This is a genomic window from Haliea sp. E17 (genome assembly GCF_048323675.1).
In the GTDB taxonomy this organism is placed as follows: domain Bacteria; phylum Pseudomonadota; class Gammaproteobacteria; order Pseudomonadales; family Halieaceae; genus Mangrovimicrobium.
The window spans coordinates 1-57,671 of the sequence record NZ_JBLWFK010000005.1; the positions used below are offsets into that span (position 1 = coordinate 1).

47 protein-coding genes, 1 tRNA gene and 1 pseudogene (1 of these 49 running past the window's edge) are annotated in these 57,671 nt (G+C 64.9%); 25 read left to right on the forward strand and 24 right to left on the reverse strand.

What is annotated here, in order from left to right; genetic code table 11:
* Positions 1-223 precede the first annotated feature (223 nt).
* Positions 224-2,362, reverse strand: coding sequence for a TonB-dependent receptor (locus tag ACNKU3_RS13440; protein ID WP_418260005.1), 2,139 nt, complete (start codon positions 2,360-2,362; stop codon positions 224-226).
* A 458-nt stretch (positions 2,363-2,820) separates the two neighbouring features.
* Between ACNKU3_RS13440 and ACNKU3_RS13445 the strand changes: the two genes are divergently transcribed.
* On the forward strand, positions 2,821-4,038 hold the full coding sequence (locus ACNKU3_RS13445; protein ID WP_418260007.1) for a 4Fe-4S binding protein: 1,218 nt from the start codon (positions 2,821-2,823) through the stop codon (positions 4,036-4,038).
* A gap of 105 nt (positions 4,039-4,143) precedes the next feature.
* Here ACNKU3_RS13445 and ACNKU3_RS13450 read toward each other — a convergent pair whose 3' ends face one another.
* From ACNKU3_RS13450 to ACNKU3_RS13470, 5 genes are all read right to left on the reverse strand, one after another.
* Complete coding sequence (locus ACNKU3_RS13450) at positions 4,144-5,499, reverse strand: NAD(P)(+) transhydrogenase (Re/Si-specific) subunit beta (RefSeq protein WP_418260008.1); 1,356 nt, start codon at positions 5,497-5,499, stop codon at positions 4,144-4,146.
* A gap of 6 nt (positions 5,500-5,505) precedes the next feature.
* Positions 5,506-5,790 (reverse strand): NAD(P) transhydrogenase subunit alpha, encoded by a 285-nt coding sequence (locus ACNKU3_RS13455; protein ID WP_418260009.1) that lies wholly within the window; start codon positions 5,788-5,790, stop codon positions 5,506-5,508.
* A gap of 2 nt (positions 5,791-5,792) precedes the next feature.
* Entirely contained in the window at positions 5,793-6,935 is a 1,143-nt protein-coding gene (locus tag ACNKU3_RS13460; protein ID WP_418260010.1) for a Re/Si-specific NAD(P)(+) transhydrogenase subunit alpha, read from the reverse strand.
* A gap of 242 nt (positions 6,936-7,177) precedes the next feature.
* Entirely contained in the window at positions 7,178-9,457 is a 2,280-nt protein-coding gene (locus ACNKU3_RS13465; RefSeq protein WP_418260011.1) for a helicase C-terminal domain-containing protein, read from the reverse strand.
* Positions 9,450-11,237 (reverse strand): VRR-NUC domain-containing protein, encoded by a 1,788-nt coding sequence (locus ACNKU3_RS13470; RefSeq protein WP_418260013.1) that lies wholly within the window; start codon positions 11,235-11,237, stop codon positions 9,450-9,452. Before ACNKU3_RS13470 ends, ACNKU3_RS13465 begins: the two co-directional genes overlap by 8 nt.
* Positions 11,238-11,346: 109 nt before the next feature.
* Between ACNKU3_RS13470 and nhaC the strand changes: the two genes are divergently transcribed.
* Complete coding sequence (nhaC, locus tag ACNKU3_RS13475) at positions 11,347-12,858, forward strand: Na+/H+ antiporter NhaC (protein ID WP_418260014.1); 1,512 nt, start codon at positions 11,347-11,349, stop codon at positions 12,856-12,858.
* A gap of 21 nt (positions 12,859-12,879) precedes the next feature.
* Here nhaC and epmA read toward each other — a convergent pair whose 3' ends face one another.
* Together epmA and efp are read right to left on the reverse strand one after the other, a co-directional pair.
* Positions 12,880-13,833: an EF-P lysine aminoacylase EpmA gene (epmA, locus tag ACNKU3_RS13480; RefSeq protein WP_418260015.1), complete on the reverse strand. Its 954-nt coding sequence runs from the start codon at positions 13,831-13,833 to the stop codon at positions 12,880-12,882.
* 25 nt (positions 13,834-13,858) lie between these two features.
* Positions 13,859-14,428, reverse strand: a complete 570-nt coding sequence (efp, locus tag ACNKU3_RS13485; RefSeq protein WP_418260016.1) for an elongation factor P — start codon at positions 14,426-14,428, stop codon at positions 13,859-13,861.
* 138 nt (positions 14,429-14,566) lie between these two features.
* Here efp and ACNKU3_RS13490 point away from each other — a divergent pair, with 138 nt between their 5' ends.
* Entirely contained in the window at positions 14,567-16,399 is a 1,833-nt protein-coding gene (locus ACNKU3_RS13490) for a hypothetical protein (protein WP_418260017.1), read from the forward strand.
* Between the two features lie 6 nt (positions 16,400-16,405).
* Here ACNKU3_RS13490 and serB read toward each other — a convergent pair whose 3' ends face one another.
* Positions 16,406-17,632 carry a phosphoserine phosphatase SerB gene (gene serB / locus ACNKU3_RS13495; RefSeq protein WP_418260018.1) on the reverse strand — a complete coding sequence of 409 codons (1,227 nt, stop codon included), beginning with the start codon at positions 17,630-17,632 and terminating at the stop codon, positions 16,406-16,408.
* Positions 17,633-18,274: 642 nt separating this feature from the next.
* Between serB and ACNKU3_RS13500 the strand changes: the two genes are divergently transcribed.
* Positions 18,275-19,489, forward strand: a complete 1,215-nt coding sequence (locus ACNKU3_RS13500) for a hypothetical protein (RefSeq protein ID WP_418260019.1) — start codon at positions 18,275-18,277, stop codon at positions 19,487-19,489.
* A gap of 91 nt (positions 19,490-19,580) precedes the next feature.
* Here ACNKU3_RS13500 and parC read toward each other — a convergent pair whose 3' ends face one another.
* A complete protein-coding gene (gene parC / locus ACNKU3_RS13505; RefSeq protein WP_418260020.1) occupies positions 19,581-21,833 on the reverse strand; it encodes a DNA topoisomerase IV subunit A in 2,253 nt (750 codons plus the stop codon).
* A 76-nt stretch (positions 21,834-21,909) separates the two neighbouring features.
* Positions 21,910-22,707 (reverse strand): cyclic nucleotide-binding domain-containing protein, encoded by a 798-nt coding sequence (locus tag ACNKU3_RS13510; RefSeq protein WP_418260021.1) that lies wholly within the window; start codon positions 22,705-22,707, stop codon positions 21,910-21,912.
* Positions 22,708-22,860: 153 nt separating this feature from the next.
* Between ACNKU3_RS13510 and ACNKU3_RS13515 the strand changes: the two genes are divergently transcribed.
* A complete protein-coding gene (locus ACNKU3_RS13515) occupies positions 22,861-23,319 on the forward strand; it encodes a GNAT family N-acetyltransferase (protein WP_418260022.1) in 459 nt (152 codons plus the stop codon).
* 27 nt (positions 23,320-23,346) lie between these two features.
* Here the strand turns inward: ACNKU3_RS13515 and dtd are convergent, their stop codons facing one another.
* The 3 genes from dtd to ACNKU3_RS13530 all read right to left on the reverse strand — a co-directional run bounded on the left by dtd (position 23,347) and on the right by ACNKU3_RS13530 (position 26,305).
* Positions 23,347-23,784, reverse strand: coding sequence for a D-aminoacyl-tRNA deacylase (gene dtd, locus ACNKU3_RS13520; RefSeq protein ID WP_418260023.1), 438 nt, complete (start codon positions 23,782-23,784; stop codon positions 23,347-23,349).
* A 1-nt stretch (position 23,785) separates the two neighbouring features.
* The gene (gene typA, locus ACNKU3_RS13525; protein WP_418260024.1) at positions 23,786-25,594 is read right to left on the reverse strand and encodes a translational GTPase TypA; all 1,809 of its coding nucleotides are present in this window, start codon (positions 25,592-25,594) and stop codon (positions 23,786-23,788) included.
* 147 nt (positions 25,595-25,741) lie between these two features.
* A complete protein-coding gene (locus tag ACNKU3_RS13530) occupies positions 25,742-26,305 on the reverse strand; it encodes a sigma-70 family RNA polymerase sigma factor (RefSeq protein ID WP_418260025.1) in 564 nt (187 codons plus the stop codon).
* A 67-nt stretch (positions 26,306-26,372) separates the two neighbouring features.
* Between ACNKU3_RS13530 and ACNKU3_RS13535 the strand changes: the two genes are divergently transcribed.
* Positions 26,373-28,826, forward strand: a complete 2,454-nt coding sequence (locus ACNKU3_RS13535) for a protein kinase domain-containing protein (protein WP_418260026.1) — start codon at positions 26,373-26,375, stop codon at positions 28,824-28,826.
* A 73-nt stretch (positions 28,827-28,899) separates the two neighbouring features.
* Here ACNKU3_RS13535 and thiI read toward each other — a convergent pair whose 3' ends face one another.
* On the reverse strand, positions 28,900-30,360 hold the full coding sequence (thiI, locus tag ACNKU3_RS13540; RefSeq protein WP_418260027.1) for a tRNA uracil 4-sulfurtransferase ThiI: 1,461 nt from the start codon (positions 30,358-30,360) through the stop codon (positions 28,900-28,902).
* Between the two features lie 333 nt (positions 30,361-30,693).
* Here thiI and glnA point away from each other — a divergent pair, with 333 nt between their 5' ends.
* From glnA to ACNKU3_RS13565, 5 genes are all read left to right on the forward strand, one after another.
* Positions 30,694-32,100, forward strand: coding sequence for a glutamate--ammonia ligase (glnA, locus tag ACNKU3_RS13545; RefSeq protein ID WP_418260028.1), 1,407 nt, complete (start codon positions 30,694-30,696; stop codon positions 32,098-32,100).
* Positions 32,101-32,387: 287 nt separating this feature from the next.
* Positions 32,388-32,921 carry a DUF4124 domain-containing protein gene (locus ACNKU3_RS13550; protein ID WP_418260029.1) on the forward strand — a complete coding sequence of 178 codons (534 nt, stop codon included), beginning with the start codon at positions 32,388-32,390 and terminating at the stop codon, positions 32,919-32,921.
* Positions 32,922-33,222: 301 nt separating this feature from the next.
* The gene (gene glnL, locus ACNKU3_RS13555) at positions 33,223-34,284 is read left to right on the forward strand and encodes a nitrogen regulation protein NR(II) (protein WP_418260031.1); all 1,062 of its coding nucleotides are present in this window, start codon (positions 33,223-33,225) and stop codon (positions 34,282-34,284) included.
* Complete coding sequence (gene ntrC / locus ACNKU3_RS13560; RefSeq protein ID WP_418260032.1) at positions 34,277-35,686, forward strand: nitrogen regulation protein NR(I); 1,410 nt, start codon at positions 34,277-34,279, stop codon at positions 35,684-35,686. The genes glnL and ntrC overlap by 8 nt, the downstream gene beginning before the upstream one ends.
* 667 nt (positions 35,687-36,353) lie before the next feature.
* Entirely contained in the window at positions 36,354-36,818 is a 465-nt protein-coding gene (locus tag ACNKU3_RS13565; protein ID WP_418260033.1) for a tRNA (cytidine(34)-2'-O)-methyltransferase, read from the forward strand.
* Positions 36,819-36,870: 52 nt separating this feature from the next.
* On the opposite strand, the gene secB is transcribed toward ACNKU3_RS13565, so the two are convergent.
* The 3 genes from secB to ACNKU3_RS13580 are packed head-to-tail and all read right to left on the reverse strand — an operon-like array spanning position 36,871 to position 38,071.
* Positions 36,871-37,344: a protein-export chaperone SecB gene (secB, locus tag ACNKU3_RS13570; RefSeq protein ID WP_418260034.1), complete on the reverse strand. Its 474-nt coding sequence runs from the start codon at positions 37,342-37,344 to the stop codon at positions 36,871-36,873.
* Between the two features lie 34 nt (positions 37,345-37,378).
* Positions 37,379-37,624, reverse strand: a complete 246-nt coding sequence (gene grxC / locus ACNKU3_RS13575; RefSeq protein WP_418260540.1) for a glutaredoxin 3 — start codon at positions 37,622-37,624, stop codon at positions 37,379-37,381.
* Between the two features lie 24 nt (positions 37,625-37,648).
* On the reverse strand, positions 37,649-38,071 hold the full coding sequence (locus ACNKU3_RS13580) for a rhodanese-like domain-containing protein (protein WP_418260036.1): 423 nt from the start codon (positions 38,069-38,071) through the stop codon (positions 37,649-37,651).
* Positions 38,072-38,288: 217 nt separating this feature from the next.
* On the opposite strand from ACNKU3_RS13580, the gene gpmI reads away from it, so the two are divergent.
* The 4 genes and pseudogenes from gpmI to ACNKU3_RS13600 form a co-directional block, all read left to right on the forward strand.
* Positions 38,289-39,863 (forward strand): 2,3-bisphosphoglycerate-independent phosphoglycerate mutase, encoded by a 1,575-nt coding sequence (gene gpmI / locus ACNKU3_RS13585; protein ID WP_418260037.1) that lies wholly within the window; start codon positions 38,289-38,291, stop codon positions 39,861-39,863.
* A gap of 110 nt (positions 39,864-39,973) precedes the next feature.
* Entirely contained in the window at positions 39,974-41,017 is a 1,044-nt protein-coding gene (locus ACNKU3_RS13590; protein ID WP_418260038.1) for a murein hydrolase activator EnvC family protein, read from the forward strand.
* 80 nt (positions 41,018-41,097) lie between these two features.
* Positions 41,098-42,420 (forward strand): S41 family peptidase, encoded by a 1,323-nt coding sequence (locus tag ACNKU3_RS13595; protein ID WP_418260039.1) that lies wholly within the window; start codon positions 41,098-41,100, stop codon positions 42,418-42,420.
* Between the two features lie 174 nt (positions 42,421-42,594).
* Positions 42,595-43,218: pseudogene (locus tag ACNKU3_RS13600) on the forward strand (divergent polysaccharide deacetylase family protein); the annotation flags it as partial.
* Between the two features lie 141 nt (positions 43,219-43,359).
* Here ACNKU3_RS13600 and hisF read toward each other — a convergent pair.
* From hisF to rnk, 5 genes are all read right to left on the reverse strand, one after another.
* Complete coding sequence (gene hisF / locus ACNKU3_RS13605) at positions 43,360-44,133, reverse strand: imidazole glycerol phosphate synthase subunit HisF (RefSeq protein WP_418260040.1); 774 nt, start codon at positions 44,131-44,133, stop codon at positions 43,360-43,362.
* 11 nt (positions 44,134-44,144) lie between these two features.
* A complete protein-coding gene (gene hisA / locus ACNKU3_RS13610) occupies positions 44,145-44,879 on the reverse strand; it encodes a 1-(5-phosphoribosyl)-5-[(5-phosphoribosylamino)methylideneamino]imidazole-4-carboxamide isomerase (RefSeq protein WP_418260041.1) in 735 nt (244 codons plus the stop codon).
* Positions 44,873-45,526 carry an imidazole glycerol phosphate synthase subunit HisH gene (gene hisH, locus ACNKU3_RS13615; protein ID WP_418260042.1) on the reverse strand — a complete coding sequence of 218 codons (654 nt, stop codon included), beginning with the start codon at positions 45,524-45,526 and terminating at the stop codon, positions 44,873-44,875. The genes hisA and hisH overlap by 7 nt, the downstream gene beginning before the upstream one ends.
* 9 nt (positions 45,527-45,535) lie before the next feature.
* Positions 45,536-46,129, reverse strand: coding sequence for an imidazoleglycerol-phosphate dehydratase HisB (hisB, locus tag ACNKU3_RS13620; protein ID WP_418260043.1), 594 nt, complete (start codon positions 46,127-46,129; stop codon positions 45,536-45,538).
* A 96-nt stretch (positions 46,130-46,225) separates the two neighbouring features.
* A complete protein-coding gene (gene rnk / locus ACNKU3_RS13625; protein WP_418260044.1) occupies positions 46,226-46,639 on the reverse strand; it encodes a nucleoside diphosphate kinase regulator in 414 nt (137 codons plus the stop codon).
* A 276-nt stretch (positions 46,640-46,915) separates the two neighbouring features.
* On the opposite strand from rnk, the gene mutY reads away from it, so the two are divergent.
* From mutY to ACNKU3_RS13665, 8 genes are all read left to right on the forward strand, one after another.
* Entirely contained in the window at positions 46,916-47,992 is a 1,077-nt protein-coding gene (gene mutY / locus ACNKU3_RS13630; RefSeq protein WP_418260045.1) for an A/G-specific adenine glycosylase, read from the forward strand.
* Between the two features lie 3 nt (positions 47,993-47,995).
* On the forward strand, positions 47,996-48,268 hold the full coding sequence (locus ACNKU3_RS13635) for an oxidative damage protection protein (protein WP_418260046.1): 273 nt from the start codon (positions 47,996-47,998) through the stop codon (positions 48,266-48,268).
* Between the two features lie 104 nt (positions 48,269-48,372).
* A complete protein-coding gene (locus ACNKU3_RS13640; RefSeq protein ID WP_418260047.1) occupies positions 48,373-49,320 on the forward strand; it encodes a serine/threonine protein kinase in 948 nt (315 codons plus the stop codon).
* A gap of 18 nt (positions 49,321-49,338) precedes the next feature.
* On the forward strand, positions 49,339-50,133 hold the full coding sequence (locus ACNKU3_RS13645; protein WP_418260048.1) for a PP2C family protein-serine/threonine phosphatase: 795 nt from the start codon (positions 49,339-49,341) through the stop codon (positions 50,131-50,133).
* 342 nt (positions 50,134-50,475) lie between these two features.
* Positions 50,476-51,492 (forward strand): glutamine synthetase beta-grasp domain-containing protein, encoded by a 1,017-nt coding sequence (locus ACNKU3_RS13650; protein WP_418260049.1) that lies wholly within the window; start codon positions 50,476-50,478, stop codon positions 51,490-51,492.
* Positions 51,493-51,686: 194 nt separating this feature from the next.
* Positions 51,687-51,762, forward strand: a tRNA-Phe gene (locus tag ACNKU3_RS13655).
* 282 nt (positions 51,763-52,044) lie between these two features.
* Positions 52,045-53,601, forward strand: a complete 1,557-nt coding sequence (locus ACNKU3_RS13660; RefSeq protein ID WP_418260050.1) for a di-heme oxidoredictase family protein — start codon at positions 52,045-52,047, stop codon at positions 53,599-53,601.
* A 160-nt stretch (positions 53,602-53,761) separates the two neighbouring features.
* The gene (locus tag ACNKU3_RS13665) at positions 53,762-54,580 is read left to right on the forward strand and encodes a 4'-phosphopantetheinyl transferase family protein (protein ID WP_418260051.1); all 819 of its coding nucleotides are present in this window, start codon (positions 53,762-53,764) and stop codon (positions 54,578-54,580) included.
* Here the strand turns inward: ACNKU3_RS13665 and ACNKU3_RS13670 are convergent.
* The gene (locus ACNKU3_RS13670; protein WP_418260052.1) at positions 54,577-55,179 is read right to left on the reverse strand and encodes a carboxymuconolactone decarboxylase family protein; all 603 of its coding nucleotides are present in this window, start codon (positions 55,177-55,179) and stop codon (positions 54,577-54,579) included. The genes ACNKU3_RS13665 and ACNKU3_RS13670 overlap by 4 nt on opposite strands.
* Positions 55,180-55,436: 257 nt before the next feature.
* Here ACNKU3_RS13670 and ACNKU3_RS13675 point away from each other — a divergent pair, with 257 nt between their 5' ends.
* On the forward strand, positions 55,437-56,555 hold the full coding sequence (locus ACNKU3_RS13675) for an LLM class flavin-dependent oxidoreductase (protein WP_418260053.1): 1,119 nt from the start codon (positions 55,437-55,439) through the stop codon (positions 56,553-56,555).
* 3 nt (positions 56,556-56,558) lie between these two features.
* Positions 56,559-57,671 carry the 5' portion of a sulfotransferase family protein gene (locus tag ACNKU3_RS13680; protein ID WP_418260054.1) on the forward strand. It continues 54 nt past the right edge of the window, so only the first 1,113 of its 1,167 coding nucleotides appear in the window; its start codon is at positions 56,559-56,561; its stop codon lies off the right edge, out of view.

Consider the following 57,671-nt stretch of genomic DNA (forward strand, 5'->3'; position numbering starts at 1 on the left):
GAGCGGCGATACAGGTCCCGGTACTGGTCCGCGTTGATATGGGCGTCGCTGAAGTTCGCGGGGACCGGGTGGACGGGAAACTCGTGCATGGCATCAATCCGTTGTTATGTGTATCGGGTTGATCATCATACGCGTTGTGGGGGTCAGTAAAACCCGACCAAGGTCGAATAGCCTTTCCCCCACGCCGCCGCCACGGCAATGGCGGCAGCTACTGTCACAGTCTTCAGAAGCTGTACTGCAGGCCCAGCTTGAAGGTCCTGCCCTCGCCCGGCAGGGCGGCGAACTGGTCGTTGCGCTCCCCGGCGAGCCAGCCGGAGAGGTAGACGCCGCCCAGGGGGAGTTCGTATTCCTCGTCCAGCAGGTTGTCGATGGCGGCGCTCACGGTCACGTCCCGCCAGCGGTACTCGGTGCTCGCGTTCACCAGCCCATAACCGCCGGTTGCGTTTTCCAGGCGCAGTTCATCCACCCTGTCCTTGCGATCCACCCATTCGTATTCCACGCGATTGCGCCAGCCGCTGGCCTGGTGTTCCAGCGCCAGCACAGCGTTGAGCGGCATGATGTGGTAGAGGTTGCCGCCGTCATCGCTGCGCTCGCCGCGGGTGTAAGCCAGGCGCGCGTCCAGTTGCAGGCCCTGCCGCTCGTCGCTCCATAGCTGGCGGCGCCCGTGCAACTCCGCCCCGTAGAGTTCGGCGTCGAGGTTGGTGAACTGCAGCAGCGGGCGGGTGACCTGCATCGCGTTGCGCGGATTGAAGCTGCCGACCTGGCGCGCGTCGATGAAGTCGTCCACGTAGGTGTAGTAAGGCGTCAGAGACAGCAGGTTGTTGTCGTCCTCGGCCCACTGCCAGGTCGCGCTCAGGGTGTGGGCGATCTCGGGGTCGAGGTCGATGTCGCCGACGTAGCCATTGCCGTCGCCGTACCAGCCGATCATGGTCATCGCCATGGTGCCGCGGCCCCAGCTGTAGCGCTCATACAGGTTGGGCGAGCGGGTCTTGCGGGCGTAACCGAAGTCCAGGGTCTGGCTGCCGGTAAGGGCGTAGCGCCCCACCAGGGTCAGGTCGATGTTATCGTCTTCCCGACGGTGGTCGCGGGCGTTGAACGCGCTGGCCGCCGCGGCGTCGGGATTGGCCATCGGCATCGCCATGCCCATGGTCATGCCGCCGCCCAAGGTCATACTGTTGTAGGGCTGCACATCGCCGGTGTCCGAGACCACCCGCTCATAGCGCACGCCGGCCTGGCTCGACCAGCGCGGGCTCCAGGCATTCTCGACCTCCGCGTACACAGCATATCGAGTGCGCTCGCCGTCGTTGATGTTGCTGTAGTTGTCCGGCCCCATCATCATCGACCCGGGCACCGCGGGCCACCAGTCGTCGAGAGTGAAGCGGTGGTATTCATTGCCCAGGCGCAGGATATCGCCGTCGCGCAGCGGAATGATCGCCGCAATCTTGTAGCCGATGTCCTGGCCCTCGGTGTTCATCGGCATGGTGCCGGGCTTTTCATCGCTGAAGAAGCCCATCTCGTGCTCGACATCCTGCCAGGTAAGGCGCGTGTCGAGCTGGCCCCAGGCGAACTCGCGCAGGTAATTCAGGTTCAGGCCGAAGCTGGTGTTGTCCACCATGTCCATGTACTGGTTGGGGAAGCCCTGATAGGGCACCTTCTGGTAATTGAGCTTCAGCGTCGCCGACTGCTGTTCGCCGCGCAGGCCGAGGGTCAGGTTGTGGCTCTGGCTGCGGTAAAGGGTATCAAGCACCTTGTCGCCATTGCCGTCCTCGTAGCTGTCCGCCTCGTCATAGCTGCCGCTGTAGCCCAGGCTGGCGAAGTGGTTGGCGACACCGGCGTTCAGCGCCACGCCCTGCTGGTTGGCGTTACTCTGGTAGAAATAACCCGCCGAGCCTTCCAGCAACAGTTCGCCTGCTGCTTCTGCGTAGCGCGGCTGCTGTGACAGCACAGCAATGGTCCCGGCAATGCTGTCCCCGCCGGCACTCACCGGCGTCAGCCCGGCGATCACCTCCACCGACTCGATGCGGCTGGCGTCGATGTAGGACAGGGGCGGGTTCATGTGGTTGGCGCAGGAAGAGGTCACCTCGGCGCCATCGATGGACACCTTGATCCGGTCGTCATTCAGGCCGCGCAGCACCGGCAGGGCCGAAATACCTCCCGCACTGGAAAAATTCACCCCCTCGCGGGAGAGCATGTCGTCCGCACTCCCGGTACCCGAGAGCCCGGTCTCGGACTGGCCGGTTACCAGCAGCTGTTCGACCGGGCCGGGTGCATTCTGCTCCTGCGCCATGCCGCCGGCGGAGGCCAAAAGTATCAGGGGAAGGCTCGCAAGCTTCTGTTTTGACAGAACTTTTCGCACATTCATCAGGGAAATCACCTTAAACATTAACCACTAATCAGCGAGTAAGGGCGCAGATTGAATCTTGTGCCATGGGTAGAGTGTGAGACGGAACCTGCCTGATGGAACCGTGTGGCGACATGGATGTCGCCACCCGAGCCTGCACATGGATGTGCGTTTTTTGGCGTGTTCCATCAGGCAGGTTCCGTTTCACGCTCGGCGGTATTACCCGCGAGCTGTGGATTCAAGCAGAGACCATTACGCCGGAATCACTGGGAGGCGTGATTATAGGGATCGGGCGTCACCCGCGAATGAGGCAAATTGTCGCAGTGCGACAGGCACTGGCGAATCGCCGGATTCCTGATCCAGATCAAGGAATCCGGCCGGCTGGCGTTCTAGTCTGGGGGTCAAGCTGAGCAATTCCGTCCGCACACAAGCTGCTCCGGGAACTTCAGCCACCCGAACGATGAACAGGAGTTCGCACGATGACTGCTGATAACAACAATCTCCGGGCCGCCAACCCGGGTAACTATGTCAAACAACACCTGATCGACCCACTCTCCTGCGCCCGCTGCGGTTCCTGCGAGTACGCCTGCCCCGAGGAGGCCATCAGCATGGCGCCGAACGGACAGAATTACGTCGTCGACCCCGAGCGCTGCAGCGGCGGCCACGAGTGCCTGTACGCCTGCAGCACCGAGGCCATCAACGCCTGGCGCATGGTACCGGAGGGGCAGATGTATTCCCTGGAGGAGCAGTACGCCTGGGAGGAACTGCCCGCGGAGGTAGAGCTGGACGGCCACGCGATACCCCACCCCGATGCGGCGGAGGAAATGCTGCCGAGCAATCCGCCGCCCGCCTCCGCCAGTGTGGCAATTACCTTCCTGCATACGCAGAAGAATCCCCTCACCGCGCGGATCAAGCACAATAGTCGTGTGACTGTGGGCGAGTCCGAGGTACACCATATCGTGCTGGACGTTGGCGACGGCGATTTTCCCTGGCTGGAAGGCCAGAACATCGGCGTCCTGCCCCCGGGCAATGATCCCCAGGGCCATCCGCACCACATGCGCGCCTACTCCATCGCCAGTGACCGGGACGGTGAAACCCGCGCCTCGCGGGAGCTGGCCCTGACGGTCAAACGGGTGGTCGACGAGTGGGAGGGCCAACCCTACCACGGTGTCGCCTCCAACTTCCTCTGCGATCTGGAGCCTGGTGACGAGGTGCGCTGCATCGGCCCTATGGGCGAGAAATTCCTCATGCCCCAGGATCCCGAGGCGCGCCTCCTGATGATCTGCACCGGTACCGGCATCGCCCCGATGCGCGGTTTTATCCAGCGCCAGCAGCGTATCAACCCGGCACCCCATCACCCCCTGCAGCTGGTCTATGGCGGGCGTACCCGGGATGAAATGGCCTATCTCGACGAACTGGAAGCGCTGCCGGCCTCGCTGGTGGAAACCCGACTTGCGCTGTCCCGCGAAGCCGCGGAGCCGAAGCGCTATGTGCAGGACCTGCTGCGGGAGCGGGCGGCGGAACTGGCGGACTTCCTCGCCGCCGAGAAGAGCTACATCTTCATCTGCGGACTGGTCGCCATGGAACAGGCGGTGCTGGACGCGCTGGCCCACGCTGCCAGCCTGCGCGGACTGGATACCGACGACTTCTACCACCGCCTGCTACTGGAAGGCCGGCTGCAGGTCGAGACCTATTGAACCACGGCCAGCGCCTTCTCGTGGGCATACACCGCTACGGCCATCCCTGGACATAAAAAAGCCGGCGCCGCGTAACGCGGGGCCGGCTGATTGTTTCACCGCGGGTCAGCTGCCGAATTCGCGCACCAGCCCGGAGATCGACTCCTTGGCGTCGCCGAACAGCATCCGCGTGTTGTCCTTGTAGAACAGCGGGTTCTCGATGCCGGCGAAGCCGGAGGCCATGGAGCGCTTGAGCACGAACACGGTGCGCGCCTTGTCCACGTTGATCACCGGCATGCCGTAGATCGGGCTGCCCTCGTTCTCGCGGGCCGCCGGGTTGACCACGTCGTTGGCGCCGATGACGATGCACACGTCGATGGTTTCCATGCGCGGGTTGATGTCGTCCATCTCCAGCAGCTGGTCGTAGGGCACGTCGGCCTCGGCGAGCAGCACGTTCATGTGACCGGGCATGCGGCCGGCGACCGGGTGGATGCCAAAGAAGACTTCCGCACCGTTTTTCTCCAGTTCTTCCATCAGCTCCTTGACCACGTGCTGGGCCTGGGCGACGGCCATGCCGTAACCGGGCACGATGGCCACGCTGCTGGCCGCTTCCAGTACGTAGAAGGCGTCCTCGGCGGAGATCGGCTTGATCTCGCCTTCCACCGCGGTGGTTTCCACCTTGCCGGAACCGAAGCCGGAGAACAGCACGTTGGACAGCGAGCGGTTCATCGCCTTGCACATGATCTGGGTCAGGATGATACCCGAGGCCCCCACCAGCGAACCGGCGACGATCAGGATGTTGTTGTTCACCGCGAAACCGGCGGCACAGGCGGCGAGGCCCGAGTAGGAGTTCAGCAGGGAGATCACCACCGGCATGTCGGCGCCGCCGATAGGGATGACCGCCATGATGCCGAACCACAGGGACAGGGCGACGACGATGTAGAGCCACAGGTGGTTGTCCGGCTGCAGGCAGAACATCACCGCGCTGGCAAGGATGCCGAGCACGATCAGGCTGTTGACGACCTGCTGGCCGGGGAACTGCACCGCGCCGCTGCCGATGGTCTCGGACAGCTTGCCCCAGGCGATCAGCGAGCCGGTGAAGGTGATGCCGCCGATCAGGATCGACAGGACGATGGTCACCAGGGTGAAGGTGCCCGCGGTCGGCGCAATCGCCGCCCAGCCCACCAGCAGGGAGGCCAGGCCGCCGAAGCCGTTGAACAGCGCCACCATCTCCGGCATGGAGGTCATCTGCACCATGCGCGCGGCGGCGGCGCCGATGGCACCACCGACGATGATGCCGATCACGATCCACTGGTATTCGACGATGCCCTGGTCGAGCAGGGCGGCGACGACCGCCACCAGCATACCGACGGCGGAGATCATGTTGCCGCGACGGGCGGTCGCCGGCGAGCCGAGTTTCTTCAGGCCGAGGATGAACAGCGCGGCCGATACCACATAGGCGAATTGAATCAGGTTATCCATTGCGGCTTAGCTCCCCTTCTTCTTGAACATGGCGAGCATGCGGTCGGTCACCAGGTAGCCACCGACCACGTTGATGGTGGCCAGGGCCACGGCGCCGGCACCCAGCCACTGGGCCAGGTCGGTGTGGGCCGTGCCGCCGGCCAGGCTGACCGCGCCGACCAGGGTGATACCGGAAATCGCGTTGGCACCGGACATCAACGGCGTGTGCAGCGTCGCCGGTACCTTGTTGATCAGTTCGAAGCCCAGGAAGATGGACAACATGAGAATGAACGTCAGGAATGCAGCTACCATGGTTACGCCCCTCCTTCCACGATGTTCTTGATGGTTTCGTTGGTGATCGCACCGTCGTGGGTGATGATGCAACCGGGCTGGATGTCGTGGTCGAAGTTGATCACGAACTTGTTCTGTTCCTTGTCCCAGCAGTCTTCCACCAGGTTGAACAGGTTGGCGGAGTACATCTGGCTGGCGTCGCGGGCCACTTCGCCTGCGAGGTTGCCCTTGCCGATCACGGTCACGCCGCCGATGGTCACGGTTTCGTTGGGCACGGAGCCCTCGACGTTGCCGCCGGTCTCCGCCGCCATATCGACGATCACCGATCCGGGCTGCATGCCCTCGACCATATCTTTGGTGACCAGCACCGGCGGCTTGCGGCCGAAGACCTGGGCGGTGGTGATCACCACGTCGGACTTGGCGATCAGCTCTTTCTGCGCCTGGCGCTGCTTTTCCACCTGTTCGGGAGTCAGTTCCTGGGCGTAACCGCCGGCGGTTTCGCCGGTCTCACCGAGGTCGATCTCGAGGAACTTGGCGCCCAGCGAGCGCACTTGCTCGGCAGTGACCGGGCGGGTATCGAAAGCGGTGACCTTGGCACCGAGGCGCTTGGCGGTGGCAATGGCCTGCAGGCCGGCCACGCCGGCGCCGATGACGAAAACGTTGGCGGGCTTCAGGGTGCCCGCCGGGGTCATCATCATCGGGAAAATCCGCGGCAGCGCAGCGGCCGCCTCGATCACGGCGACATAGCCGGCGAGGTTGGCCTGGGAGCTCAGGGCGTCCATCTTCTGGCTGCGGGTGGTGCGGGGAATCATCTCCATGCTGATGCTGGTGATACCCGCATCCTTGAAGGCGTTGACCAGACCGTGCTCGTTGAAGGGGTCGAGGTAGCTGACGTGGATACAGCCGCGCTTCATCTGGCCGATTTCTTCCAGTGTGGGCTTGCGCAGGCGCAGCAGCATATCGGCGTTGGAAATCAGTCCGTTACGGTCGCTGGAAACGCTTGCACCGGCCTCGGTATATTCCTCATCGGAATAACCAGCACCTGAACCCATCCCGGATTCAACAATCAGTTCAGCTCCCAAGCGAACCAGTTTCTTGGCTACTTCGGGCGTAACAGGCACCCGGCATTCGCCTGGATGGGTCTCCCTGGGTATGGCAATTCGCATTGCAGTCAACTCTCCCCGTTGGATTAATCTGGTGCGCACCGTGCACGACAACCCGTTCCCGGGAGCTGCCAGCGGTGGCGCTTGTAATCGCTTTTATTTACCCGGATTCGGGCAGCGCGCTACTCTAGCACAGCCCAACTCAAGCACAAACGATGCCGGATATTCAGATTATGGATGCCCGACAGGGGCGCAACTGTACCCCAAGGGGCGGATCATGTCTATAAAAAACATTCGTGATGGTTTTATATATCCGTCGCAGGGCCGTAGCGCCACCACGGTGGCAGCAGCTCGCGATAGCGCGCATCGCGGTAGCGCGGGTCGATGAGTAGCGCCCGCCCGCGGTCGCTGTGGGTCCGCACCACCCGGCCCAGGGCCTGCGCCACTTTCTGCATGCCAGGGTAGCGGTAGGCAAATTCGAAACCCGGTTCGCCCCGGTCATCGTGCCACTGGCGCAACTGCTCCCGCTCCCGCCCGACCTGCGGCAGGCCCACGCCGACCACGACGACGCTGGCAAGCTGGTCGCCCGGCAGGTCCACACCCTCACCGAATACCCCGCCGAGAATGCAGAACGCGGCGACGTCGCGGCGCTGCACCAGCAGTTCCAGCAGTTCCTCCCGCCGCGCGCCGGACTGCTGCCACAGGCGCCGGCCGGCGACGCCGGGGTCCAGTTGGTGGATCAATTCCAGGCAGTCGCGCAGGTACTGGTGGGAGGGGAAGTAGACGATGCAGTTGCCCGGGCACTCCTCCAGCCAGCGCAGGATCCGCCGGGCCAGCAGCGGCAGGGAGGCGGCGCGCTGCTGGTAGCGGGTATCGATACTGCCGTCGATTTCCACATCCAGCTGGCTCGCGTCAAAGGGTGAGTCGAAGCGCCGCGCCACGCCGCCCCCGGCCAGGCCGAGCGAGCGCTGCATCCAGCCCGCTGGGGACAGGGTGGCGGAAAAGGCCACCAGCGCATGCACCCGCTGCTGGGCCAGGGCCAGCAGGCGCGCGGGGTCGATGCAGCGCAGTTCCAGCACCAGCCCCTGCTTGCCCGCGCCAAGGGTCAACTCGAAGCGGAAATCGTCGCCCCAGTGCTCGGCGACCCGCGACCAGTGCAGCAGGGCAAAGAAAAAGTCCATCACCTCCGGGTGCCGGGGGGCAAAGCGCGGGTCGTCGGCCAGCGCGCCACCCACCGCCGCCGTGCACTCGGCGAGCCGGCCGCTGAACTGCTCAGGCAGGCCGGGGCGGCTGTCCCAGCCGCGCGCTGCCCAGCTCTCCTTCTGCAGTTCCAGCAGGCTGCGGTTCAGTGCATCCAGCGTACGCCTGACGGCGGAGGGGGCCTCGCCGCGGGCGCGCATCAGGGCGGCCTTTTCCAGCCGGGCGCTGTACATGCCCCGCGCGCGGTCCGGCAGGTTGTGGGCTTCGTCCACCAGCAGGCTCCAGCGGCGGCTGTCGCCACCGATGCGCCGGCCCATGCCACTGTTCAGGCTATATATATAGTGGGCGTCTGCGATCACGATATCGCACCAGGGCAGCATGTCTTCCGCCAGCTGGTAGGGGCAGACCTGGTGGCTGCGGCCGATGGCCTGCATCTGTTCGCTGTCGAGCACCCCGCCGTCGAGGGCATCGCGCATGGCGGCCGGCAGCCGGTCGTAGTAACCCCGGGCATAGACGCAATCATCCCCGTGGCAGGCGCTGCCCGGCGACAGGCAGACGCTGTCCTTCGCGCTGAGGCTGAGACTGCTGGCGATCAACCCCTCCCCCTGCATCAGCCGCAGGCACTCTTCCGCTGCCCGGCGCCCCACGGTGCGAAAGGTCACAAAGACCAGCGCATCGTGCTTTGCCAACCCCAGGGCCTTGAGCGCGGGGAACAGCACCGCAGCGGTCTTGCCGATACCGGTCGGCGCTTCTATTAACAGCTGGCCGCCGCGGTCGATGCATTTATAGGCCAGCTCGGCGATGTCGCGCTGGCCGGGGCGGAACTCGCCGTGGGGAAAGGCCAGCGAGCCGATGCTGGCGCCGCGCGCGAGACGCAGCCGGTGCAGTGCCTGCAACCAGCCGGCAAAGTCCGCCAGCGTGGCGTCGAGAAACTCCGCCAGTTGCCCGGCGCTGTAGTGCTGGTCGAGGGCCTGCTCCTCGTCGCTGTCGATGTTCAGCCAGGTGAGCCGGACCAGCAGGGCATCCAGGCCCTCCTCTGCCGCCACCAGCGCGGCGTAGAGGCGCGCCTGCGCCAAGTGCTGCTGGCTCACTTCCGCCGGGATCGCGGAAAACGGCACCCGGCAGGTCTTGATCTCCTCGAGCAGGCACTGCTCGGGGTCGTAGCCGTCCGCCCTGCCCTGCAACAGCAGGGTGATGTCGCCGCAGTCAACCCGCCGGCTGACCGCATATTCACGCCGGTAGCTGGCCGGGCGCCGCCGGTAGATACGCTCGTGGCCCTGCATGCCCTGCTCCCCGGTCGGCGACGGCGTGAAGCGGTGATCGATGCTGCCGCGGCGATGGCAGAAGGCGGCAAGGTCGCGCACCCCGATGCGGTATTCAGTCATCGCGCCAACTCACCTGCGCCACCGCGGCGGGAATGCCCTCGGCGGCAAAAAAGCGCAGCCAGCGTTTCTGCGACTCCTGCAGCTTGTCGCCCGGGCCTTTCACCTCGACCAGGCAGTAGTCGCCGGGCGCCGCCCCGAGCGCCAGCAGGTCGGGAAAGCCGCGGCGGTTTTCGCCGGGGTCGAACAGCATGCGGCGCCAGATCGCCAGCAGGTGCGCCGCCGGGATAACCGCGGTGGCGGCGGCGATGAGCGCCTCGTCGACCTGGCGCCAGTCGGTCCAGCGGCACTGGTAGGCCTGGTACGCGCGGCAGGCCCGGGTCAGTTCCCGCTGCAGGTCGCTTGTCGCCAGCGCTTCGAAACGCGCCTCGATGGCGTCCTTGCGACTCTGGTAAAAGGATCGCTGGTACATGTCGGTCGGCGCACCCTGGAAGGCGTTATTGAAGGCGCCGGGCAGGGGGGCGAAGATTTCCTGCCAGAAAGCCAGGCCGAACAGGGTGTTCATCAGCGCGTTTTCCACGTAGTGCACCGCCGCCCAGTCAGCGGACAGGTGCGCCGCGGTGGCCAGTTCCACCCTGCTGTTGCTGGCAGGCAAGGCCAGTTCTAGCTGGCTGAACCTGTCCCTGGCTTGCGGTTCTCGTGGCAGGCCCAGTAGGCGGCGCAAGCGGGTGCCGATGCGGCCCATGGCATCGCGCTCTTCCTCGCACCAGGGGTCGCCGATGGCGGTCTCGGCCAGTCGTAGAGCCCCTTGCAGGTCGCCACTGCGTTCCATGACCCGCGCACTTCGCTCGCGGGCAGGGTGGGTTTCGCTTTGCCGGTAGAGGGCGAGCGCCAGCTCAAGTTCATCCTGGCGTTCCAGTTCCCGGGCGAGGCGGTTACAGAGGCGGTCGCGGCGGGCCTGGTTAGCTATGTGCTGCGCCGGGGTTTCCAGAGTGAGTTGCGCGAGGTGACGGAGCGCCTGTCCACGGTCGGTCGGCTCACTCTCCCCCCGTCGGGAACGCCAAAAAGCGCCATCCATGGCAGGCTCGGGTTCGGCCGTCCCTGGCCTCACACGTCCCGCCGGGGGGAGAGTGAACCGCCCGCCCTGCTGCGAAGCGTCGTCTGCCACTTCCCTCCATATATCTTCCAGCCGGGCGAACTGCAGATATTCCTCCACTGCGTCACGACTGGGGAACAGCCGCCGCGAGCGGTCGAGCTGGTAGGGATAGTACCGCGCGACGCCGAGGTCGCTGAGGACGAAATCGGTAAGGCTCTGGCGGCGGTTGCCGAAGAACAGCAGCTGCAGCAGGGCGACTGTGTCAGTTGCCGCGGGCGCGACGATGCGGGCGCCGTCCAGTGCGGCGAGTGTGGCGCAGAGGGATTCGGGGGTCTCGCCGCGCGCGTCGAGGGCCGCCAGCAGCTCGGCCTTGCGTGCCGGGGCCAGCGCGAATCCGCGAATGAGTTCCTCCCGGGTCGCCAGGCGGGCGAATTCATCGGACTCCAGCTGGCTTGCTTCCACGGCGAGTTCGGCGGCGAGCAGTTCGTCGAGCGGCGGTCCGCAGGCACCGATTTCCGGGTAGTGCAGCGCGGCCTCGCGGAACCAGGGCCCGACCCGGGAAACCAGCCGCACATAGAGGCACTGGGCGGGAAGCGACGCGTCTCTCCAGCGCTGCAGGAATGCTGTCTCCTGCGCATCCAGCAGGTCGCCGTACTGCGCGTCGACGGTGTCCAGCAGGCGCGCGAAGTTGTCCCGGTAATACAGGGGCTGGAGTTCAGGCGGCGCTGGCTCGGGGATCACTGGCATGGCCGTCCCATTATCCTGTATCTGCGCGGGATTCGCCCCTGCGCCATGCTGTACCGGGCACGGAAATTGCGGCATCCTGATCCACGACTGGCTAGAGCAGGTATTCGCAGTGACATTTATTCCCCCGGGCAAGGAGCGCCTCAACCCCCTACTGGCGCTCACTCCCATTGTCTTCCTGGTGGTTTTGCTCGCGGCTTCTGTCTACCTGTTCGGCTCGGATTCCTCCTACGGCGCCAACCAGATCGCCCTGGTCCTCGCCAGTTGCGTGGCCGCGCTGGTGGGGCGCCGGGTCGGCCTGCGCTGGCACCAGGCGCAGGAGGGCCTGATCCACGGTATCAGCCTGGGACTGGGGCCGACCATGATCCTGCTGGCGGTGGGCATGCTGATCGGCACCTGGATTCTCTGCGGCACGGTGCCGGCGATGATCTACTACGGGGTGGAGCTGTTGAACCCGCGCTTTTTTTACGCGGCCAGTGCACTGATCTGCGCCATCGTCTCGATCAGCATCGGCAGTTCGTGGACGGTAGCGGGCACCATGGGCATCGGGTTGATGGGCATCGCCGGCAGTTTCGGCCTCTCCCCGGGAATCGCCGCCGGGGCCATCGTCTCCGGGGCCTATTTCGGCGACAAGCTTTCGCCGATGTCCGACACCACCAACCTCGCCGCCGCAGCCACCGGGGTCGACCTGTTCGAGCACATCCGCCACATGCTGTGGACCACGGTGCCGGGTTTCGTCATCGCCCTGCTGATTTTCACCCTGCTCGGCCTCGGCAGCGCGCCCGCGGTGGAGCCAAAGGAGATCAGCGCCCTGCAGGCGGCAATCACCAGCGAGTTCAACGTCGGCGCCCATTTGCTGCTGCCGCTCGCGCTGATGCTGTTCCTGGTCTACAAGCGCACCCCCGCCTTCCCGTCGATCGTGGTGAGCGCGCTGGCCGGCGCCCTCTTCGCCCTACTGTTCCAGCCGCAGCAGGTGGTGGCGCTGGGCGGCGCCGGCGAGGAGCTCGGCCGCTTCTTCAGCCTGCTCAAGGGCATCTGGCTGGCCCTGGCCAACGGCTATGTCTCCAACAGCGGCAACGAATTCCTCGACGCCCTGCTCAGCAAGGGCGGCATGAGCAGCATGCTCAATACGGTCTGGCTGATCATCTGCGCGCTCGGCTTTGGCGGGGTGCTGGAACGCACCGGGATTCTCGCCTACCTGCTGGAACTGGCCCTGCGCCGGGTGAAAAGCATCGGCTCGCTGATCGCCACCACGGTCGCCACCTGTTTCGGCACCAACATCCTCGCCGCCGACCAGTTCATCGCCGTGGCCCTGCCGGGCCGCATGTACCGCGACGCCTACAGCGAGCGCGGGCTCTCGCGGCTCAACCTGTCGCGCACCCTGGAGGACTCGGCCACCCTGACCTCGGCCCTGATCCCCTGGAATACCTGTGGCGCCTACATGTCGGCCACCCTGGGTGTGGCCACCTTCGCCTATGCGCCCTACGCCTTCTTCAATCTCGCCTGCCCGCTGATCGCCATCACCTACGGCTACCTGCACTTCGCCCTGAAGCCGGCGGAGTACGATGAACAGCACGCGCACGGCTCAGCCGGCAGCGCGGAAACCGCGCCACCCGCCAAGTAGCCATTCAGCAGGGATAAGGGGTCAGCAGCGCGACCAGTCGAAGGCCAGGACCTGGCTGATACTGTCGCGCCCCAGCGCCAGCATCAGCAGCCGGTCGAGCCCGAGGGCGACGCCGGAGCAGTCGGGCATTCCCGCCGCCAGCGCCGCCAGCAGGCGCTCGTCCAGCGGCCGCTCGGGTTGACCCTGTGCGCGCCGCCGGGCGTTGTCGCGCTCGAAGCGCTGGCGCTGTTCGTCGGCAGCGGTGAGTTCGTGGTAGCCGTTGGCGATCTCCACCCCGTCCACATACAGCTCGAAGCGCTCGGCCACCAGCTCGCCCGCGTCCTCGACCACCCGGGCCAGCGCGGCCTGGGAAGCCGGGTAATGGTAGACGAAACACAGGCCTCGCCCGGCGAGGCGCGGCTCGACAAGATGACTCATCAGCAGATCCAGCCAGAGGTCGCGGTCGCCCGCGAGAGTGCCCGGGTCGAGGTGGTTGCGGGCCAGCACTTCCAGCTCGGCAACCGTTGCCCGCAGGGGGTCCAGCCCCAGCTCGCGCTGGAACAGCGCCCGGTAGCTGGTGAATTGCACCGGCTGCTCGCCGATGCAGGCCTGCACCAGCGCGGCCACCTCGTCCATCAGCTGGAGCAGGTCGAAGCCGGGCCGGTACCATTCCAGCAGGCTGAATTCGGGATTGTGGCGGCGCCCGGCCTCGCCGTCGCGGAACACCCGGGAGACCTGGTAGATCGGGCCGGAACCCGCCGCCAGCAGGCGCTTCATGGCGTATTCGGGGGAGCTTTGCAGGTAGCGGGGACGGGACAGCGACACCCCGGCGGTCAAGGCCAGGTTTTCAATCGCCGGGTCGGTAACCCCGGCCTCGCAGAGTTGGGGGGTCTCGACCTCGAGTACATCGCGGCTGTCGAAGAAGCCGCGCACCGCCTGCAACAGGCGGGCGCGGGCGCGCAGCGCTTCGAGGTCAGCAGAGGGCTGCCAGGACATCGCTGCAACTACCGGCGAGCCGGTTTTACTTGCTGACGCGGTTCTGGTATTCGCCGGTGCGGGTGTCCACGCGGATCACTTCGCCCTGGCTGAGGAACAGCGGAACCTTGACCACAGCGCCGGTCACCAGCTTGGCCGGTTTGTTGCCGCCCTGGGCGGTATCGCCCTTGAGGCCGGGGTCGGTCTCGACGATTTCCAGTTCGACAAAGTTGGGCGGCGTAACCGACAGCGGGCTGCCGTTGTACAGGGTGACCACGCACTCATCCTGCTCTTTCAGCCACAGGTGGGCTTCGCCGACGGCCTTGGCGTCAGCCTGGAACTGTTCGAAGGTATCCGGCTCCATGAAGTGCCAGAAGTCGCCGTCGCTGTAGAGGTACTGCATGTCGCGGTCGACCACGTCGGCGCCCTCGAGGGATTCACCGGAACGGAAGGTCCGCTCCCAAACCCGGCCGGTGTTGAGGTTGCGCAGCTTTACGCGGTTGAATGCCTGGCCCTTGCCCGGCTTGACGAATTCGTTCTCGAGGATGTTGCAGGGCTCGCCGTCCAGCATGACTTTGAGGCCACCGCGAAATTCATTGGTAGAATATGTCGCCATGATTGTTGGGTCCGGTTTTAAAAGGGCGCTAATGATACCCCAGCGGACAGCGCTTTGGGAGCCACTGCGAGCAGGCCAAATCGGCGGAAGTGCGCTACTCTTCTGGCTTGATGACTCACTATTCGAGGATGATGGGAAATGAGTAGGGAAGCCCTGTTCGATATCGTGCTTCCTGCCCAGGACCTGGCGCAGTATTCGCATTTCCAGCCCGATGCCGAGCATGCCCGCGCCTGGGCGGCACAGCTGCCCGTCACCAATATTCGCGCGGTATCCGCCCAGTTGCTCGAGGCGCTGGGAGACCTGAATCACTGTAGCCTGCCCCCGGAAATCCGCTTCGAGATACTGGAAACGCTGTCCGATTACCTGCGCGTCACGCTCACCAATCTCACCCGCCGCTTCCTCCACCAGCCCCTGGTGATGCCCGCCGAGCCCCAGCGGCTGGCGGAGCGCGCCGAGGCGCTGCTCGCCGAACTGCAGGCCGCCTATACCATCGTCGCGATCGAAACCCAGCGCAGCCACGAGCGCATCCACGCGGTCAACCCGGCGAAACTGCTCTGTGAATCCCTGCAACAGGCCCTGGAATTTGCCGGGCGGCGTATCCTGCTGGCCTTCCAGTTGCACCGCCCGGCGCCCCTCAACAGCTGGCTCGATCTGCACCGGCTGTATGCCCTGGCGGAATGGCAGGGGCTGGAACACCACGCGCTCAAGGGAGCCGCGCAAGCGGGCAAGACCGTCGCCTCTACCTACCTGCAGGCACTCATGCTCGGCTGCAGCAAGCCCAACCAGCTGCTGCAAACCGACCTGGAAGCGGTATTTTTCGCCCTTGGCGAGTGGCATGGGAAACTGCACATCGGTCCTGTCGGCAAGCTCGAGGGCCTGTTCTGCGTGGACCTGGCCAGCGACCAGCCGGCCGTCTACAGCAGTCTCTATGGCGACTCCGGTGTGGCCACCCGGCGGATCATCAACTGCGAGGAACTGGTGGGCCACCTGCAGGCACTGCGCGACCCGGACAACGGCTACGACGGGCGCGGCATCCGCCTCGGTTGCGGCCTGACCCTGCCGGACGCCATGCTGGCGCACCTGATGGAGGCCCTCGGCAGCATGAGCATGCGCACCTACAAGCGCATTGCCACCAACACGCCGGTGCTGGTCAGTCTCGGTATCAGCGGCGCCCACTACCACGCGGCGGGAGAACACAACTTCGCCCAGCTGCTGCACGGCCGCGACCACCGCTCGGACAGCCTCGACGCGGCAAACCCCAACCCCTTTCTCCAGCCCCTGCACGGGGGGGACATCTGGTCCGGGTCGAATTCCGGCGCCCACGACAGCCACCGCGGCCAGCAGGCGGGCAGCGCCGCCGATTTCTCCCACAACATTGAGCTGGATATTTTTACCCGGCAGGTCATCGAGGAACTGGAGGTCGCGCCGATGGAGCGCGCCGTGCCCCTGTACCGGGTGCAGCAGCGCAACGCGAGTCCCGGCGGCTACTGCCTGGAATGGGACCAGAACCTGCCGGTGGACGCGCGCAACGGCGAAATCCTGTGTATCCAGGAAAACCCCCGGGCCCACTGGTCGATCGCCATGATCCGCTGGGTCAGCCGGCTGGAAAACGCCCACACCCTGGTCGGCGTGGAATTACTCAGCCCCCGGGCCACCGCCTGCGGTATCCAGCCGCGGCAGAATATCGGCAACAACCGCAGCCCGCAGCGCGGCCTGCTACTCCCCGAGATCAACCTGATCGGCCAGCCCGCCACCCTGATCACCCCCCGCGCCGGCTTTCGCGAGGGCATGAAGGTCAGCCTGTTGCGCTACGGCGAGGCGCGGCACATCCAGCTGGAACGGCAGCGCGCCAGCACCGGCAGTTTTACCCAGTTTGAATTTCGCGATATCCACCGGCTGGATGAATTGCTCAACGAGAAAAAACTCGGCCCGCTGGATTCGCTTTACGACTCCGTGTGGAGCAATATCTAGGGCCTGCTAGAGGCCCGGGCGGTTCTGCTGGTAGCGGTCGCTGAGCCCCAGCAGGTAGAGGATGGCGTCCAGCCCGAGGGTTGAAATCGACTGCTCGGCCGACTGTTTCACCAGCGGCTTGGCGCGGAAAGCCACGCCGAGACCGGCGATACTCAGCATCGGCAGGTCGTTGGCGCCGTCGCCCACGGCGATCACCTGTTGCAGGTCTATGCCCTCCGCCTCGGCCAGCTGGCGCAGCAACTGTGCCTTGCGCTGGCCATCGACGATTTCACCACTCACCTCGCCCGTCACCCTGCCATGCTCGATGTCCAGTTCATTGGCGAACACGTAGTCGATGCCCAGGCGGTGCTGCAGGTAGCGGGCGAAGTAGGTAAAGCCCCCGGAGAGAATCGCCGTGCGGTAGCCCAGCGCGCGCAGGGTGGAGATCAGGTGCTCGGCGCCCTCGGTGATTTTCAGGCGCGCCGCCACTTCTTCCAGCGCCGACTCTTCCAGTCCCTTGAGCAGGCCCACCCGGGCGCGGAAGCTCGCGGAGAAATCCAGCTCGCCGCGCATTGCCCGTTCGGTGATCGCGCTGACTTCCTCGCCAACACCGGCGCAGGCCGCCAGTTCGTCGATCACCTCGGCCTCGATCAGGGTCGAATCCATATCGAAAGCCACCAGCCGGCGGTGGCGGCGGTACATATTGTCCTGCTGGAAGGCGAGGTCGATCTCCAGCTCCGCGGCCACCTCCAGCAGGTCGCGGCGGAATACCGCGGCATCCACCAGCGGCCCGCGCACGGAAAACTCCACGCAGGCCTTGGACAGCGCCGGCAATTCGCCCAGCGGTATACGCCCGGAGAGCCGGGTAATACTGTCGATATTGAGCTGGTGGGCGGACACCACCCGGGTCACCCGGGATATCTGGTCGGCGGTCAGTTTGCGCGCCAGCAGGGTAATGATATAGCGCGGCCGCCCCTGCGCCCCGACCCATTCGCTGTAACTGGCCGCATCCACCGCCGAGATCCGCGCGCGCATGCCGCGCTGCCCGGCGTTCGCCTCCACCGCGGCACAGATCGCCTCGCGGTCGCTGCCGTCGGGCAGCTCCACCAGCATGCCGAGGGACAGGGTGTCGTGTATCACCGCCTGGCCGATATCCAGCACGTTCACGCCCTGCGCGGCGAGGATCGCGGTAACGCCGGTGGTGACGCCGGGCTGGTCTTCGCCGGAGAAGGTTATCAGCAGTATTTCGCTCAAGGGGGGTGGCCGTGTCGCTGGACTGGTTAAAAGGGGGGCTATTCTACCTGCTGGCCGCTTGGGGATGGAAGCGACCTGGATTCAGGCTCCGTTTGCCTGTTTGCTGGGGTGGCTTCGGTGCGGGGGGGTGGCTACGGTGCGGGGGTGGCTACGGTGCGAGGGTAGTTTCGGCGACGAGCGCGAAGCGGAACCTGCCTGCTGGAACACGTCAAAAAGCGCACATCCATGTGCAGACTCGGGTGGCGACATCCATGTCGCCACACGGTTCCAGCAGGCAGGTTCCGCTTCACACTCTCCCTCCGGCGCAAGATTCACATTGGTCACGCTGTAAAGCTGGAACTGGAACTGGAACTGGAACTGGAGCGTGTGCCCAATCGTACTTTTTCTTCGGGAAAGAACAGCCGTCGTCCGGATTTACCACTGAACGTGAGAGCCTCTGCGGGCGCTTTACCACCCGTGCCTGGACCCAGTTACCACTGGGCCTCCGAATCACTTCCAAATAAACAGAGACATCAGCCGTAGAGCAACTCTGGAGAAGCTCACAGCGACACAAACCCCGCGCCACCCCGGCGAGTGGTTTATACTGGCGCCCACTTTCATGGGGGAAAGAACAACGTGCTCGACCGACTCAGGAACGCACCCTTGAGCCACCAGATTGCCACCGCCGCAGCGCTGCTGTGCCTGCTGGCGAGCCTCGCCATGGTGGTTCTCGGCGCCATTTCCAGCCGCCACATGCAGCACCGCCAGCAGGCGGAATTCGGCAACGCCCTCGCCCGGCAGGTGGCGGCGCAGGTCGGGCTGGCGCTGGAGACCGGCGACCTGCTGCGGCTGCGTGCCTCGCTGCAGCGCTTTGTCGACACGACTGCGGCGCAACAGGCGGTGGTGCTGGATATCGAGGGCAAACCGCTGGGAGAGGCGGGCGAGCCGGAGGGGCGCTACCTGCAACAGTACCGTGCGCCCGTGCATATCGAGTCCAATATCGCGGGTGAGGCGGTGGTGACCATCGCCACCGACACCGCCAGCACCGACCAGCGCCGCTTTGTGCTGAGCCTGCTGGGCCTGGCGGTGGTGCTCAGCCTCGCGGTTTATGGCGGCGGCCTGCAGCTGGGTAAATCCCTCGGCGCCCGTATTCGCAAGCTGTCGCGCTACCTGGCCCTCGAGGACGGCGGCAACCGCTTGCCGGCCAACGAAGTGGCGGCGCTGGAATCCCGCATCAAGGCGCTGCCCATGGACCTGCTGCGCACCCGGGAAAACCACGCCGCCAGCGACGAGCACTACAAGGGCACCGCGGTGCTCTACCTGCAACTGGATAGCCTGAGTGATTACGTCGATACCCTCGACGAGCAGTCGCTGCAGCGCTACATCACCCGCTTGCACCGGCTGGTGCACACCGCCGCGGGATTCTATGGCGGCGAGTTGCAGGTGGTGCGGCAGTTCGCGCTGGCCGTGTACTTCAGCGGCCCGGGCAAGGCGGGCAGCGCCGCGTTTCGCGCGGCCTGCTGCGCCTGGCTGGTGCAATCCGCCGCACGCGAACTGGAAGCGAAGCAGTCGCTGTCCATGCGCGTGTTCATGGCGGTCGGCGAGAGCGAGTTGGGTATCGGCGACAGTGCAGACATCTACCCCGGCCTGTACATGCAATCCACCCTGGATGAGCTGCAGCAGGCCTGCGAGAGCCGGCCGCCGAAAATTCTGCTGTCGCCCGCGGCCTGCGGGGACACCGACGTGGACGGGCGCCTGCAGCACCAGGCCACCGAGGTAATGGACTACGCGATGCTGGAGGCGGTGAGCGATCCCTACGGTGACCTGCTGGAACGGCAGCTGCGCCTGACCCTGAAACGGCTGGCGGAGCCGGCCTGAGCCCGGATCCGGGCAGCGGCTCCCACATGCGGGCCGGATTGCGCGACAAGCGCAGCGGCACATCCCCGGCCGCTGCCCTCCCCGGCGGCGATTACTCGATCACCATCGCCTCGACGCGCTGGAATCCGCGCGGCAGTTTGTTGCCGCGCCGGCCGCGCTCGCCGCGATAATGCTCGAGGTCAGCCGGTTTGAGCCGGTGGTGGCGCTTGCCGGCATAGACCACCAGTGAATCGCCCTCGCCCAGCACCTGCACCGCGATCATGTATTCCTCACGGGACTGAACCCGCGCCGAGGGAATGCCGATGATCTTGTTGCCCTTGCCGCGGGCCATCTGCGGCAGATCGGCCAGCGGGAACACCAGCAGGCGCCCCTCGTTGGATACCGCCGCGACCCAGCTGCCCTCGGGATTCGCCGGCACTGGCGCCGGTTGCATGACCCGGCCGCCCTTGGGCAGGTTGAGCACGGCCTTGCCTGCCTTGTTCTTGGCCTGCAGGTCCGCCAGTTTGGCGACGAAGCCGTAGCCGGCGTCCGAGGCCAGCAGGTAGAGTTGCTCGTCGCTGCCGGTCAGCACCCCCTCGAAGGTGGCGCCGGAGGGCGGGTTGATCCGCCCGGTCAGCGGTTCGCCCTGGCCGCGGGCAGAGGGCAGGTTGTGCGAGGCCAGCGTGTAGGCCCGGCCGGTGGAGTCGAATACCACCGTGGGCTGGTTGCTGCGCCCTTTGGCCACCAGCTTGAAGCTGTCGCCGGACTTGTAGCTGAGGCTGGTGGGGTCGATGTCGTGGCCCTTGGCGGCGCGAATCCAGCCCTTTTCCGAGACCACGATGGTGATCGGGTCCGAGGTGGTCAGTTCCAGCTCGCTGAAGGCCCGCGCCTCGTCGCGCTGCGCCAGCGGCGAGCGGCGCTCGTCGCCGTATTCCTCGGCGGCGGCCAGCAGCTCCTTTTTCATCAGGGTTTTCAGGCGCGCGTCGGAGCCGAGTATCTGCTGCAGGCTGTCACGCTCGGCGCTCAGCTCGTCCTGCTCGGCGCGGATGTTCATTTCCTCGAGCTTGGCCAGGTTGCGCAGTTTCAGGTCGAGGATCGCCTCGGCCTGCACGTCGGTGATGCCGAAGCGCTGCATCAACGCGGGCTTGGGCTTGTCCTCGGTGCGGATGATGTGGATGACCTCGTCGATATTGAGGTAGGCGACCAGGTAACCCTCGAGGATGTGCAGGCGTTTTTCCACCCGCTCCAGCCGGTACTGCAGGCGCCGGCGGGTGGTCTCCTTGCGGAATTCCAGCCACTCGCTGAGGATGCGGTCGAGCCCCTTCACCGCGGGCCGGCCGTCGATGCCGATCATGTTGAGGTTCACCCGGTAGCTCTTCTCGAGGTCCGTGGTGGCGAACAGGTGGCCCATTACCGCCTCCACATCGACCCGGTTGGAGCGCGGCACGATGACCAGGCGGGTGGGATTCTCGTGGTCGGATTCGTCGCGCAGGTCGGCGACCATGGGCAGTTTCTTCGCCTGCATCTGCTGGGCGATCTGCTCCAGCACCCGCGACCCGGAGACCTGGTAGGGCAGCGCGCTGACCACGATATCGCCGTCCTCCTGCTCCCAGACCGCGCGCATCTTGAGGGCGCCGCGGCCGCTTTCATACATCGCGATGATGTCCTCGCGGGGGGTGATGATCTCGGCCTCGGTGGGAAAGTCCGGCGCCAGCACGTGCTCGCAGAGCTCGCGCACGGTGGACTTCGGCGCCTCCAGCATGCGGATGGCCGCGGTCACCACTTCCCGCAGGTTGTGGGGCGGGATATCGGTCGCCATCCCCACCGCGATCCCGGTGGTGCCATTGAGCAGCACGTTGGGCACCCGGGCCGGCAGCACGGAGGGTTCGTCCATGGTGCCGTCGAAGTTCGGCACCCAGTCCACGGTGCCCTGGCCCAGTTCGGACAGCAGGACTTCCGCGTAGGGCGTCAGGCGCGATTCGGTGTAGCGCATGGCGGCGAAGGATTTCGGGTCGTCCGGGGAACCCCAGTTGCCCTGCCCGTCCACCAGCGGGTAGCGGTAGCTGAAGTCCTGGGCCATCAGCACCATGGCCTCGTAGGCGGCGCTGTCGCCGTGGGGATGGAACTTGCCGATGACATCGCCGACGGTGCGCGCGGACTTCTTGTACTTGGCGGTGGCTTTCAGCCCCAGTTCGCTCATGGCGTAGACGATGCGCCGCTGCACCGGCTTGAGGCCGTCGCCGATATTCGGCAGCGCGCGGTCCAGGATCACGTACATGGAGTAGTCCAGGTAGGCCTTCTCCGTGTAGGTCTTGAGGGACACCTGCTCGATGCCGTCCTCGTCGATACTTACAATATCAGTCATGGTTTTTCCGATCTGCTAATACGCCCGCGCACTGCGGGCCGCTACATCTGGTTGAACCGGCGACGGCGCGGGGGTTTCAACCCCGCTGGCTCACCAGCTGCTGGTTGAGGTTGGCGATGGCGTTGGCCATGTCCACCAGCAGGCTGTGAATGGTCGCCGGGTTGCGTTTGATCAACTCGGTGAACTGTTCCTTCGGCACCTTCACCACGGAACAATCGGTTTTGGCCCGCACGGTGGCGCTGCGGTCGGCGTGGGTGAGCGCCGCCATGGCGCCGAAAATCTCACCCTGCCCGATGCGCCCCACCACCACGTCGTCGACCAGCACCTCGGCGGTCCCCGCCGACATGTGGAATACGAAGTCCGCGCGCCCCCCCTGGCGGATGATGTCCTCCCCGGGGTGGTAGACCTCGAAACCCGGCGTGGCGCCGGCGCTTTCCGGGACGAAGGCGGCGGCCACCCGCAGGTTGAGGCCGGCATAGGTCACCAGCAGGCGCGTCCACAGGCGCACCGCGTTGCCGTCTTCGAACACCCGGCGCATGAACTCCAGGGCCGGATAGGCCGACAGTTTGGCGCCATGCTCGCTGCCGTAATAGACCGTGGCGTCCTCCTCGGAGGCACCGGCGATATCGGGCAGCAGGATGTCCCCGGCCTGCAGCAGGTAGACCGTGCGCCCCTGGTAGCGGGCCACCAGGTCACCGGTTTCCACCACGTAGAACTGGTTGCCATCGAAACCGCGGAAGTTGCCGCTCGGTGTCGGCGCGACTTCGACCGGTACCGCGGGCATGTTGACCGACTCCAGCAGGGCTTTGACCAGTTTTTTATATTGCTCGCCGAGGATGGTGAAATCCTGTGCGAGTTCGGCATTCGCCAGCATGGGCCTACCTCATTCCGGGCGCCAGCGCCTGTCGCTGTCGCCGCTTTCCCACTGCGCCGGCAACGACCCTGTTCGCGCAGCGAGGTGGCGCCTATAGTAGCAACTTCTCCCGGAGGGGAGAACGCCATAAGCGGCAAGCGAGACCACCAAACCATGAAACAACGCTGGCAAACGGCCACTTTTACCGACCTCGACAACCGCGAACTCTACGCGGCCCTGCGCCTGCGCCAGGCCGTATTCGCGGTGGAGCAGACCAGTATCTACCTCGACCTCGACGACCTCGACCAGGCGGCGATCCACATGCTGGTCTGGGACGGCGGCACCCTGCTCGCCTACCAGCGCTGCCTGCCCCCCGGACTGCAGGAAATCGAGAGCACCCTCGGGCGCATCGTGGTAGGACCGCAGGCCCGCGGTACCGGGCTGGGCAAACTGCTGGTGCGGCGCGGTATCGCCCACAACCTCGCCCTGTGGCCGCAGTCGAACATCCGCATCCACGCCCAGGCCCACCTGGAGGCGTTCTACGGCGGACTCGGCTTTGTCACCGAGGGTGAGGTCTACGACCTGGACGGGATTCCGCACCTGGAGATGGTGCTGCAATGTAATGCCGGTTGATGCCCGGCAGGGAATGGAACGTCGCAGTTACACTTCCAGCAGGAAGGTCACCGGGCCGTCGTTGGTCAGGGAGACCTGCATGTCGGCCCCGAAACGGCCGAAGGCACTGTTGGCATGTCGCGCCTGCAGTTCCTGGCAAATCCGGTCGTAAAGGGCTTCCGCCTCCGCCGGCGGCATCGCCGAGGAGAAGCTCGGCCGCAAGCCTTTGCGTGTATCAGCAGAGAGCGTGAACTGGGAGACCAGCAGGACGCCGCCGGCGCAGTCCGCCACCGAGCGGTTCATGCGGCCCTCGTCGTCGGCAAACACCCGGTAGGCGAGCAGCTTGTCGAGCAGGCGCCCGGCGAGGGCGAGGTCGTCGCCCTTGTCCAGCCCCAGCAGCACCAGCAGGCCCGGACCGATGGCGCCGACGGTTTCACCGCCCACCTCGACCCGCGCCGCGCTGACCCGCTGCAGCAGCGCCTTCATCTCAGCGGCTGGCGCGCTTGCGTTCGTGCTCCAGCAGCAGTTTCTTGCGCAGGCGGATGCTCTCCGGGGTCACCTCGACCAGTTCGTCGTCCTCGATGAACTCCAGCGCCTGCTCCAGGGTGTGGCGTACCGGCGGGGTCAGGGTCAGCGCCTCGTCGGTACCGGCGGCGCGGATGTTGGTCAGCTGCTTGGCCTTGGTCGGGTTGACCACCAGGTCGTTGGCGCGGGAGTGCAGGCCGACGATCTGGCCCTCGTAGACGTCCTCGCCGTGGCCGAGGAACAGGCGTCCGCGGTCCTGCAGGGTAAACAGGGCGTAGGCCAGGGTCTTGCCCTTGACCATGGAAACCAGCACGCCGTTGGTGCGCTTGCCCACGTCGCCCATTTTCACCGGGCCGTAGTGGTCGAAGATGCTGGTCATGATGCCGGAACCACTGGTCAGCGTCAGGAAGTGGGAGCGGAAGCCGATCATGCCGCGGGAGGGCACCACGAAGGTCAGGCGCACCCGGCCCTTGCCGTCCGGTTCCATATTGGTGAGGTCCGCCTTGCGCAGGCCGAGCTCTTCCATGATCGGCCCCTGGTGCTGGTCTTCTACGTCGATCACCACCTGCTCGTAGGGCTCCTGGATCTCGCCGTCGACTTCCTTCTGTACCACTTCCGGACGGGATACGCCCAGCTCGAAGCCCTCGCGGCGCATGTTCTCGATCAGCACCGACAGGTGCAGTTCGCCGCGGCCGGAGACCTTGAACTTGTCCGGGCTGTCGCCCTGTTCGACGCGCAGGGCCACGTTGTGGATCAGCTCCTGGTCCAGGCGCTCCTTGATGTTGCGGCTGGTGACGAACTTGCCTTCCTTGCCGGCGAAGGGCGAGTCGTTGACCTGGAAGGTCATGCTCACGGTGGGCTCGTCCACGGTCAGGGCGGGCAGGGCCTCGGGGTTTTCCGGGCTGCACAGGGTGTCGGAGATGTTCAGCTCGCCGACGCCGGTGATGCAGACGATGTCGCCGGCGCTGGCCAGCTCGACTTCGCTGCGCTCCAGACCGAGGTAGCCCATCACCTGCAGGACCTTGGCCTTGCGCGAGTTGCCCTCGCGGTCCAGGACCACCACCTGCTGGTTGGGCTTGAGGGTGCCGCGGGTGATGCGGCCGACGCCGATGACACCCACGTAGCTGGAGTAGTCCAGCGCGGAAATCTGCATCTGGAAGGGCCCCTCGGGGTCCACTTCCGGCGACTTGACCTTGTCCACGACCATCTGGAACAGGGGCGTCATGTCCTCGGCCAGGTCGGTGTCGTCCTCACCGGCGATGCCGTTCAGGGCGGAGGCGTAGATCACCGGGAAATCGAGCTGTTCCTCAGTCGCACCGAGGCTGTCGAAGAGGTCGAAGACCTGGTCCATCACCCAGTGCGGACGGGCGCCGGGGCGGTCGATCTTGTTGATCACCACGATCGGGTTGAGGCCCTGTTCGAAGGCCTTCTGGGTAACGAAACGGGTCTGCGGCATCGGGCCGTCCACCGCGTCCACCAGCAGCAGCACGGAGTCCACCATCGACAGTACGCGCTCCACCTCGCCGCCGAAGTCGGCGTGTCCGGGTGTATCCACGATATTGATGCGGTAGTCGCCCCACTTGATGGCGGTGTTCTTGGCCAGGATGGTAATCCCGCGCTCTCTTTCCTGGTCGTTGGAGTCCATGACGCGCTCGGCGCCCTCGGAGCGGCGATCCAGCGTACCCGACTGCTGCAGCAGGCAGTCCACAAGGGTGGTTTTGCCATGGTCGACGTGGGCGATGATGGCGATGTTGCGAAGATTCTCAATCACGGGGAAATCCGGGCCCGGCGGGGCAGCTGGTCAAAATGGCCGCGGATTATACACTAGCGATGGCGACATTCGCAGCCGCGGTCACGGCAGTATGTCACAAGCGGGAAACCCGCCCGGAGCGTTCGCTACCCGCCGGGCCGCGGCCCGTCAGGCCCGGGCACCGGAGTCGAGCTCGCGCCCCAGCCAGGCCCGGGCGAAGCGCGCATCCCGCTCCACCGTGCGGCTGGACAGGCCGTAGGCCTCGGCGATCTCCTGCGCGGTGAGGCCGGCGAAATACTGCAGCTCGATGATCTCCGCCTTGCGCGGGTCGTGGCGGGACAGGCGGGAGAGCGCGTCATCAAGTTCCAGCAAGCGCGAATCGTCCAGCGCGGCATCCACCAGCCCTTCGCGCAGGGTGACGTGCAGCGCGCCGCCGCCGCGCTTGTCGCGACGCGCGCCGCGGGCGTGGTCCACCAGCACCCGGCGCATCATGCGGCTGGCCAGGGCATAGAAATGGCGGCGATCACTGAATTCCACCTCGGCAACGTGCAAGCGCAGGAAGGCCTCGTTGACCAGGGCGGTGGGCTGCAGGGTATGGTCGGGGCGCTCGGCGCGCATGGAAATCGCGGCCAGCCGGCGCAACTCCGCGTAGATCACCTCACCGAGCTGATCCATGCTGTTGCTGTCCCCGTTTTTCCAATTATTCAGCAAGCGGGTGAACTGCTCACTCATCGCCGCGCGTCACCCCCGGCCAGGCTGCTTTTCAGGTTGTGGGGAGAAGTTATAACACACTGCTATCATGACGCCGACTATCTGCGGCCTGTACAAGGAAATTCGTCCCATCAGCAGTCACCCACCCAACTGGGACAGCGTCGAGGCACTGTTCAACCGGGCGCTGGAACTACCCGCAGCGCAGCGTCCGCAATTCCTGGAGGAAGCCTGCGCGGGCGATGCCGGCCTGCGCGAGGCAGTCGAAACACTGCTGGCCCACGACGGGACGGACGACATCGGGGCGGACATCGTCAGCGAGGCCGCCCGGCTTTTCGTCCACGCTCCGGCACTGGGCCAGGGCACCGTGATCGGCGCCTACCGTATCCTCGACACCCTCGGCCAGGGCGGCATGGGCGATGTCTACCTCGCGGAACGCTCGGACCAGGCGTTCAGCAAGCAGGTGGCGATCAAGCTGATCCGCACCCGGCTGTACGGTGGCGACGATGCCGCCGCCCGGTTTGCCGCCGAGCGGCAGATTCTCGCCACCCTGGAGCATCCCAATATCGCCCGCCTGCTGGATGGCGGCAGTACCGCAGACGGCACCCCCTACCTGGTCATGGAGTATATCCAGGGCCTGCCGATCGACGTGTTCTGCGAACGCCACAAGCTCGATTTGCGCCAGCGCCTGCAGCTGTTCCGCCGGGTCTGCGGCGCAGTGGACTACGCCCACCAGCACCTGGTGGTGCACCGGGACATCAAGCCCTCGAACATCCTGGTGAACGCCGCCGGCGAGCCGCGCCTGCTGGACTTCGGCATTGCCAAGATACTCGACCAGTCCCGCGTGGATGCGAGCCAGCCACAGACCGCGGTGGCCGAGCGGCTGCTGACGCCGCACTATTCCAGCCCGGAGCAATTGCGCGGCGAGGCGGTCAGCACCGCCAGCGACGTCTATGCCCTCGGCGTCGTGCTCTACGAATTGCTCACCGGACACCGCCCCTTCGAGCGGGAGGACATCCCCGACCACGCGGTCATTCGCGCGATCCTCGAGGACAGCCCGACCGCGCCCAGCCAGACACGCACGCGAACGCGCGGCGGGCCGGGAGCGGACAGGACCGGGCCGGAGCCCATGCCCGGGTACTGGCCCCGGCAACTGAAAGGCGACCTCGACAATATCTGCCTGATGGCCCTGCGCCGGGAACCGGACCGGCGCTACCCCAGCGCCGCCCTGCTCGGCCAGGATATCGACAACTACCTGGCACGGCGCCCGGTGCGCGCCCGGCCCGCCTCCTTCGGCTATGTCGCCTCCCGGTTTATCGCCCGCAACCGGGTCGCCAGTGCCGCCATGTGCCTGCTCGCGCTGTCCATCACGGTTTCCGGGGCGATACTGGTAAAGCAGGCGGAAAGCCTGCGCCAGCAGCGCGACCTGGCCCGGCAACAACTGCAGCGGGCCGGGGCCATTTCCGGCTTCCTCGAGGATATGTTCCAGGGCGTGGACCCGGAGCGGGCCCAGGGCCGGGAAATCAGCGTGCGGGAAATCCTCGACAGCGCCTCGGGCCAGCTCGACACCCCGGTGACCGACGCGCCGCGCCCCCCGGAGGTCACCGCCGCCCTGCAGCGGGTGATCGGCGCCTCCTATACCGCGCTGGCGCAACTGCCACAGGCCGAGGAGCACCTCGACGCCGCCATCCGCCTGCACCGCAGCGGAGAAGTGAACGATACGCGGGAACAGATACTCGCCATGCTGGCCCTGGCAGACCTCTACAGCCTGCAATTCCGCAACGCGGAGAAACTGGAGCTGTCGCGGGAAGCGCTGGCGCTGGCCCGCCGGCTCGAACCGCCGGACCCGGCGCTCATCCTCGACGCCCTCAACCGTTACGCCGGGGCCCTGCATATGACCGGCAAGCTGGAGGCGTCACTGGCGCAATTTGCCGAACTGTACCGGGAGACCGGGGCGCTTTACGGCCCGCAGCACCGCAACACCCTGACGGCACAGCTCAATATCGGGGTGCTCAACCACTGGCTGGAGCGCTATGACCAGGCCCAGGCCTACTACCAGGCCTGCTACGACACCGGCCAGGCGGCACTCGGGGAGCGCCATCCCGTGACCATGAGCTGCCTTTCCGCCCTCGGTTCCGTGCTGGAGACGCGCGGGCACTACGCCGAGGCCGAGCCCCTGATCCGCCGGCATATCCCCCAGGCGACCGCGGTTTACGGCGCAGACCATCCGGTGACCCTGCGCTCCCGGCACAACTACGCCGACACCCTGCGCGGCCTGGGCCGCCTGCAGGAAGCGGAAGCAGAGTTCCTCACCGTGCTGGCGAGGCGCCGCGAGGTACTGGGCCGGGAGCATATCGAGACCCTGCAGACCCAGGCCAAACTGGCGCGGCTCTACCGCCAGCAGGGGCGCTTCGACGAGGCGCTGGCCCTGCTGGAGGACAGCTACCGGCTGCAATCGGAGCAGCTGGGTCCGCTACACCCGACCGCGCAGGTCACCCGCAAGATCCTCGACGAGACCTACCGGGAGCTGGGGGAGCTAAAGTAGGACCAGGGTCAGGGACGGAGTGAGACCGGGGTCAGAGTCTTGACTCTGACCCCTTTTGTTTCGCCCCCTTTTATTACTTCCGAAGTGCCGTGGGTGCGTAAACCTTCACCTGCAAACGCCCCTCGGCGAGCAGGTGGCTGGCGTGCAGGCGGCTCATCACACCCTTGCCGCAGTAGAGCATGTAGGTTTTATTGGCGGGCAGGTCGGCCGCCACGCTGTGCAGTTTGTAAAAGGGGATCCTGAGGACTTCGCCGCGCACCTGCAGGGGGGCGTTCTCCTCTTCCTCGGGGTGGCGGATATCAATGATCACGCTCTCGGCCAGCGGCACCGTGAGCACCTCAACCTCGCTGCGCTCCAGGTCTTCCTCCGCCAGCCGGTCGATACGCACCTTGCGGCTGTTGGCGACAGCGCGGTCGAGTATCGCCATGTCGAAGCGCGCCTCCTCGGCCTGCACCCGCTCCAGCCGCGCCCGGGTGGTGGGATTGACCGAGATGATGCCGCAGTATTCCGGCATATTGGCGGCGAACTCGCCGGTGCCGATATTGTTGGCCATGGCGACGATGTCCTCCTTGTCCGAGGCGATCAGCGGACGCAGCACCAGGCGCTCGGACACCTCGTCGATTACCGACAGGTTGCGCAGGGTCTGGCTGCTGACCTGGGCGACCGCCTCGCCGGTGACCAGGGCGTCCACTTCCAGTTCTTCGGCAATGCGGTTACCCACGCGCAGCATCATGCGCTTGAGGATAACCCCCATCTGGCTGTCCTCCACCCGGGTCAGCAGCTCCGCCACCACCTCCTCGAAGGGCACGCTGATGAACAGTACCCGCTGCTTGCAGCCGTACTTGTGCCAGAGGTAGAGAGCCACCTCCTTCACCCCCAGTTCGTGGTCGCGGCCGCCGAGGTTGAAGAACAGGAAATGGGTGCGCATGCCCCGGCGCATGGTGAGGTAGCTGGCCACCGGCGAGTCGAAGCCGCCGGAGATCAGCGAGATCACCGGCTCGACGCTGCCCACCGGGTAGCCGCCGAGGCCCTTGTAGCGCTCGCCCACCACGAACAGGGTTTTCTTGCTGATCTCCAGCGCCACTTCGACGTCCGGGTTTTTCAGTTTCACGCCTGCCGCGCCGCTGCGGGCCAGCAGCGCGCCGCCCACCCCGCGCTCCACGTCCATGGAGGTGAAGTCGTGGTGGCCGTTGCGCTTGCAGCGCACCGCGAAGGTTTTGCCCTCCAGGCGGCTGGCGTAGACCGGCAGTACCGCGTCGGCGATGGCGTCCAGTTCGGGCAGGGGGTATTCCACCACTTCGAGGATAGCGTTGATGCCCGAGACACGCTGCATGGCCTCCACCAGCCGGGCACACAGCTCGCTGTCACCGGCCGTCAGTACTTCCAGCCGGTCCCAGCCGCGCTTGACCTGCACGGCGGGGTCGATTTCCGTGAGCACCGCTTTCAAGTTCTCGTGCAGGTGGGCTACAAAGCGCTTGCGCACCGGCTTGCTCTTGATGGTGATCTCGGGAAAGAACTTGACGATATATTTCATTGCGGGGGGGCTAGTGTCGAGTCCATGGGGCTGCGTATTATACGGAACTCGCGGCGCGAATCACGTCGCGCGACCGCCACCTCCAGGTTGCCAGCGAGCACGGCACAGCAACGTGTAATGGACGCCTGTAATGGTGCGATATGCCAGGCAGGACTGGAAACAACGATTATATATCGACGCCTTGCATATGCTTGCGTGAACCACCCCGTCGGCGGATCTCTTGCTATTCTTGAGTCTGCCGAACAGTTTCGGTCGGCCCCCGGCGCCGATCCGGAAGTCCTGTGCACGCAGGCCGGCATGCAGTCCCGTATTTAATCCCATGGAGGAACCAAGATGTCAGAGCAAACTCTGAACCTGATCACCGAAAATGAAGCGCGCTGGGTCGATCTGCGCTTCACCGACACCCGCGGCAAAGAGCAGCACGTTACCCTCCCCTCCAAGGAGATCGACGAGGAGTTCTTCGAAGAGGGCAAGATGTTCGACGGCTCCTCCATCGCCGGCTGGAAAGGCATCAATGAGTCCGACATGATCCTCATGCCCGACGACAGCACCTCCATCCTCGACCCGTTTACCGACGATACCACCGTGATCCTGCGCTGCACCGTGGTCGAACCCTCCACCATGCAGGGTTACGACCGCGACCCGCGCTCCGTCGCCACCCGCGCCGAGGAATACCTCAAATCCACCGGCATCGGCGACACCGCCTACTTCGGTCCGGAACCCGAGTTCTTCGTGTTCGACGACATCAAGTGGAAAGTCGACATGTCCGGCGCCAGCTACCAGATTCACTCCGAGGAAGCGGCCTGGGTATCCAACCACCAGTTCGAGGAAGGCAACATCGGTCACCGCCCCGGCGTCAAGGGCGGTTACTTCCCGGTGCCCCCGGTCGATTCGCTGCACGATATCCGCGCCGCCATGTGTACCGCGATGGAACAGATGGGCCTGGACGTGGAAGTACACCACCACGAAGTGGGCACCGCCGGCCAGTGTGAGATCGGCGTACGCTTCAACACCCTGGTGAAGAAAGGCGACGACGTCCAGATCACCAAGTACTGCGTCCACAACGTGGCCCACGCCTATGGCAAAACCGCCACCTTCATGCCCAAGCCGATCGTCGGCGACAACGGCTCCGGCATGCATGTGCACCAGTCGATATCCAAGGACGGCGTCAACGTGTTCGCGGGCGATAGCTACGCGGGCCTGTCCGAGGAAGCGCTCTACTACATCGGCGGCATCATCAAGCACGCCCGTGCTTTGAACGCCTTCACCAACGCGTCCACCAACTCCTACAAGCGCCTGGTACCCGGCTTCGAGGCCCCGGTGATGCTGGCCTACTCCGCCCGCAACCGCTCCGCCTCCATCCGCATCCCCTACGAGCCGAGCCCCCGGGGCAAGCGCATCGAGGTGCGCTTCCCCGACCCGTCCGCCAATCCCTACCTGGCCTTCGCGGCCATGCTGATGGCGGGTATCGACGGCATCCAGAACAAGATCCACCCCGGCGACGCGGCGGACAAGGACCTCTACGACCTGCCCAAGGAAGAGGCCCTGGCCATCCCGACCGTATGCTCCAGCCTGGAAATGGCGCTGGAAGCACTGGATGCGGACCGCGCCTTCCTCACCGCCGGCGGCGTGTTCTCCGACGACACCATCGACGCCTACATCGAGCTGAAGAAAGGCGAGATCGAGCGCCTGAACATGACCACCCACCCGGTCGAGTTCGACATGTACTACTCTGTCTGAGGCTTCGCCTTGAACCAAAAAAGCCCGCTCACCGAGCGGGCTTTTTTGTTGCGGCCGGAAATGTTGCTGCCGATGACCCGCCTGGGCGGCACCCTGGCAAGACACGCTGACCGGACGGCCAGATTAGCTAAAAAGGAAACGAGCTTTAACAAAATGATGGAGTTATCTCGGCTTTACTATTCCCGACGCGACAGGCTAAGGATTTCTCCTTAGTGGGAATTTCTGTGGGTACTGCACGTGACAGAGGCTATGCTTTAGTACACCACTGCATTTTTTGGAGATGCTGCATGCGTTTTCCGGTTTTTGCCCTCCTGCTCCCCCTGGCCCTGGCCGCACTGGAAACGCAGGCGCAATCCCAGGTCTACAAGACCACCGACAAGGACGGCAACGTCGTCTTCACCGACCAACCCCCGGCGGACGACTCCATCAGTGAAAAGGTGGACATCCCACCGGTCAATACGGCCCCTGCTACCGCGATCACCAGCAGGCCGCCACCCGCCGCCAGGACTGTGCAGGGGGAGGCAATCCTGCCCACGGTAAAGATCACCGCACCTGAAAACGAAACGACTATCCCCATGGGCGGTGGCGAGTTTGGCGTTTTTGCCTCGGTGTCCCCACCCCTGGATTCCGGCCAGAGCCTGCAACTGCGCATCGACGGCAAGCCCTGGGGAGACCCGCAGACCGGCGGCGCCTGGCAGCTCAGCAACGTCTTCCGCGGCGCGCACGACCTGACTGTCGAGCTAATCGACAGCGACGGGGAAGTGCTCTCCACCTCGCCGGGCGTGCGCGTTTATGTGATGCGCCCCTCGGTGCTGAACTAGGCTGGGGCACACCACGCGCGCTCAACGGCAGCCGCGCCCCTTACTGGACACCCGCCCCAAACTATTGCACCATAATAGTGCGACAGAGTGAGGGCGAGGGCCGCCCCCACCCCCCTGCCAGAAACAAAACTAGCAATATTGCCTGAAAACATCGCGATAGTTAGCACTAACATACCCCATCCGCACCAGTTTCAGGCAAATTTTCAATTATCGGGGAACCTGCCTCTTTTTGGCTCTATTTTTGCTTTCCCGATGACGAATGAGCGCAGTTAACCTACAAACCGAGCACGTGGCAGGCACCATGCCGAAGCACAGGGACATTCTCGACAACCTCAGCACGGCCGTGGTCACCCTCGACGCCGACATGCAGGTCCTGTCGATGAACAACTCTGGTGAAGTACTCCTGGAGACCTCCGAAGCCCGTTGTGTCGGGCACGGCCTCGATCGCCTGGTGGCCCACCCCGAAACCCTGGCCACGGTGCTGGAACAGGTCATCCGGACCCGCAGCCCCCTGGCGCGACGCAGCATGCCCCTGATCCTGCACAGCGGACGTGAAATCCACGCCGACCTGATGCTGACACCCGTCTCCGAGGATGCAGGCAGCTTCCTGCTGCTGGAAATCCAGCCTGTGGACCGCCTACTGCGCATCAGCCGCGAGGAAAACATCCACCACGCCCAGGAAACCACCCGCGAGATGCTCCGCGGCCTCGCCCACGAGATCAAGAACCCCCTCGGGGGTGTGCGCGGCGCCGCCCAACTGCTGGCCCGGGAACTGCCCGACGAGGATCTCGCCGAGTACACCACTATTATCATTCGCGAGGCCGATCGCCTGCGCGACCTGGTCGACAGGCTGCTCGGCCCCAACCAGCAGCTGGACCAGCGCAAGCTGAACATCCACGAGGTGCTCGAGCATGTGCGCAACCTGCTGCTGGCGGAGACCGACAACCGCATTACCCTGGTCCGCGATTACGACCCGAGCCTGCCCGAACTGGTTGGCGATCGCAGCCAGCTCATCCAGGCAGTACTGAACATCGTGCGCAACGCGCTGCAGGCAGCCGAGAACGTCGACGACTGTGTGATTACCCTGCGCAGCCGCCCCCAGCGCCAGCTCACCATCGGCCGTACCCGCCACCGCGTGGTCTGCCGGCTGGACATCGAGGACAACGGCCCGGGGATTCCCGAGGACCTGCTGCCAAGCATTTTCATGCCCATGGTCACCGGAAGGGCCGAGGGCACGGGACTGGGCCTGACTATCGCCCAGTCCATCATCACCCGCCACGGCGGAATGCTGGGTTGCACCAGCGAACCGGGAATGACCCGCTTCACCATCTATTTGCCAATGGAAACTTCGCATCATGCATAGACAGGCCAAAGTCTGGGTCGTCGACGACGACAGCTCCATTCGCTGGGTGCTGGAACGCGCCCTGAACCAGGCCGGAATAGACAACGAAAGCTTTGCCGACGGCGACCAGTTGATGGCGCGCCTGGGCAGCGAACAGCCCGACGTGATCATCAGCGATATCCGCATGCCCGGCATCGATGGCCTGGCGCTGCTTGCCCATCTCCACGAGAACTTTCCCTACCTGCCAGTCATCATTACCACCGCGCACTCCGACCTCGACAGCGCCGTCGCCTCCTACCAGCGCGGCGCCTTCGAGTACCTGCCCAAGCCCTTCGACCTCGACGAGGTGGTGGCGATCACCGAGCGCGCACTGGCCCACGCACTGGAACGCAGCAGCGAACCGCGGCAAATGGAAGAGCTGCCCCACACCGAGATCATCGGTGAAGCGCCGGCGATGCAGGAGGTGTTCCGCGCCATCGGACGCCTGTCCCACAGCAATATCACCGTACTGATCAACGGTGAATCCGGTACCGGCAAGGAACTGGTGGCCCGCGCCCTGCACCGCCACAGCCCGCGCTCCAACAGCCCGTTTATCGCCCTCAACATGGCGGCGATTCCCCGCGACCTGATGGAATCCGAACTGTTCGGCCACGAAAAGGGCGCCTTCACCGGCGCCAACGCCCGCCGCGAGGGGCGCTTCGAGCAGGCCAACGGCGGCACCCTGTTCCTCGACGAAATCGGCGACATGCCCCCGGAAACCCAGACCCGCCTGCTGCGCGTACTGGCGGACGGCGAGTTCTACCGCGTCGGCGGCCACACGCCCCTCAAAGTGGACGTGCGCATCATCGCCGCCACCCACCAGGACCTGGAGGAACTGGTGCGCCGCGGCGACTTCCGCGAGGACCTGTTCCACCGCCTCAACGTCATCCGCATCCACATCCCCAAGCTCTCGGAGCGCCGCGAGGACATCCCGCGCCTGATGCAGCATTTCTTCAAGCGCGCTGCCGAGGAACTGGGCGGCGAACCGAAGATGTTGCTGCCGGAGACCGAAGAGTACCTCGCCAGCCTGGAGTGGCCGGGCAACGTGCGCCAGCTGGAAAATACCTGCCGCTGGATCACGGTTATGGCCTCGGGCCGCGACGTGCACCTCTCGGACCTGCCGCCGGAACTCTCCAGCGAGGAATCCCGCCCCAGCAGCGAGGGCGGCGGCGAAACCGACTGGCGCGAACAGTTGCAGCGCTGGGCGCGCAATGAACTGGTCCAGGGCAAGCACCACATCCTGCAGCAGGCGATCCCGGACTTCGAGCGGGTCATGATCGAGGTGGCCCTGCAGCACTCCCACGGGCGCAAGCGCGACGCGGCGGAACTGCTGGGCTGGGGGCGCAATACCCTGACACGGAAGATGAAAGACCTGGAGATGTGAGTCCTCGGGTTTGTATGAGCCCCGAGGTTTTCTGATTCCTCGCATGAGACTGCGCTTCTACTGAATTTTTGCCGCGGTACGTCAAGTCCGCGGCTTTTTCTTATAGTGCTTCGGGTCCACGAGGCTCGGATTGGGTGCTTCGGGTCTACGAGGCTCGGATTGGGTGCTTCGGGTCTACGAGGCTCGGATTGGGTGCTTCGGGTCCACGGCCTGCCCGCAGGGTATGGCCTCCCGAAAAACGCAAAAGCGCCATCCCTGGCAGCTCGGCCTCGGCCATCCATGGCCTCGGACGTTTTCGGGAGGCCATACCCTGCGGACAGTCCTCTACGCTGCCATATTTTCACTCCGGCACTCCGGCACTCCGGTACTCCGGTACTCCGGTACTTCGGTACTTCGGACACGATTACAACCGAAGTTTTGCCCCGCATCAGGATTGGAAACGCGCTCCGCAGGTAGAGTGTGAGCCGGAATGTTCCCGCTGGAACCGTGTGGCGACAGGACGTCGCCACCCGAGCCTGCACATGGATGTGCGCTTTTTGGCGTGTTCCAGCGGGAACATTCCGGATCGCGCTCGGGAAGCTATCCCCACAACCGTTATCACCGAACCCGACAATGAAAACCAGCCCCGGAACTTCCCGTCCCGGCAGCCTATGGCTAAAATCCCGCGATGCTCCACATCGTCCTCTACCAGCCGGAAATCCCACCGAATACCGGCAACATCATGCGCCTGTGCGCCAACACCGGCTGTGCGCTGCACCTGATCGAACCACTGGGTTTTGACCTGGAAGAAAAGAAACTGCGCCGCGCGGGGCTGGACTACCGGGACTTCGCGGAGGTGCGGCGCTACCCGGACCTGTCCGCGTTCGAGGCAGCGAATCCCGGTGCACGGCTGCTGGGGCTGACCACCAAAGCCAGCAAAGGGCATCACGAGATTGCCTACCAGGACGGGGACGCCCTGCTGTTCGGCCCCGAAACCCGCGGGCTACCGGCGGATATCAGGGAGAAACTGGGGCCCGGCCACTGCCTGCGGATTCCCATGCGCGAGGACAGTCGCAGTCTCAACCTGAGTAATGCGGTAGCGGTGGTTACCTACGAGGCGCTGCGGCAGCTGGGTTTTCCGGGGCTGGGCTGACAGCGGAAACAAAAACGGGGGCCGCAGCCCCCGTTTTCGCTGGTAAGCGCAATCAGTTGACCGCGGCTTCACCTTCGCCAGCCTGGCGGCTGGCGGCCTGCTCCAGCGCGCGCTGGTAGAGGGCGTCGAAGTTGACCGGTGCCAGCATCATGGGAGGGAAGCCGCCCTTGACGCACAGGTTGTCGATGGTTTCGCGCGCGTAGGGGAACAGTACGTTCGGCGCGGCGGTGCCGAGGATGCGGCGCAGGTCCTCGCCGTCAAAGCCGGCGATCAGGAAGATACCGGCCTGCTTCACTTCCACCAGGAAGGCGGTGTCGTCTTCCACTTTCGCAGTGATGGTGATGGTCAGGACCACCTCGAAGTTGTTCTGGTCGTCGATCTTGTTGCTGGAGGTGTTGAGGTCCAGGTTGATCTTGGGCTGCCACTGCTTGCGGAAGACGGCGGGGGTAGCCGGTGACTCGAAGGAAATATCCTTGGTGTAGATGCGCTGCATCGCGAATTGCTGTTGAACTTGTTCCTCGGCCATGGTGCCGTCCTCCATTTCGGAATTGCTGTGTGCCCTAGGGCACCTGTTGTAGTAACTGGTCCAGTTTGCCCGACCGTTCCAGCCGGGCGAGGTCGTCGTAGCCGCCCACGTGAACGTTGCCGACCCAGATTTGCGGCACTGTGTGGCGACCGCTCTTTTGCATCATTTCCCGCCGCAACGCGGGCTGGGCATCCACACGGATGTCGGTGTACTCGACGTTCTTGCCTTCCAGCAGCATCCGCGCGCGGACGCAATAGGGGCAAAAACGGGTGGTGTACATGGTTACCGCCTGTGCCACGCGTTTTTATCCCTTGCCGACTACCGGCAGCTGTTGGTTGCTCCACTCGGTCATTCCGCCGCCCATCTTATAGACCTTGTCGAAACCGGCTGCGCGCAACTTCTTGCTCACGGCGCCGGCGTTCTGGCCGAGCTTGCATACCAGTACAATGGGGCGTTCGCGGTATTTCTCAAGTTCTACGGTGTCATTATTCAGCAATTTGCTGCTGGGGATGTGCACCGCGTCGACAATGTGCCCGGCCTTGTAGTCGGCCTTGTCGCGCAGGTCTACAAAAATACCGGCCTCGGCATTGACCAGGTTAATCGCCTGCTGCGGGGTCAGCGAGGGGCCGGCCTTGCGCGATTCGTGGAAAAACAACATCGCCAGCACCACCAGCAGTGCGGTGGCCAGCATCCATTCCTGCGCGAGGAACTCAAAAAATAGCGCCATGCCTTCGGGGCCTGTAGAGCGTGGGTAACACCCGCGGCCAGTGCTGGCCCGGGTTCACAAAAGGCGCAGAGTATACAGGCTAAGCCCCGGACCAACCACCCCTGCAGGCCGCGCCAGTACTGGACTGGAGCTGTCGCCTCCGGCCCTGTGCAGGGGCCGCCGCGAGCGGGTAGAATAGGCCATTCCACTGCGCAACTCCCTCTGGAACGGAAGACTCATGCAAGAGACCCGGAAGCGCCCTACCGTGCTGATTGTCCTGGACGGCTGGGGATACCGCGAAGAAGTCAAGGACAACGCGATCGCCAACGCGGATACCCCGGTGTGGGACCGCCTGTGGCGCGATTCGCCGCACACCCTGATCTCCGGCTCCGGCCTCGATGTGGGCCTGCCCGCCGGGCAAATGGGCAACTCCGAGGTCGGCCACATGAGCCTGGGCTCCGGCCGGGTGATCTACCAGAACATCACCCGCATCGACAAGGCCATCGCCGACGGCGACTTTTTCAGCAACCCGGTCTACACCGGTGCGGTGGACAAGGCCCTCGCCAATGGCGGCGCCGTCCATATACTGGGCCTGCTCTCACCGGGCGGCGTGCACAGCCACGAGGACCAGATCTTTGCCGCCGTGAAACTGGCGGCGCAGCGCGGCGCGAAAGAGGTTTACCTGCACGCCTTTCTCGACGGTCGCGATACGCCGCCGCGCAGTGCCGGCCCCTCGCTGGAGAAGGCCGATGCCGTGTTCGCGGAACTCGGCTGCGGCCGGGTCGCCAGTGTCTGCGGCCGCTACTACGCCATGGACCGCGACAACCGCTGGGACCGGGTCGAGCCCGCCTACCGGCTGCTGACCGAGGGCTGCGGGGAATACAGCGCCGCCGATACCGGCAGTGCACTGGCCGCGGCCTATGGCCGGGACGAGAGCGACGAGTTCGTCAAACCCACGGTGATCGTCCCCGAGGGGGCGGAACCCGCCTTTATCCGCGACGGCGACAGCGTCATTTTCATGAACTTCCGCGCCGATCGCGCCCGGCAGATGAGCCACGCGCTGGTCGCCGACAATTTCGCCGGTTTCGAGCGCAGGGCGCGCCCGCAACTGGCGGCCTTCGTGACTACCACGGAATATGCCGCGGATCTCAAAGTGCCCGTAGCCTTCCCGCCGGAATCCCTCGCCAACGTGCTCGGCGACTACCTGGCCAAACAGGGCAAGACCCAGCTGCGCATCGCGGAGACGGAAAAATACGCCCACGTCACCTTCTTTTTCTCCGGCGGCCGCGAGGCGCTGTTCGAGGGCGAAGACCGCGAACTGGTCGCCTCCCCGGACGTGGCCACCTACGACCTCAAGCCCGAGATGAGCGCCCCTGAAGTGACCGATAAACTGGTCGCGGCCATCCGCTCCGGCAAATACGACTTCATCGTCTGCAATTACGCCAACGGCGACATGGTCGGCCACACCGGTGTCTACTCGGCAGCCGTCAAGGCGGTCGAGGCCCTGGATGCCTGCCTCGGTCGCGTGGAGGCGGCGCTGTTGGAAGTGGGCGGCCAGGCCCTGGTCACAGCCGATCACGGCAACTGCGAGCAGATGGTCGATTACGACTCCGGCCAGCATCACACCCAGCACACCACGGAGCTGGTGCCGCTGGTCTACATCGGTCGCGACGCCGTTCATCTCGACCCCGCGGGGGGTATCCTCGCCGATATCGCGCCAACCCTGCTGGGGCTGATGCACCTGCGCCAGCCGGCGGAGATGACCGGTCGCAACCTGGCAGAACCGGCGCGTCTCGCCGGGGCCGCCTCCTGACCCGCAACTCCCGCCGTTGTGCCGCTGCTCTCCTGCTGGTCCTCGCGACCGCGGCAGCGGCCGCCTTCGCTGAGCCCGACGAGGCCCGGGCGAAGGCACAGCTGCGCGAGTTGCAGGCGCAGATCAAGAAGATCAATCAGGAGATCAGCAGCGCCGGGAAGGAGCGCGACAGCCTGCGCGCGCAGCTCAGGGAAGCCGAACTGGCGCAAGCGCGAATCAGCAAACAGATCAACGCCAACCAGGCCGAGATCAGTGCCCACGAGGCGGAACTCAGGCAACTCAAGGCGGAGCAGGCGCGCCTGCAGTCCGCCGCCGAGGCCCAGCAGGAGCGCATTGCCCAGGAGCTGCGCACGGCATGGAAGATGGGCCGCCAGGCCCAGATCAAGCTGTTGCTGAATCAACAGAACCCGGACACCCTGGCCCGCAATCTCGCCTACTATCGCTATTTCTTCCGCGCCCGCAACGAGGTGCTGGAGGAGTTCCGCCAGACCCTGGCCGCGCTGGCGGACAACGAGAAGCAAATCAGCACCAGCCTGGCAGCACTCGAGGAAAACCAGCGAACCCTCGCCGAACAGCAGGCGCAGCTGACGGTAGCGAACGAGGCCCGCAGCGCGGCGCTCGCCCGGGTCAACGCCGAGTTGAAGGAAAAGGGCGGCACGCTGGCCAGGCTGGAGGCCGATCAGAAGGAACTGGAGGCTTTGCTCGAAGCAATCCGCAAGGCCATCGTGGAACTTGATATCCCCGAGGAAGACGCCCAGCCCTTCAAGTCAGCGAAGGGCAAGATGCCCTGGCCCGTGCCCGGTCGCGCCATCGCGCGCTTCGGTGACTCGCGCAACCAGGGCAAGATGCGCTGGCAGGGGGTTACGATTCCCGCCAGTCCCGGCACCCTGGTCAAACCAATTCACCACGGCCGGGTAATCTATTCCGACTGGCTGCGCGGCATGGGCCTGCTGATCATCGTCGATCACGGCGACGGCTACCTGAGCCTCTACGCCCACAACCAGACCCTGCTGAAGGAAGTCGGCGAATGGGTCGGGACCGGCACGCCAATCGCCACGGTTGGCGACAGCGGCGGCAGAACCGAGCCGGCCCTCTATTTCGAGGTCCGCGAGAATGGCAAGCCGGTCAACCCCTCGCTCTGGTGCCGGCGCTGAAACTTGCCAGTCGCACGCCGCCGCCATTAAGGTAAACTACTGAAGTTTCCAGCAATAACTACTGGCCCACGGTGGTATCCATGACCCCTGCTCTCCTGCCCCGCTGGCTGCTGCCCCTGGCCGCCACCGCCTGTTTAGCCCTGCCCGCCGGGGCCGCCGTCGAGGAGGGCGACCTGCCCCTCGAGGAGCTGCGTACCTTCGCCAACGTCTTCAACCAGATTCGCCAGGGTTACGTCGAGGAAATCGACGACAGCACCCTGCTGGACTACGCCATCCAGGGCATGCTGATGGGGCTCGACCCGCACTCGGTCTACCTCAGCGAGGAGGCCTTCGAGGGCCTGCAGGAAACCACCAGCGGGGAGTTCAACGGCCTCGGGCTGGAAGTCGGCATGCAGGATGGCTATGTCACGGTTATCGCCCCGATCGACGGCTCGCCCGCCGCCAAGGCCGACCTGCGCAGCGGCGACGTCATCCTCAAACTGGGGACCACGCCGGTGAAGGGCATGAGCCTCGGCGAGGCGATCGAAATGATGCGCGGCCCCGCCGGCACCGAGATCGAACTGACCATCGGCCGCCCCGGCGAAAGCCAGCCTTTCGAGGTCACCCTGGTGCGCGACGTCATCAAGGTCGCCAGCGTGCGCCAGCGCTGGCTGGAACCCGGCTTTGCCTATGTGCGGATCGCCCAGTTCCAGAGCAATACCGGCCCCGCGGTGCAGAAGGCGGTGGAAAAGCTGGCCACCGAACAGAACATCAAGGGCCTGGTGCTGGACCTGCGCAACAACCCCGGCGGCGTGCTCAAGGCCAGCGTGGACGTCGCCGGCCTGTTCCTTGACGGCGGCCTGGTCGTATATACCGAGGGCCGGCTGCCCAACTCCCATGTCAGCTTCAACGCCGAGCCGATCGACGCCCTCGACGGCAAGCCGGTGATCGTGCTGATCAACGCCGGCTCCGCCAGCGCCTCGGAAATCGTCGCCGGCGCCCTGCAGGACCACCACCGGGCGGTCATCATGGGCACCCGCAGTTTCGGCAAGGGGTCGGTGCAGACGGTGCTGCCGATCTCCGAGGACCGGGCGGTCAAGCTGACCACCGCCCTGTATTACACGCCCAGCGGACGCTCGATCCAGGCCGAGGGCATCGAACCGGATATCGAGGTGCAGCGGGCCAAGGTCACCGCCTACGACGACCCCCGCGGTATCACCGAGGCCGACCTCTCCCGCCACCTGGACAACGGCAATGGCGCCAGCGACAACGCGGGCAAGGCCAATACCGCTGCCAGGGAACTGCAGGGCTCCGACAACCAGCTGTACGAGGCGCTCTCACTGCTCAAGGGACTCACGGTCCTCGGCCTGCGCGAGCCCCCACCAGTGCTCAGGCCACAGTCGGCATCAGCTGAACCCAGATAATAACAAGTGACTGCTCGCACACCAGGGGAGCACCGAAAACAAAGGATTGGAAACGCAGGCCGCGCGGCAGGCTGGCTGCTGTTGGTGACGGTGACAGGCGCGAGCCGCAGCCTCGCCGACTGCTTGGTGCCACCGCCGGCGAGCATCGCCGCCACCGCGCCGCGCGGCTCACTGGTGCTGATCATCGACGATATCGGCAATCGCCGCGACCTCGGCCTGGCTATCGCAAGGCTGCCCGGCAAACTCAATCTCGCCGTCCTCCCGCATAGCCCCCACGGCCGGGAGATTGCCGAGGCGGGCTTTGCCGCGGGCAAGGAAATCCTGCTGCACGCGCCGATGAGCAACACCAGTGGCGCACAGCCGGGGCGCGGGGTACTCACCCCGGCGCTCAGTCGCAAGCAGTTCGACACGGTACTGGCGGCGGATATCGACGCGGTCCCCCACCTGCGCGGGCTCAACAACCACATGGGCAGCGAGCTCACCACCCTGCCCCTGCAGATGGGCTGGGTGATGCAGGCACTGCTGCGTCGCGACCTCTACTTCGTCGACTCGCGCACCAGTGCCAAGACCGTGGCCGCCCGCACGGCCAGCGAATTCAGTGTGCCCAACATCTCCCGCTCGGTATTCCTGGACAACGATGAAAGTGCGCCGGCCATCCGCCGGCAGCTGCGCAAACTGCTGGCCCTGGCGCGGGAAAACCGGGTCGCTGTGGGCATCGGCCACCCCTACCCGGCCACCGCCGAGGTACTGGCGGAGGCCTTGCCGCGGCTGGCCTGTGAGGGGATTGAGCTGGCGCTGGTGTCGGAGGTGCTGGCGCGCTGGGGCAGCATCCCGCACAACGCGTCGCTGGGAGAGAAAGAGGGGTCAGAGCCCTTTTTACTCAAGTCAGCAGAATTCAACCGCGGTGGTGGTGTAAAAAGGGCTCTGACCCCTTTTTTCCTACAGCCGGACTTCGATCCCGCGCTCGGCCATATAGGCCTTGGCCTGGGGCACGGTGTACTCCCCGAAGTGGAAGATGCTGGCGGCGAGCACCGCGTCGGCGCCGCCTTTGGTGATGCCCTCGACCAGGTGGTCGAGGTTGCCGACCCCCCCTGAGGCAATCACCGGGATATCCACCGCGTCGCTGATGGCGCGGGTCACGCCCAGTTCGAAGCCGTTCTTGGTGCCGTCGCGGTCCATGCTGGTAAGCAGGATTTCGCCGGCGCCGAGGCCCGCCATCTTGCGCGCCCATTCCACCGCGTCGATGCCGGTGGGCTTGCGGCCGCCGTGGGTGAAGATTTCCCAGCGCGGCTGGCCGTCCACGTCGTCCACCCGCTTGGCGTCGATCGCCACCACGATGCACTGGGAACCGAAGCGCTCCGCCGCCTCGCGGACGAGTTCCGGGTTGTGGATGGCCGCGGTGTTGATACTGACCTTGTCCGCGCCGGCGTTGAGCATGGTGCGGATGTCCTGCACGCTGCGGATACCGCCGCCGACAGTCAGCGGGATGAAGACGTTCTCGGCGATCTGCTCCACCGTGTGCACGGTGGTATCGCGCCCCTCGTGGCTGGCGGTGATGTCGAGGAAGGTGATCTCGTCGGCGCCCTGCTCGTTATAGCGGCGGGCGATTTCCACCGGGTCGCCGGCGTCGCGGATACCGACGAAGTTGACTCCCTTGACCACCCGGCCGTTGTCGACATCGAGGCAGGGAATAATGCGCTTGGCCAGTCCCATGGGCAGCGTCCTCAGGCGGCGGCGTCGCAGAACTTCTGCGCTTCCGCGACGTCCAGCGTGCCCTCGTAGATCGCCCGGCCGGTGATCGCGCCGCAGATACCCTCGTGGGCCACAGCGCTGAGGGCGCGGATATCGTCGAGGTTGGTAATACCGCCGGAGGCAATTACCGGAATGCTGGAGGCGCGGGCCATGGCGACTGTCGCCTCTACGTTGACGCCCTGCATCATGCCGTCGCGGGCGATATCGGTGTAGACGATGGCGGAGACGCCGTCGCTCTCGAACTGCTTCGCAAGGTCAGTGGCTTGCACCCCGGAGACCTCCGCCCAGCCGTCGGTGGCCACCAGGCCGTCTTTCGCGTCCAGGCCGACAATGACCTTGCCGGGGAAGGCGCGACAGGCTTCGGCCACGAAGGCGGGTTCTTTCACCGCTTTGGTGCCGATAATCACGTAGCTGACACCGCTTTTGACGTAATGCTCGATGGTTGCCAGGTCGCGGATACCGCCGCCGATCTGGATCGGCAGGTTCGGGTAGGCCGCGGCGATCGCGGTGACCACCTCGCCGTTGACCGGGGTGCCGGCGAAGGCCCCGTTGAGATCCACGAGGTGCAGGCGGCGGCAGCCGGCTTCCACCCAGCGGGTGGCCATGGACACCGGATCGTCGGAGAACACGGTGCTGTCCTCCATCAGGCCCTGGCGCAGGCGCACGCACTGGCCGTCTTTGAGGTCGATAGCGGGGATGATCAGCATGTTCCGTCCCATTCAAGAAAGTTTTTCAGTAACTGCAGGCCGGCGGTGTGGCTCTTTTCCGGGTGGAACTGCACCGCGAAGAGATTGTCGCGGGCCAGCGCTGCATCCGCGGAGATGCCGTAATCGAGGCGACCGGCGACCAGCGCACGGTCCTCCGCGTGCACGTAATAACTGTGCACGAAGTAAAAGCGGCTGCCATCCTCGATACCCGACCACAGGGGATGCTCGCGCGCCTGCTGCACTACATTCCAGCCCATGTGCGGCACCTTGAGGCGCTCGCCCGAGGCGTCCAGCAGGGGGCGGCCGAAATGACGCACACTGCCGGGAATCAGGCCCAGGCAATCCACGCCGCCGTTCTCCTCGGAGTGGTCGAGCAGGGCCTGCATGCCGACGCAGATCGCCAGTACCGGCTTGCGCTGCTCGAACAGCGCATCGGCCAGCAACTCGTCGCACTGCAGTCGGCGGATTTCCGCCATGCAGTCGCGCATGGCGCCGACCCCGGGGAACACCACCCGGTCCGCCGAGTGAATCTCGGCGGCGTTACAGGTGACCCGCACTTCTCCCGCGCCGGCGTGGCGCAGCGCGCTGGCCACCGAGTGGAGATTGCCCATGCCGTAATCGATGACGGCGACGCTACCGCTGCTCATCACCGCGGCCTACAACACGCCCTTGGTGGACGGCGTGACGCCGGCCATGCGCGGGTCCTCGGCCAGCGCCATGCGCATGGCGCGGCCGAAGGCCTTGAAGATGGTCTCGGCCTGGTGGTGGGTGTTGTCGCCGCGCAGGTTGTCAATGTGCAGGGTCACCCGGGCATGATTGACGAAGCCCTGGAAGAATTCCATGAACAGGTCCACGTCGAAACCGCCCACCGCCGCGCGGGTGTAGTCCACGTGGTAGGTGAGCCCGGGGCGGCCGGAGAAATCGATCACCACGCGCGACAGCGCCTCATCCAGCGGGCAGTAGGCGTGACCGTAGCGCATGATGCCTTTCTTGTCGCCCACCGCCTCGGCGAAGGCCATGCCCACGGTGATGCCGATGTCCTCCACGGTGTGGTGGTCGTCGATGTGCAGGTCGCCCACGGCCTTGATGTCGAGGTCGAACAGCCCGTGGCGGGCAATCTGGTCGAGCATGTGCTCCAGAAACGGAATACCGGTTTCCAGCTGCGCCTTGCCGCTGCCGTCGAGGTTTACGCTCGCAGTAATCTGCGTTTCCAGCGTGTTGCGACTCACGGTCGCCTTTCGCTCGGCCATTGTCATCTCCAATCCTGGGGGAGTCCGGGGCTATGTTGCCAAAAAGGCGGCAGATTATAGCAAAAGCCGGCCGCGCAGGCAGCGGCCAATATCCATCTAGCGATGCAGCTCGCCGGCGCGCTCGGGTTGGTACACCACCTCGAGAATACGCACCTTCAGGACCCCGCCGCCGGGCTTCGGCCAGTCGATGTCATCGCCTTCGCTCAAACCGAGCAGGGCGCTGCCGACCGGGGCGAATATGGAGATACAGTCGGCGGCCGGGGCGCCGCTCGCCGGGTATACCAGCGTGCGACAGAATTCCCGGCCGCTGGCCAGGTCCTGGAAGCGCACCGTGGAATTCATGGTCACGACGGTTTCCGGCATCTCCGCAGGCGCCACCAGGTTGGCGCGGTCCAGTTCCTCCTGCAGGGCATCGAGGCCCGGCAGGGAAGCGTCGGCCTGGCGCGCCATCAGCTTCTCCAGCCGCTCCACATCGAGGGATGACACTGTAATACCGGGTTTGATCAACATGCTGTTTCACCTGTCAGCGCTGCCTGCGCGTCACAAATATCCACCCCGAAAATCACCCCGGCACCGGAGTGCCGTGAATTGACTGCTTTGGGAAGTTCAGTTTGCCTGGCGAAGACCGCGTGTGGGAAAACGCGGCGCCGGGCTTCGGGGACCGCTGCCGAGCATCGCACCAACCGCGCAGTTTTGGAAGCCCCCCGGGCAGGCATTGACCCGCAGTAGGACGGGCGGGTACCGTGCTTCGGATTCCGCCTCCTGACTACCGACAGCCTGTAGCCCGTGACCCGATCCAGCCGCCACTTCGCCACCCGCATCCTCAGCTGGTTCGACCAGCACGGCCGCCACGACCTGCCCTGGCAGCGCAGTGCCGACCCCTACCGGGTCTGGCTGTCGGAAATCATGCTGCAGCAGACCCAGGTCAAGACGGTCATTCCCTACTTCGAACGCTTCCTGCTGCGCTTCCCCACCGTCACCAGCCTCGCCGCAGCGCCCGAGGACGAAGTGCTGCACCTGTGGACCGGGCTCGGCTACTACGCCCGCGCGCGCAACCTGCACAAGGCGGCAAAAATGGTGTCTGCGGAATTCGGCGGCGAGTTCCCCGACGATCTGCAGGCCCTGCAGGCCCTGCCGGGCATCGGCCGCTCCACGGCGGGCTCCATCCTCGCGTCGTCCTTCGGCAAACGCGGCATCATCCTCGACGGCAACGTGAAGCGGGTGCTCGCCCGGCACCGGGCAGTGGCGGGCTGGCCGGGAAAATCGGCAGTGCACGATAACCTCTGGACGATTGCCGAGGAACTCACCCCCGGCGAACGTCACCGGGATTACAACCAGGCGATGATGGACCTGGGGGCGCTGCTCTGCACTCGCTCGTCACCGGCCTGCGGGGTGTGCCCGCTGGCCGCGGACTGTATCGCGCGGCAGCAGGGCAACCCACAGGACTACCCGGGCAAGAAGCCGCGCAAGGCCATGCCGGTGAAATCCACCCGCCTGCTGATGGCCCGCAACAGCGCCGGGGAGGTGTGGCTGGAGAAACGGCCGGCGCCGGGCATCTGGGGCGGGCTGTGGTGCTTTCCGGAAGCCGGGGAGCGCTCACCGGCACAGTGGAGCAGCGACACGCTGGGCTGCACTCCCACAGCCGTTGAGCACTGGCCGGAATTCCGCCACACCTTCAGCCACTATCACCTCGATATAGAGCCGGTACTGCTGCAACTGCCGGTGTCGCCTGGCAGCGTCATGGAAGCCGACCGGCAGCTCTGGTATAACGTGCGCGAAACCGCACAGGTCGGGCTCGCCGCACCGGTGTTGCGGCTGCTGCTGCAGCTGGCCGGCGAGCCCCAGGACAAGGCAGAGGAGTAAACCATGCCCCGCACCGTATTCTGCAAAAAGTATCGGGAAGAACTCGAAGGCCTCGACGCCCCGCCCTACCCCGGCCCGAAGGGCCAGGATATTTTCGACAATGTCTCAAAACAAGCCTGGCAGGAATGGCAGGCCCACCAGACCATGCTGATCAACGAGAAGCATCTCTCGCTGGTCGATCCCCAGGCGCGCAAGTACCTGCAGGAGGAGATGGAGAAGTTCTTCGCCGGCGAGGAATTCGACCAGGCCGAAGGTTACGTGCCGCCCTCCGAATAGCTGCGGGGCCTCGCGGCCCCACTGACTGCCAAGGCAAGGCGTATTGAGTATACTGCCTCCACACTTCCCGCTGCGCGAAGCCCGGCGGTCCGACGGAGTAATCCATGCTCGAATTCCCGCAGCAAAAAGACGCTGATACGCCTCTCTACGCAGAAGATACCGATGCGCCCCTGCCCGAGCAGCTCAACCCGAATACCCGCTACGCCTATTTCTCCACCATCGCCAAGGGTGGCAAGTCGCTGATCAAGTCCTGTCGCGACCTGCATCTGCGCCGGACCATCTGCTACAAGAGCCTGCGTCCCGAATTCATCAACGACCCGATCGAGACCCGGCGCCTGCTGCGCGAGGCGCGTATCTCGGCCTGCCTGCAGCACCCGAACACTGTGCCCACCTACGAGCTCGGCCGCGACAACAAGGGCAACTACTACTTCACCATGAAGCTGGTGCATGGCTACACCCTGCGCGAGGTACTGAACTACCGCGAGCGCTACGACCTGACCCAGCTGATGGAAGTCATCGAGCAGGTGGGGCAGGCCCTGGGCTACGCCCATTCCAAGGGCGTGCTGCACCGCGACATCAAGCCGGACAACATCCTCATCGGCCCCTATGGAGAGGTACTGCTGCTCGACTGGGGCCTGGCCAAGGTCTGGCACAGGACGGACACGACAGACAGCGACGAGGACATCAACGAGGCAGAGGGCGACCCGGGCATGACCGGCGAAGGCAAGTTGCAGGGCACCGTGATGTACATGTCACCCGAGCAGATCAACCGCGACCCCGACATTTCATTCCAGTCCGACCTCTACAGCATGGGCGCCCTGCTGTACGAATGCCTGACCGGAACCACGCCCTTCCAGGGCGACTTCATCCCCACCCTGCTGCAGCAGATCCGCACCGAAACACCCGCGGACCCGCGCAAGGTTACCCGCCAGCACGTCCCGGAAGTGCTGGCCAACCTGACCATGCAGTGCCTGCAGAAAGACCCCGCGCGGCGGCCGGAATCAGCTGGCGAACTGGTGCGCATCCTCCGGGAAAACTGGCTCAACGACTGAAATCGGGTGGAACTTCATATGCCGGAAATTTCACTGCAAGAGATCGCAGAGATCGCGGACAGTTTCGAAGCAGGGACACAGGACGCCAATGCCGCCGGAGCCATTACATGGCGGAGCGCGAGCCTCACCGATGTCGGGCGCGTACGCCACATCAACGAGGATGCCTTCCTGGACTCACAGGAACAGAGGCTGTGGGTAGTAGCCGACGGCATGGGGGGGCACAGCCGCGGCGACTTCGCCAGCAGTGCCGTGGTCAAGCAGCTCCGGACATTTTCCCCGCAGGGTTCGGTACTCGCCAATCTACAGGACCTGGAAACCCGATTGCAGGCGGCAAACGTGCAATGTCGCACCGCCTTCCGCAAACACCGGCCAGGGACAACCGTGGTGGTAATGCTCGCCCATGGTAATCAGTGTTTTTTCCTGTGGGCGGGTGACAGCCGCCTGTACAGGCTGCGCGACGGAGAACTCGTACAGCTCACGGAAGACCACAGCCTGGCGCAGCAGAAACACGCGAGGGGTGAATTGACCGCCGAGGAAAAGGTCACGCATCACACGTCGCACGTCCTGACCCGCGCCGTAGGCATCCGCGAGAGCCTGACGCCGGACCTGGGCTTCGCCAGCGTCCACGACGGCGATCGTTACCTGCTCTGCAGCGACGGCCTCTACAACCCCGTGGGCTGCGACGACATCCAAACCCTGCTGGCCCAGGGCGCCGCCCAGGACAGCTGCAAGGCCCTCGTCGACCTCGCCCTCGAACGCGGCGGCCGCGATAACATTACTGCCATCGTGGTCGACGCAAGCGCGCCTGCCTGACCTCCCAGCGCCCCTCCCGCCCCGCTTGCAGCGAAGCCGCCGGAGGGGGGCAGATGGACGATTCCGGGGAGACCCTGCGACACTGAAAAGCACCAAATTAGTGCGTTTGGCACGCCAAATGCACCGCCATCGCGCAATCTTATGCACCCATAAATGTCAAATCAGCGTGAATTGTCGCCAGAATCCGGCAAAATCCACGTAAGGCGCTCATTTATGGTCGCTTTTCCTCCATTTGGTGCAAAATGCCAAGGTTGGAATGGATTTTGCTTTTTTGAGCCTGCTAGAGGTTTACTACCCGCATTGGGTTCCTTCCATAATCTGCTATCAAAAGAGAATCGCAAGATGAAAAGTAAGTTGGAATATATCTGGCTTGACGGTTACACCCCGACTCAAAGCCTGCGCAGCAAGACCATGGTCCGCAAAGATTTCGACGGCACCCTGGAAAAATGCCCCATGTGGTCCTTCGACGGCAGTTCCACCGAACAGGCCGAGGGCAACGCCTCTGACTGCCTGCTCAAGCCTGCGATGGTCATTCCCGACCCGGACCGCAAGAACGCCTACCTGGTAATGTGCGAAGTGCTCAACGCGGACGGCACTCCCCACGTATCCAACGGTCGCGCCACCATCATGGAAGGCGAGGACGACGAAGATTACTGGTTCGGCTTCGAGCAGGAATACTTCCTGTGGGATTCCAGCACCGACCGTCCGCCGGGCTTCCCCGCCGGCGGCTTCCCCGATCCCCAGGGTCCCTACTACTGCTCGGTAGGCGCCAAGAACGCTTTCTGCCGCGACATCATCGAAGAGCACCTGGACATGTGCCTGGAAGCTGGCCTGAACGTCGAAGGTATCAACGCTGAAGTGGCCGCCGGCCAGTGGGAATTCCAGATCTTCGCCAAGGGCGCCAAGCGTGCCGGCGACGAGATCTGGCTGGCTCGCTACCTGCTCGAGCGCACCGCCGAGAAATACGGCCTGTGGATCGAATGGCATCCCAAGCCCCTGGGCGACACCGACTGGAACGGCTCCGGCATGCACGCCAACTTCTCCAATACCGCGATGCGTGAAGAGGGCAAGGAAGAAGTCTTCACCAGGATCTGTGAGGAATTCGGCAAGAACATCGAGCGCCATATCAGCGTTTACGGTGCCGACAACCACCAGCGTCTGACCGGCCGCCACGAAACCCAGGCGATCGACGAGTTCAGCTACGGCATCTCCGACCGCGGCGCATCTATCCGTATTCCTATCACCACACCGGAAGATGGTTGGGTCGGCCGCCTGGAAGACCGTCGCCCGGCTTCCAACGCGGATCCCTACAAGGTAGCCGCGGCTATCATCAAGACCTGTAAGGAAGCTGGCTTCTAAGCACGGTTCTGTACAGTAAACCCGGGCCTGGCAGTTGCCACGCCCGGGTTTTTTGTATCCGGTGCACCAGCCAGAATTGGCACTTCCGCCCTTTATGGGACGCGGCTAGAGATAGTCGCCACCAGAGCCCCTTTCCCCCTTGACTCCCACGCCCTACGCGGGTTTAATACGCGCCTCTCGCGTTCGCGACCTCCGCCCGGATAGCTCAGTTGGTAGAGCAGGGGATTGAAAATCCCCGTGTCGGCAGTTCGATTCTGTCTCCGGGCACCATAACTAGACGATCAAGCCTCGCCAAACCGCGGGGCTTTTTTGTATCAGCCGACACCGTCTGTCGACACCGGCGCGACACTATGCCGGTGGCTACCGAGCGGGTGCCTGCGGTTCGCAACGGGGACGCAACAACAGCCCCGAGACGTTCAATTACACTCGATGCACCAGGTTCAGCGGGCCTCGCCTGCGAATGTGTGAACCGGTTCCTTTTCATTCCATCGGGCTCAAGTAGAATCCCAAAAACATTTGTGTGCTTGCTGTAAAAGGACTTGGGGTACTTCAATGGAGCTGAAACATGCACGCCGCGCGTGGCTACTGGTCGCCGCGCTGGGATCAATGACGTCGGTCGCCGACATCGGCCGCGAGGTTGCACTACCCCGGCACCTGCAGTTTGGCGAAGCGGCTCAACTGCCCACCAATGAAGTACTGGACCACGGCCGCGCCGTTTTCTCGGCCAACTGGACGATCCAGGAGGGTGGAGGGCGTCCGCAGACAACCGGCACCGGTAGCCCGCTAACCGATCCGTCGTCCCCCCTGCTGTTCCCGCGTAATTTCAATCGAGTATCCGGACCGGACGCGAACTCCTGTGCCGGCTGCCACAATGCACCCTATGGCATCCCGGGCGGCGGCGGCGACTTCGTTACCAACGTCTTCGTACTGGCGCAGCGCTTCGATTTCGCCACGTTCGAGAGCAGTGATCCCATTCCGACCCGCGGCACGCTCGACGAGTCGGGCAATCCCACGACCCTTTCCAGCATCGGCAATAGCCGGGCCACTGTCGGCATGTTCGGCAGCGGCTATGTAGAGATGCTCGCCCGGCAGATCACTGCCGACCTGCGCGCCATTCGCGATTCACTGGCCCCCGGAGACAGCGCGGAGCTCAGCTCCAAGGGCATTGACTTCGGTCGCCTGGGGCGGGACGGCGCAGGCAACTGGCTGACCGAAGCGATCGACGGCCTGCCCGTGGCCAGCACCCGCAGTTCCTCGCCGGATGCCCCACCCTCACTCACCATCCTGCCGTTTCACCAGGCAGGCGCCGTGGTATCGCTGCGGCAGTTCAGCAACAATGCCTTCAATCACCACCACGGCATGCAATCCGTGGAGCGTTTTGGGCTGGGTGTCGACGCCGACGAGGACGGGTTCAGCGATGAACTGACCGAAGACGATATCACCGCGGTCTCGCTGTTCCAGGCCACCCTGCCAGTGCCCGGCCGGGTCATCCCGAACTCCAAACCGGTGGAAGAGGCGGTACGCCGGGGCGAGCACGTGTTTGCCGACATTGGTTGCGCGGGCTGCCACATTCCCGAACTGCCACTGACCGGCGACGGGCATATTTTCACCGAACCCGGACCCTATAACCCTGCGGGCAACCTCAACGCGGATTTTGCCGAGGTTGTACCCGTCAACCTCAACGGTAAGAACCTGCCGAAACCCCGCCTGCACCGCAGTAAACAGGATGCGGTTACCTGGGTGCCCGTCTTTACCGATTTCAAGTTGCACGACATCACAAGCGGTGAGGACGATCCCAACCGCGAAACGCTCAACATGCACTTCCCCGCCGGTTCGGTGGAGTTTTTCGCTGGCAACTCACAGTTCCTGACCCGTCGCCTGTGGGGCATAGCAAACGAACCGCCCTATTTCCATCACGGCAAATTCACCACGATCCGGGAGGCAGTGATCGCGCACGCCGGCGAGGCAAAGGAAAGCAGGGAAGCCTATTCGGCGTTGACGGGCTATGACCAGGATGCGCTGATCGAGTTTCTCAAGACCCTGCAAATCCTCCCGCCGGGTACCATGAGCCTGGTGGTGGACGAGAACAACAACACGCGCTCCTGGTAACCACGCCGCGCCTCCCCGACCAATTCGGGCAGGCGCTGTAATTTCTTCGCGGTGCATTTCCACTGAATTAGCGTGCGTTGGGAGTTGCCCTCCGGCGGCCAATTGTGGCGCAATGCCATCCTCCAGACTGATGCAGCCAATCCCTGGCACAAAGATTGACATGCCAAACGCTACACCACCCGTGCTGGACATTCTTCCCGGCGAAATTCACCTGTGGACGACCAGCCCCGACGATATCGCGTCCCCCGACTTGCTGGCGCGCTACGCAGCACTACTGTCGGCTGAGGAATCCCACCGGCAACAACGCCTGAAATTCGAGCGCGACCGGCACGCCGCGCTGGTGACCCGCGCCTTCGTCCGCGACCTGCTGTCGGCCTACGCGCCAATTCCTCCCGAGGCGTGGCAGTTCCTTGCCGGCGCCAACGGCAAGCCGGAAATCATCGATCCGCCGCTGCCGCTGCGTTTCAACCTCAGCCACACCCGGGGCATGATCATCTGCGCGGTAACACTGGTCGACGATATCGGCTGCGACGTGGAGAACATTGGGCGGCGCAATGATCTGGAGGCCATTGCGCGATCGCATTTTTCCGCCGCCGAACAGGAGGAAATGTTCGCCCTGCCGCAGGACCTGCAGCGCAGCCGCTTCTTTGATTACTGGACACTCAAGGAATCCTGGATCAAGGCCTGCGGGGAGGGGATTTTTCGCGTACCTCTGGCGGATTTCAGCTTTGGCATCAGGGGCGATGCAACGGAAATGATCCGGGACGAAATCGGCCTCGAATTCGCCCCGGGGATTGAAGAAACACCGGACTCATGGCGCAGCTGGCTGTTCTATCCGCGCAGCGAACACCGCATTGCAGTCACAGTGAAACAACTGGTATCGCCAGGGCCGAACGCACCACAGGGGCGACGCTTCCGGTTCTTCGACACAATCCCTCTGCAGCAACCGCGGGAACTGTTCTGGCAATTCCCGGCCTAGCGGTCGGCAAGCCCCGTCACCCCCGGCATCAGGCGGAAGCGCCAGCTGTTCTGCAGGTAGGCTGTCGCCTGGTAGGCGCCGACGGTAAAGGGTATCTCCACCAACTGCTCCATGCTGAAGTGCTTCTCCAGTGTGGCAAAGGTGGCGTCGGCAATCATCGAATCCGCGAACATCTCTTCCACGGCGGCGAGAATCGCCCGGTCCGCCTCGTTCCACTCGGGGTCCGCCGACCCGCGGGTGACCCGATCGATCTCCTCGCTGGTCAGCCCGGCGCGCTTGCCCGCCTTCACGTGCTGCGCCCATTCGAAGGGCGCCTGGCAGAGCCAGCCCACACGCAGGATGATGAGTTCCCGGACCCGGAAGGGCAGCTTGCCGTTATTGAGCGTGGTGGACATCTCCGCCTGGCGCTGCACCAGTTCCGGGTAGCGCAGCATGGTGGCGAAGTACTCGGGCAGCTGTGGCAGCGGCTCGATGCCCATGGCCTTCCAGAGGTCGCGGACGAAGGCGAGTTCCTCGTCGCTGAACTGCTCCGGATCGAGCGGCTCCAGTCGCGGGGGGCGGCCGAGAATGTGCGCTTCGCGGGCTTCGATATCTGACATGGTGATCTCCTGGGCGTTGGATTTCTGCGCGGGTATCGCAAGGCAGGCAATGATTCCGATGCACATAGTGATACGGCGAATGATCATGGTTCCTGCCTGTGGTTGTTATGAACGTTCTGTAACGCCCGGTCGCAGCGTCGCTACTTCCGCTGTTGCTACAGAGCCGCTATTATGAACAAAGCTGTTCATAATAATACACGCGGGAGCGCTGCGAAACTCGTCGCGGCACAGGCTCCCGCCCGCTCCCGAGGTACGCCATGAAAGTACAACCCGCCGCCTTCCTGCGCACCACGCTGCCCCTTGGACTGGACGCCCTGGAGGACTACGACAGCGGCCGCTACCACTCCATCTGGCTGCCGGATCACATGGTGAGTTTCTGGCCCGACTCCATCTGGACGCCGGAATTCACCGACCTCGCCACCGTATCGCCCTCACCGCACCGCCATCTCGACGCCATGGCGGTGGCGGCCGCCGCCGCGGTGAAAACCGAAAATACCCTGCTCGCCACCTGCGTGGTGGATACCGTGCGCCGCCACCCCTCCCTGCTGGCGCAGTCGGCGCTGACCATTTCCCACCTGTCGAAGGGCCGTTTCATCATGGGCCTGGGCAGCGGCGAGACGGAAAACACCGTGCCCTACGGCTTCGACTTCAACAGGCCGGTCGGCCGTTTCGAGGAATCCCTGCAGGTGATCAAGCTGCTCTGGGAGAGCGAAGGGCCGGTGGATTTCGAGGGCAAGTTCTACAAACTGCAGCACGCCCGACTGGACACCGAACTCTACGCGGGCAAGGCGCCGCCGATCTGGATCGGCGCCGCCGGCCCGCGCATGCTCGACATCACCGGACGCTTCGCCGACGGCTGGTGGCCGGCGGGCGCCTGGACACCGGAGGAGTACGCGGAAAAGCTCGCGGTGGTGCGCGCTTCCGCCGAGCGGGCCGGCCGCGACCCGATGGCCATCGTGCCAGCCTTTGTCACCACCTGCCTGCTGGGGGATGACGACGAACTGGCGGAAATCCTCCAGGCACCGCTGGTAAAGGCCTGGATTCTGCAGCCGCCGGCGACAGTCCTGCGCGAGTTCGGCTTCAAGCACCCCATGGGCGACGACTGGGGCGGCTACCAGGACATCAACCCCGAGATCCTCACCCGCGAGCGCATCCTGGAGATGCTCGACAAGGTGGAGCCGGAGTCCATTCTCGCCCTGATCCCGCACGGCTCGCCAAAGAACGTCGCCAAACGGCTCAAGGCTTATGTGGACGCCGGTATGCGGGTGCCGAAGATCCTCGACTACGGCGCCATGGCCGGGCTCAAGTTCGGCGCTCGCTCCGCCGCTCTGGTGCGCGAGACCGAGGACGAACTACTCAAGCTCTGCGGGCAATAGGCTATGAGCGCACTGGATACGACTGCGCTGCTGCGCGCAGCACAGGCGGACACCGGCCTCGACGACTGGGGCGACCCGAGCTTCGAGGAGCGCTTCGGCCTCGGCGTGGCTGCCCTGCAGAAGCTCGGCATGGACGTGGCCGGGGAGAAATTCGCCGCCGGCGTCTGCCACTGGCTGCTCACCGACCGCCTGCGTTTTTTCAACGACCACAGGACTGTGCCCGGCCTCGCCGAGGAGGTCATCGAGAAACCGCTGTTCGCCACCGGCGAGCCGCGCTCCGGCACCACTTTGCTGCACGCCCTGTTGTCGCTGGACCCGGATTCCCGCTCCCTGCGCTTCTGGGAGGTCATGCGGCCCTCGCCGCCACCCGGGTTGGCGAAGGACGACGACCCGCGCCGGGCCATCGCCGACGCGGACTGGCACGGCATCAACGCCATCGCCCGGGAGTGGCTGAAGATCCACCCCTACAACGACATGCTCGGCGACGGCCTGCCCGAGTGCGAGCGCAGCTGGGCCTTCGATTTCCGCATCATGACGCCCACCGCCTGGTGGCGGGCGCCCATCGGCATGGCCGTGGCGGGCTTTCCCAGCGACCCCGCCGCCCAGTACCGCATCCATAAGATGATGCTGCAGTCCTGCCAGCACGGAAGGCCGAAAAAGCGCTGGGCCCTGAAGGGCTTTCACGGGCCGCGCCTGCAGGCCTTCTTTGACGCCTACCCGGATGCCCGACTGATCTGGACCCATCGCGACCCGGTGCAGGTCACCGCCTCGCGCATCGGCATGGCCCTCACCCTCACCCGCTGTTTTTCCGGCGGACAGGCCTTCGATGAAAAGGCCATGGCCGCAATCCACCTCGGCGCCACCCGCGCCGGCATTGCCGACACCATGAGCAACCCGCTGGTCGACGACCCGCGCATCTACCATGTCCGCTACCGGGATTTCGTCAGTGACCCGGTGGGCACCATCGGCGGATTCTACGACTACTGCGACCTCGAATTCACCGACGCGGCACAACAGGCGATGCGCGACTACCTCGCCAACAACCGCGGCGACCGTTACGGCAAGTTCGTCTACTCTACCGACATGATCGATGCCGACATCGACGCCCTCAACGCC

Bases quoted from the DNA above. Each gene is read 5' to 3' on its own strand.
- ACNKU3_RS13550 (WP_418260029.1), top strand. From the start codon at position 32,388: ATGCGTTTTCCGGTTTTTGCCCTCCTGCTCCCCCTGGCCCTGGCCGCA.
- dtd (WP_418260023.1), bottom strand. From the start codon at position 23,784: ATGAAGGCGCTGCTGCAGCGGGTCAGCGCGGCGCGGGTCGAGGTGGGC.
- ACNKU3_RS13640 (WP_418260047.1), top strand. From the start codon at position 48,373: ATGCTCGAATTCCCGCAGCAAAAAGACGCTGATACGCCTCTCTACGCA.
- grxC (WP_418260540.1), bottom strand. From the start codon at position 37,624: ATGTACACCACCCGTTTTTGCCCCTATTGCGTCCGCGCGCGGATGCTG.
- ACNKU3_RS13465 (WP_418260011.1), bottom strand. From the start codon at position 9,457: ATGACTGAATACCGCATCGGGGTGCGCGACCTTGCCGCCTTCTGCCAT.
- hisA (WP_418260041.1), bottom strand. From the start codon at position 44,879: ATGCTGATCATCCCCGCTATCGACCTCAAAGACGGCCAGTGCGTGCGC.
- ACNKU3_RS13450 (WP_418260008.1), bottom strand. From the start codon at position 5,499: ATGGATAACCTGATTCAATTCGCCTATGTGGTATCGGCCGCGCTGTTC.
- ACNKU3_RS13530 (WP_418260025.1), bottom strand. From the start codon at position 26,305: ATGAGTGAGCAGTTCACCCGCTTGCTGAATAATTGGAAAAACGGGGAC.
- ACNKU3_RS13490 (WP_418260017.1), top strand. From the start codon at position 14,567: ATGAGTAGGGAAGCCCTGTTCGATATCGTGCTTCCTGCCCAGGACCTG.
- ACNKU3_RS13665 (WP_418260051.1), top strand. From the start codon at position 53,762: ATGCCAAACGCTACACCACCCGTGCTGGACATTCTTCCCGGCGAAATT.
- efp (WP_418260016.1), bottom strand. From the start codon at position 14,428: ATGGCGACATATTCTACCAATGAATTTCGCGGTGGCCTCAAAGTCATG.
- ACNKU3_RS13470 (WP_418260013.1), bottom strand. From the start codon at position 11,237: ATGCCAGTGATCCCCGAGCCAGCGCCGCCTGAACTCCAGCCCCTGTAT.
- glnA (WP_418260028.1), top strand. From the start codon at position 30,694: ATGTCAGAGCAAACTCTGAACCTGATCACCGAAAATGAAGCGCGCTGG.
- ACNKU3_RS13515 (WP_418260022.1), top strand. From the start codon at position 22,861: ATGAAACAACGCTGGCAAACGGCCACTTTTACCGACCTCGACAACCGC.
- ACNKU3_RS13440 (WP_418260005.1), bottom strand. From the start codon at position 2,362: ATGAATGTGCGAAAAGTTCTGTCAAAACAGAAGCTTGCGAGCCTTCCC.
- ACNKU3_RS13565 (WP_418260033.1), top strand. From the start codon at position 36,354: ATGCTCCACATCGTCCTCTACCAGCCGGAAATCCCACCGAATACCGGC.
- hisH (WP_418260042.1), bottom strand. From the start codon at position 45,526: ATGAGCAGCGGTAGCGTCGCCGTCATCGATTACGGCATGGGCAATCTC.
- rnk (WP_418260044.1), bottom strand. From the start codon at position 46,639: ATGTTGATCAAACCCGGTATTACAGTGTCATCCCTCGATGTGGAGCGG.
- ACNKU3_RS13460 (WP_418260010.1), bottom strand. From the start codon at position 6,935: ATGCGAATTGCCATACCCAGGGAGACCCATCCAGGCGAATGCCGGGTG.
- ACNKU3_RS13635 (WP_418260046.1), top strand. From the start codon at position 47,996: ATGCCCCGCACCGTATTCTGCAAAAAGTATCGGGAAGAACTCGAAGGC.
- gpmI (WP_418260037.1), top strand. From the start codon at position 38,289: ATGCAAGAGACCCGGAAGCGCCCTACCGTGCTGATTGTCCTGGACGGC.
- thiI (WP_418260027.1), bottom strand. From the start codon at position 30,360: ATGAAATATATCGTCAAGTTCTTTCCCGAGATCACCATCAAGAGCAAG.
- hisB (WP_418260043.1), bottom strand. From the start codon at position 46,129: ATGGCCGAGCGAAAGGCGACCGTGAGTCGCAACACGCTGGAAACGCAG.
- ACNKU3_RS13645 (WP_418260048.1), top strand. From the start codon at position 49,339: ATGCCGGAAATTTCACTGCAAGAGATCGCAGAGATCGCGGACAGTTTC.
- ACNKU3_RS13535 (WP_418260026.1), top strand. From the start codon at position 26,373: ATGACGCCGACTATCTGCGGCCTGTACAAGGAAATTCGTCCCATCAGC.
- ACNKU3_RS13675 (WP_418260053.1), top strand. From the start codon at position 55,437: ATGAAAGTACAACCCGCCGCCTTCCTGCGCACCACGCTGCCCCTTGGA.
- ntrC (WP_418260032.1), top strand. From the start codon at position 34,277: ATGCATAGACAGGCCAAAGTCTGGGTCGTCGACGACGACAGCTCCATT.
- epmA (WP_418260015.1), bottom strand. From the start codon at position 13,833: ATGTCCTGGCAGCCCTCTGCTGACCTCGAAGCGCTGCGCGCCCGCGCC.
- ACNKU3_RS13510 (WP_418260021.1), bottom strand. From the start codon at position 22,707: ATGCTGGCGAATGCCGAACTCGCACAGGATTTCACCATCCTCGGCGAG.
- ACNKU3_RS13670 (WP_418260052.1), bottom strand. From the start codon at position 55,179: ATGTCAGATATCGAAGCCCGCGAAGCGCACATTCTCGGCCGCCCCCCG.
- secB (WP_418260034.1), bottom strand. From the start codon at position 37,344: ATGGCCGAGGAACAAGTTCAACAGCAATTCGCGATGCAGCGCATCTAC.
- ACNKU3_RS13455 (WP_418260009.1), bottom strand. From the start codon at position 5,790: ATGGTAGCTGCATTCCTGACGTTCATTCTCATGTTGTCCATCTTCCTG.
- parC (WP_418260020.1), bottom strand. From the start codon at position 21,833: ATGACTGATATTGTAAGTATCGACGAGGACGGCATCGAGCAGGTGTCC.
- ACNKU3_RS13650 (WP_418260049.1), top strand. From the start codon at position 50,476: ATGAAAAGTAAGTTGGAATATATCTGGCTTGACGGTTACACCCCGACT.
- ACNKU3_RS13595 (WP_418260039.1), top strand. From the start codon at position 41,098: ATGACCCCTGCTCTCCTGCCCCGCTGGCTGCTGCCCCTGGCCGCCACC.
- ACNKU3_RS13445 (WP_418260007.1), top strand. From the start codon at position 2,821: ATGACTGCTGATAACAACAATCTCCGGGCCGCCAACCCGGGTAACTAT.
- ACNKU3_RS13660 (WP_418260050.1), top strand. From the start codon at position 52,045: ATGGAGCTGAAACATGCACGCCGCGCGTGGCTACTGGTCGCCGCGCTG.
- glnL (WP_418260031.1), top strand. From the start codon at position 33,223: ATGCCGAAGCACAGGGACATTCTCGACAACCTCAGCACGGCCGTGGTC.
- ACNKU3_RS13580 (WP_418260036.1), bottom strand. From the start codon at position 38,071: ATGGCGCTATTTTTTGAGTTCCTCGCGCAGGAATGGATGCTGGCCACC.
- hisF (WP_418260040.1), bottom strand. From the start codon at position 44,133: ATGGGACTGGCCAAGCGCATTATTCCCTGCCTCGATGTCGACAACGGC.